The following is a 55,195-nucleotide window of genomic DNA, read 5'->3' as shown; positions in this document are numbered from 1 at the left end:
GTAACGCGCGAAGATCGAGTGGACGATCTCGCCGAAGCCGATCGAGCGGCGCTGTCTGACCGTGATCGTGCGGTCGGGCTCCTCCAGCCGCTCGTCGGTCTCCTCGCGCACGTGGCGCTCGATCTCGGAGACGATCTCGTCGGCCTCGTCCTCACGTCCGTGGATGAACAGCCAGCGCGGGCTCTCCGGCACCGTCCGCCGCACGAACAGGATCACCAGCCCGAAGATCGCCGCGAGCCCGAAGGCGAGCCGCCAGCCGAGGTCGGCGGGGAACAGCCCCTCGTTGAGGAAGATCAGCGACAGCGCGCCGCCGGCCGCCGCGCCGAGCCAGTAGGAGCCGTTGACGAGCAGATCGACCGTCCCGCGCACGCGGGCCGGGATCAGCTCGTCGATCGCGGAGTTGATCGCCGCGTACTCGCCGCCGATGCCGGCGCCGGTGAAGAAGCGCCACAGGAAGAACCACCACGTCTCCCACGACAGCGCCGTCATCACCGTCGCGAACAGGTAGAGCGCGAGCGTCCCCAGGAACAGCTTCTTGCGGCCGAGCCGGTCGGTCAGCCAGCCGAAGAAGAGCGAGCCGCTGCACGCGCCCAGCACGTAGACCGAGCCGGCGAGGCCGATCTCGGTGGCGCTCAGCCCGAGCCCGCTCGACTCCTCCTGCAGGCGCGGCCCGAGCGCGCCGATGATCGTCACCTCGAGGCCGTCGAGGATCCAGACCGTCCCCAGTCCCAGCAGCACGAGCCAGTGCCAGCGGGCCCACGGGAGCCGGTCCATCCGCGCCGGCACGTTGGTTTCGATCGTCTTCAGCTCAACGCTCGAATCCGCCATCTCGGACGGGAACGGTTCCCCGGCCGAGACGGCGGCAATCGCGAGCGCGCCGCGTCAGGCGGCGCGCTGGCCGGCGTGGACGCCCTCGGCGAACTCCTCGACGATCTTCGCCGAGAAGGCCGGGATGTCGTCCGGCTTGCGGCTGGAGACCAGGCCCTGGTCGACGACGACCTGCTCGTCGACCCATCTGGCGCCGGCGTTCCGGAGGTCGGTTCTGAGGCTCGGCCACGAGGTGATCGTGCGGCCTCTGACGACGTCGGCCTCGACGAGCGTCCAGGGGCCGTGGCAGATCACGCCGACCGGCTTGTGCTGCTCGAAGAAGCCGCGCACGAACGCGACCGCGTCGGCGTCGGTGCGCAGGTGGTCGGGGTTCGCGACTCCGCCCGGCAGGACGAGGCCGTCGTAGTCGTCGGGCCTCGCATCCGCGACCGCCCGGTCGGCGGTGAATCTGTCGGCCGGGTCGAGATGGTCGAAGCCCTGGAACTCGCCGCTTCTGAGCGAGATCAGCTCGGTCTCCGCGCCCGCCTCTCTGACCGCTCTCAGCGGCTCGGTCAGCTCGATCTGCTCGACGCCGTCGGTCGCCAGGAACGCGATTCTCTTGCCCGTCAGCTCGTTCGCCATCGTGTCGTCGCTCCTTTCGAATCGTTGTCGCGTCCACGTCGCGCTACCCGGCGAGGAGCCGGGCAAACGGGGAGCGGGGGAGGAGCGGAGGCGCGCCCGACGGCGCTCAGCGCGTCTGGGCGGCGGCCGGGTCGTCGACCATGTCGAGCCGCTCGTCGAGGCGCGTCATGCGGAAGATCCGCTGGACCGCCTCCGGCCCGCGCACGACGACGAAGCGGCGCGACTGCTCGCGGGCGCGCGCGTCGGCGGCGACGACGATCCGCAGGCCGGTCGAGTCCATGAAGGCCAGTCTGCGCAGGTCCAGGACGACGATGCCGGGACCGTCGCGCTCGATCCGGTCGAGCTCGCGCTCGACCTGGCCGGCACTGGCGATGTCGAGCTCGCCTTCGAGGGCGAGGCGGACGAGGGTCCCGTCGGTCTCGGTCGTGAGCTCCAGCAGCGTCATCTGGCGAGTGGCACGATAGCGGCTCTCGACGCGGGCGTCATCGCTCGCTCCAGTCGGCCAGCGCCAGCCACGCCTCCGAACGCGTCGGGAACGGCGGCGCCACCTGGGCGATCCGGTCGACCGGCACCTCGCCGACGACGGCGATCGACGCCGCGTGGACGAGCTCGGCGACCGCGGGGCCGACGAAGGTCGCGCCGAGCAGCACGCGACGGCCGCGGTCGACGACGAAGCGGACCGGCTGCTCGACGCCCATGCCGTGCCAGCTGCCGCCGGCGGTCTCGTCGAGCCGGGCGTCGACCGCGACCGCGTCGGCCCCGTCGGCGCGCGCCTGCGCGAGCGTCGGCCCGACCGCCGCGACCTGCGGCTCGCTGAAGATCACACGCGGCGGTGCGCCGAGCTGGCGCAGCGTCGCGTCGGCGCGGCCGGCGAGCGCCGCGGCGACGACCCGCGCCTGCAGCTTGCCCTCGTGCGTCAGCAGCTCGCGGCCGTTGCAGTCGCCGATCGCGAACAGCCAGTCGCGGCCGGGGACGCGCATGTCGTCGCCGACCTCGACCGCTCTGCCCGGCTCCAGCCCGACCGTCTCGAGGCCGAGGTCGCTCGTGCGGGGCCTGCGGCCGGTCGCGACGAGCAGCACCTCGGCGGCGAGCTCGTCGCCGTCGTCGAGCGTCAACACGTCGACCCCGGCGTCGGCGTCGCGCCGAGCGCCGGTCACGGTGGCGCCGAGCCGCAGCTCGACGCCGCGGTCGCGCAGCCCGGCGGCGACCGCCGCGGAGGCGAGCTCCTCCTCGTGCTCGATCAGCCGCTGCGCCTGCTCGACGAGCGTCACGCGCGCGCCGTAGCTCGCCCACGCCTGCGCCATCTCGACGCCGACGACGCCGCCGCCGAGGACGAGCAACCGCGGCGGCACCTGCCGCGCGGTCGTGATCTCGCGGTTGGTCCACGGCGCGAGCTCGCGCAGGCCCGGCAGCGGCGGGACCGCCGCGGCGCTGCCGGTCGCCAGCACGACCGCGCGGCGCGCCTCGAGCGTCGTCACGGTCCCGTCGCGGGCGGTCACGACGACGCGGCGCTCGCCGTCGAGACGGCCCTCGCCGCGCAGCAGCGCGATCCCGTTGCGCTCGACCCACGGCAGCTGGGAGGAGTCGTCGAGCTCGTGGATCACCTCGTCGCGCCGGCGCAGCGCGGCGATCGTCTCGACCTCGGCGTCGCTCACGCCCGCGACGCGCCGCGTCTCCTCCGCGAGCGCGCCGGGACGCAGCAGCGACTTCGACGGCATGCAGGCGTAGTAGGAGCACTCGCCGCCGACCAGCTCCCGCTCGACGAGCGCGGTCGCGAGCCCCTCGGCCGCCAGCTTGCCGGCGCAGACCTCGCCCGCCGGCCCCGCGCCGATCACGATCGCGTCGTAGGCGATGTCCACGCGCTGACCATACCCGCGCGTTCCGGTGCCCAACCTGACACGCCGGCAGCCGTCAGCGGCAGTGCGGTTACTGAACTCCGACCGCTCGGGTACCGCTGGAGCCATGGCGTCAGCGAGGCCTCCGCGCCGTGGCGCGGTGCTGCGGCCGCGGCACGACCGGCCGGCCGCCAACCGTCCCTCTCGCGACCAGCAGCAGGGGACGCGGCGTCTGCTGGAGCGCTACCACATGCGCGGCGACCGCCGGGCGCGCGACGAGCTGATCGAGCGCTTCATGCCGCTCGCGCGGCAGCTGGCGCTGCGCTACTACCACGGCCGCGAGCCGCTGGAGGACCTCGTGCAGGTCGCCGCGGTCGGGCTGGTGAAGGCGGTCGACCGCTTCGAGGTCGCGCGCACCTCCGCGTTCGCCAGCTACGCCGTCCCGGTGATGCTCGGCGAGCTGCGCCGCCACTTCCGCGACAACGGCTGGGCGCTGCACGTGCCGCGCGGGCTGCAGGAGCGGGCGCTCGCCGTCGAGTCCGAGGCCGAGCGGCTCCAGCGCGACAACTCCCGCCCGCCGACGCCGGCGCAGATCGCGGCGGCGCTCGACCTCTCCGTCGAGCAGGTGCTGGAAGCGATCGACGCCGCGCACGCGACCGACACCGTCTCGCTCGACGCGCCCCGCCCGGCCGCCGACGGCGACCGCGACGCGCTCGTCGACGCGATCGGCAGCGAGGATTACCGGCTGGAGCTGGTCGAGTACCGCGAGGCGATCGCCGGGGCGCTCGACGCGCTGCCCGAGCGCGAGCGGCTGATCCTGTGGCTGCGCTTCGCGCGCGACCAGACGCAGAGCGAGATCGCCGCACAGCTCGGCGTCTCGCAGATGCAGGTCTCGCGCCTGCTGCGCCGCACGATCGAGCGGCTGCGCGCGGTCGCAGACGCCTCCGCCCAGCCGTAGCGTCCCGCGCGGCCCGCCCGCTCCCGCCGGCCGGAGGAGTGGCGTTCTCGGGGTGATATGCACCCCCGGAACGCCACTCCTCCGGGGTGGGCGGGGTGGGGGCGGCTGCTCAGAAGCGCAGGAGCGCGGCGATGCCGCCGTGCGGGCCGAGCTCCGGTCGGTCGACCAGCGCGCAGACCTCCGCGCGCTGGACGATCGCGGCGGCGATCGCGTCGTCGAGGATGTTGTCGCGCGCCTGGGCGCTGTCCTCGCCGGACGGGCAGGCGTCGGGGCCGACGCCGAGCCAGCCCGACTGCGGGCAGACGTAGCCGGGGGAGCTGAAGCCGGCCTCGTAGAGCAGCAGCTCGACCCGCCGCTCGCTGAGCGCCTCCAGCACGGCCGGCAGCCCACCGGCGGCCCGCTCGCCCTGCGCGAGCGCCTGCTGGAGCCGCTGCAGGCGGCCCTCCAGCTCGCGCGTCGCGGCCGCGTCGAACAGCGGTCTCGCCGCGGCGACCGCCTGCTCGACGTTGACGTGCTCGACGTCGACGTCGAAGCGGCCGAGCGTCCGCTTGCACACGTAGTCGTGGAGCATCCGCTCGAAGTCGGGCCACAGCTCCGCGCTCGTGCCGACCGCGAGCTGGTCGAACGGCGCGCGGCGGAACTGCTCGAACAGCATCGCGGCGGAGTGCTCGAGGTGCTTGCGGACCTCCTCCTCGATGCTGCGCTCGTAGTTGGCCTGGGAGAGACCGCCCTTGTCGTGCTGGCTGGGGACCGCGTCGGCGACGGCCGCGACCTCGTGCATGCCGCCGTCCGGTCCGTCGGCGAGCAGCCGCAGCGTGCGGCGGCTGAGCAGCGCGACGCAGCGCCGCGTGCGGCTGCGGCCGACGAGCGGGTCGAGCCACGGCGTGTCGTTGAGGACGACCGTCTGCGGCACCGCGTCAGGCAGTCGCAGCACCTCGAACAGGTCGCTCGGCTGCGACGCGAAGACAGCGAGCGCGTGGGCTCCCTTCGTCGAGTCGCCGTCCCGCAGCGCGCCGCGCACGCGCTCGAGGTCCTGCTTCAGCGCGCAGCGGGCGTCGTGGTCGAGCTCGGCGGCGCGGATCCGGCGCTCGGCCGCGTCGACCAGCGACGAGACCTGCGCCGCGCGGGCCGGCTGCGTGCCGAACGACGCGGGATCGAGATCCATGTAGACGCTGAGCACCTTGTGGCCGTTTCGCGGTCGGAGCTCGGCGAGCCGGCGCAACCGTTCCCGGTCGAGGTCGTTGACCTGCACGGATGTCCTCCTCTGATCACCTTCTTCCCCGTCAGTACCTGCTCCCGGCGGGCGGGAAACCCGAGATGGACTCACTTCTGCGGCCGTCTCCGCGGGCGCCGTCTGGGCGGTGGATCGCTCGACCGCTCCTCCCACAGCTCCATGATCTCCGACAGCTCGAAGTCGAGCCCGCGCGCCAGCTTCATCAGCACCTTGAAGGTGGGGTTGATCTCGCCGCGCTCGATCGCGCCGACGTAGTTGCGGTGCAGCCCGCTGCGGAAGCCGAGCAGCTCCTGCGATAGACCGCGCCGGATCCGCAGCTCCTTGACCGTCCGACCCAGCCGCTCATGTTCGCTCGATTGGATGACAGCGCCCATGGCCGAGAAAGCTTTCAGGCCGCGAGCGCATGGTCTACAGCCGCTTCTGGTTGAAAAGAACAGCGCTGTATGTGAATTGACGCCCCGTTCTGCCGGCGTCCGGTAATTCAACAACACAGAGGTGTTGCGGTGGAGGTGGGGGGAAGCGTGGGCGGAGGGCCCGGAGCGAGCGAGGCGCGGAGCGGGCGGCGCGGTGCAGGAAGGCGAGGGGCGCGGCGCGAGCGCGGGCCGCTACGCGGCGTCGGCGAGCGCGGCGAGCTCGGCGCGGGTCGCCAGCAGTGCGAGCGCCTCGCGCTCGATCGCCCGCACCTGGGCCGTCCCGAGCGCGAGCCGCTGGCCGATCTGCGCGTGCGGCAGCGGGGTGCGGTCGGCGGCGAGGCCGAAGCGCAGCTTGATCACGTCGCGCTCGGGCGAGGGGAGGCCGTCGATCGTCCGCCGCACGGTCTCGCGCCTCAACCGCGTCTCGACCTGCTCCTCGACGGCCGGCTCGTCGCTCGCGAGCAGCTCGCCGAGCGACGTGTCGCTGTCGGCCGCGACGAGCTGGTCGAGGCTGGTCGCGGCGCGCGCGGCGGCGCGCAGCTCGGTGACCTGGTCGACCGGCAGCGCGGCGGCCTCGGCGATCTCCTCGGCGGTCGGCTGGCGGCCGAGCCGCGCCTCCAGCCGGCGCGCGGCGGCGAGGACCTTGCGCTCGCGCTGGGCGACGTTGACCGGCAGCCGGATGGTGCGGCCGTGGGTCGCCATGCCGCGCTGGATCGCCTGCCGGATCCACAGCGTCGCGTAGGTCGAGAAGCGGAAGCCCTTGCGCCAGTCGAACTTCTCCGCCGCGCGGATCAGCCCGACGACGCCCTCCTGCACGAGGTCGAGCAGCGTCAGCTCGCTCACGCCCTGGAAGCGGCGGGCGATCGACACGACCAGCCGCAGGTTGTGGTTGACGAGCTGCTCCTTGGCGGCGAGGTCGCCGCGCTCGATCCGCCGCGACAGCGCCAGCTCCTGCGCGGGCGTCAGCAGCGGGTAGCGGCTGGCCCGGCGCAGGAACAGCTGCAGGGCGTCGACCGTGTCGTCGGCGGCTGGCTGCTCCGCCGGGGCCTGGCTCGGTTCGCGTGCCATCTCCCGCGCATCTACCCGCGCGCCGCGCCGGCCATGCGGAGGGCTACGCGGCCGGCGGCTCCTGCGGCGCGGGCGCCGGCTCCTGCGGCAGCGGCGGATCGGGCGCGGGCTCGGGGCGCACTCTCCCTCTGCGAGCCGGGACCCTGATCTTGCGCGCGTCGTAGCGGAACTGGATCTTCTTCGGCCCGCGCGGCTGCTGGCAGAGCACGAACGCGTCCTTCGGCCGCGGCGCCATCCCGACCCGGTAGGTGCAGATGTACCGTCTCACCCTGCACAGCGTGTTGCGGAAGGCGCAGGCGGCTCTGCGCGCGTTGGAGCGGGCGTGCAGGGTCGCGATCCGACGCGCCTCCGGGCAGCGGACGGCCTCGCCCTCGACTCTGTAGACGGCCGTTCTCCCGATCGCGCCGCAGCGCACGTCGACGGCATGGGCCGTGCCGGCCGCGAACGCCGGCACCGACGCCATGGCGAGCACCACGACCGCACTCCTCCACAGACGCATCACTTCCTCCCCTGGAAGCTGACGGTGACGGACGGCATCTTCGCAGCTCGCGTCGCCTGCGGTGACGGTCACGGTGAGCGGCGCCCCGGCCGGGCGCCGCGGGCGGCCGGGGCGACGCTCAGGCGGCGGGGCGCTCGTCCCACGCCTGCTGCAGCGCCTGCAGGTAGGCGTCGGCCGGCTGCGCGCCGGAGAGGCCGTAGCGGCCGTCGAGCACGAGGAAGGGGACGCCGCGGATCCCGTACCGCTGCGCCTGCGCCTCGTCGGCGCGGACGGCGTCGGCGAAGGCGTCGCCGGCGAGCGCCGCGGCGGCGGCGTCGCGTTCGAGGCCGGCCTCGGCGGCGGCGTCGAGCAGCGCCTCGCGGTCGCCGATCGGGAGGCCCTCGCCGAAGTAGCCGCGCAGCAACCGCTCCGTGACCGGTCCGGCGAGCCCCTCGGACGTGGCGAGGTGGATCAGGCGGTGGGCGTCGAAGCTGTTGCCCTGTCTGGCGATCTCGAAGTCGAAGGCGATGCCGTCGGCGCGGCCGAGCTCGGTCATCTGCGCCAGTCTCGCGCGCGCCTCCTCGACGGTTCCGCCGTACTTGGCGGCGAGCATCTCCGCGTGGCTGCCCTCGCGGACGGCCGGGGCGGAGGGGTCGAGCTCGAAGCTGCGCAGCGTCAGCGTCACCTCGTCGCGGGCGTCGAACCGCTCCAGCGCGGCGTCGAGCCGCCGCTTGCCGACGTAGCACCAGGGGCAGACGACGTCCATCCAGAGTTCGAGTTGCATCTAACTCACTATAGAGCGGCAGGAGGGGCGCGGTGGGGGCGAGCGGCGCGGTGGGGCGAGCGGCGCGGCGGGCGCGGCACCGCCCGCGCTCAGCCCGCCGACTCGTAGCGCGCGAGCAGCACGAGCGCGTCGTCCTCGCCGCGGCGGTGGCGGTGCAGCAGGCCGTCGGCGAGCGGGCCGAGCGCGCCGCGCACGCGCAGGCCGTCGGCGACGGTCCGGTCGACGCCGTCGGTGCTCAGCAGCAGCGCGTCGCCGGGCGCCAGCGGCAGCGCGATCGGGACGAGCTGCGGGGGCAGCTGCGCGCCGACGACGCCGGCCAGCTGCAGCGCCGCCGCGCGCGGGCCGACGCCGCCCTCCGGCAGCACGACGCCGGCGACGTTGCCGATCGCGAGCCAGGTGAGCGTCCCCGCCTCGGCGTCGATGCGGGCGACCGTCAGCGCGGCGCCGCGCGTCTCGCCGAGCGCCTCGTGGCAGCGCTCGACCAGCTGGGAGAGCGGCTCGTCGGGATGGTCGACGAGGATCGCGGCGGCCAGCTCGGCGGCGGCCGCGGCGGCCTCGCCGTGGCCGAGGCCGTCGATCGCGCCGAGCAGGACCCCGCGCGAGCACCGCAGCGCGACCGCGACGTCGCCGTTGCGCGGCTCGCCGGGGGCCGAGCCGCTCGCGGAGGCGACGGTGACGCGCGGGTGGAGCGGTGCGGAGAAGTCGGCCGTCAGGTGCTCACCCACTTCGTCATCGTCACCGTCGTCCCGACGCCCGGCTGGGAGACGATCTCGAACTCGTCCATCAGGCGGCGCGCGCCCGGCAGGCCGAGCCCCAGCCCGCCGCCGGTCGTGTAGCCGTCCTGGAGCGCACGCTCGACGTCGGCGATCCCCGGGCCGGCGTCGCGCGCCACGACCTCGAGCCCGTGTGCGCCGTTCAGCTCGACCGGCCGCACGACGATCTCGCCGCTGCCGGCGTACGCCGTTATGTTGCGGGCGATCTCGGAGATCGCCGTCGCGACCAGCGTCAGGTCGGTCGTGCCCAGCCCGAGCGCCTCCGCGAGCCGCCGGCCGGCCTGCCGCGCCGCGACGACGTCCGCGTCGGAGGCGATCTCGACGCGCACCTCAGCCGCCGCCGCCACCGCGCTCGGCCTCCCCGCCGAGGGACTCGAGCAGGGCGAGGCCCTCCTCGAGGTCGAGGGCAGTGTGGACGTCCTCCATCGAGATCCCGAGCTGGACCATCGCGAAGGCGACCTCGGGCTGGATCCCGACGATGACGGTCTCGGCGCCGCGCAGCCGCGTCATGTGCGCGATCCCTCTGAGCGAGCGCGAGACGAACGAATCCATCACGTCGAGCGCGGTCACGTCGACGACGACCCCGCGCGAGCGCGAGCGGCCGATCTGCGCCATCAGCTCGTCCTGCAGCCGCAGCATGTCGGTGTCGGTCAACGCCGTCTGGATCGAGGCGATCAGGACCTTGCCCTGCTTGAGGATCGGAACCGACATCAGGTGTGCCGCGCCGCGTCCTCCGAACGGACCGTCACCTCGTAGCCGAGCAGCCGCTCGGCCTCCTCGATGCCGCCCTGGAGGTCGCCGACCGCGTTGACCTTCGAGAGGTCGACGCCGATCGTCACGAGCGTCTGCGCGATCTCGGCCGAGAGGCCGGTGATGATGACGCTGGCGCCCATCAGCCGCGACGCCTCGACCGTCTGGACGATGTGGTTGGCGACCGTCTGGTCGATCGTCGGCACGCCGGTGATGTCGATCACGACGACCTTCGCGCGGTTGGTGCGGATCCCGCGCAGCAGCTGCTCGGTCAGCTGCCGCGCCCGCTGCGAGTCGATCGCGCCGATGATCGGCAGGATCAGCAGCCGCTCGCGCACCTGCAGGACCGGCGTGGAGAGGTCGCGGATCGCCTCCTGCTGCTGGCGGATGATCCGCTCGCGCTCCTGCACGAACGAGACGCCGACCGTGTTCGCGATGCGGTTGGCGGCCGGCTCGTAGGCGTCGAGCACGCGGTTGAGCAGGTCGAAGTCGGACTGGTACTTCTCGAACAGCGAGCGGGCGAGCACGTCGCGCAGCAGCAGCACGATGCCGAGCACCTCGTCGGTCTCGACGCCGCGCGGGATGATCCGCTCGGAGAGGTTGCGGGCGTAGTCCTGCAGCGCCTCGACCGAGCCGGTCTCGAGCACCTCGATGTAGTTGTCGTAGACGGAGGTCGCCTCGGCGAAGATCTCCTCCGCGGTCATCGCCGTCAGCAGCTGCGCGTCGGTGATCCGCCGCGCCCACGTCTCGCGCAGCTGCGTGCGGTTGCGCCGCAGGTGCGCGACCAGCTCACGCAGCAGCGACGCGTTCGACTCGCCGGTCGGTCCCTCCGACGGGACGACCACCGGTCGCGCCCGTCTCCGCGTCGCTCTCCTGCGTTCTGCCATTGCCACTCCAGGTCTCGTAGGGCCGCCGCGGTCGATCTTCCCCCGTCAGGCGGGAATCCTCACGGCGACGACCGCGATGTCGTCGCGCGGCGGCCCGCCGGAGGCGTTGAGCACGGCATCCTCGACCCGCTCGACCGTCTTCGCGGCCGAGAGGCCGCCGATCTCGCTCAGCAGCGCTCGCAGCTGCTCGACGCCGAAGACCTCGCGGCCGCGGCGGCGGACCTCGGTGACGCCGTCGGTGTAGAGCAGCAGCAGATCGCCCGGGGCGAGCAGCAGCGAGTCGGCGTGCAGCTCCGGGTCGGGCACGACGCCGAGCACGGTCGAGTGGGTGCCGACCGTCTCGACCGCGCCGCCGGCGCGGCGCACGAGCGGCAGCGGGTGGCCGGCGGTGACGAAGTCGACGCGCGCGCCGCCGCCCGCGAGCAGGTGCAGCTGGCCGAACAGCGCCGTGCAGAAGCGGTGGTCGGAGCGCTGGTCGAGGATCGCCTCGTTGAGCATCGCCATCACGCGCTCGGGCCGCCGCTCCCACAGGGCGGCGGCGCGCAGCGTGTAGCGCACCAGCGCGGTCAGCGCGGCGGCGTGCGGACCCTTGCCGCAGACGTCGCCGATCGCCAGGCCCCACGCCGTCCCGTTCGTGCGGAAGACGTCGTAGAAGTCGCCGCCGACGACCATCCCGTCGCCGGCCGGCGAATAGCGCGCGTCGACGTCGAGCCCCTCGATCCGCGGCAGCTGCTGGGGCAGCAGGCTCGCCTGCAGCGTCTCGGCGATCTCGCGCTCGAGCCCGTAGATCTGGGCGTTGCCGATCGCGGCCGAGGCGACCTGCGCCAGCTGGACGAGGATCGCCTCGGCGCCGGCGTCGTCCTCGTCGACGCCGAAGACCTCGATCTCGCCGACGACGAGGCCGCGGCGGCCGGTGAGGCTGGCGCGCAGCGCGCCGGCGGCCCGCTCGCCCTCCGGGGGCGCCTCGCCGGAGGTCGCCGTCAGCGTGCGCCGCGGGTGCATCCCCGGCAGCTCGAGGTGGGCGCGGGCCGAGCGGCCGCCGAGCACGTTGCGCGCCTCGGCCGTGACCAGCTCGATCACGTCGGCGACCGGCAGCGCGGCGTTGAGCGCGACCGAGACCTCGGCGACGGTCTGCAGCTGGCGCGCGTGCTCGTGCTCCAGCCGCGCGACCTCCTGCACCTCCAGGTAGCCGCGATGGGCGATCTCGAAGGTCGCCAGGCTCTCGCGCAGAAAGTCGGCGGCACGCTCCGCGAGCTGGGCCCGGCGGGCCGGGTCGCGCTCGGGCACGACCCCCTCGGCGACGGCGTCGCGGTGGGCCTCGGCCAGCTCCAGCAGGCTGAGGCGGCCGCCGACCGCGTCGCGGCTCAACTCGTAGGCGGGGGCGACGTCGACGTCGTCGCCGGAGGCGAGGTAGACCAGGAAGGCGCGGCGGTAGCGCGCGGCGAAGTCGCCGTCGGCGGCCGCTCTGCCGTCATGTGTCCGTCCGGGCGCGCCGTTCACGTCCGCAAGGATATGCCGCCGGGCGGCAGCCGCGCCAGGCGCGCGACCGCGGGACGTCCGCGTCAGAGGTCGTCGATCTCACACCACACGCAGGTGCGGCCCGGGCCGCGCTCGACGCCCCAGCGGTCGGTCAGCTGCGCGACGATCGGAAGGCCCCAGCCGGAGCGCTGCACGCCGTCGCCGCGGTCGATCTCCTCGACCCTGCCCCCGCGGGCGCGCGAGTCGACGACCTCGATGCGGGTGGTGTCGTCGCGCCGGCGGATGGTGAGCGCGACGCGGTCGCGGCGATCGCAGGAGCCGTGACGGACGGCGTTCGTGACGAGCTCGGAGATCACGAGCAGGACCGAGTCGCGCCGGTCCGAGGGCCACGTGCCGAGCGCGGCGGCGGCGGCGTGGCGGGCGCGGGTCGGCGCGTCGGCGTCGGCGTCGAGCGCGATCGCGACTCCGCCCGGCGACCTGCCGTCCGCCATCGCGCGCGCCCCCGCACCGCTCCCGCTCACCCCCTGGCATGTGGGGAAGAGATGGGCGTCTGAGTGCATGACTGACGTGACCGCTACCCGGAACGGCGCGAGCGTCAACCGCCGCAGGTCATCTGGCATCCCCCAGTGCGATCCCGGGTAGGTGTCCGCCCGATGACAAGCCTCGGCAGCACCCCATCCTTCGACGTCGCCGTCGACCGCCGCGACGGCCGCCTCGTCGCGGCGCCCAGCGGCGAGCTCGACCTCGCCACGGCGCCGCTGCTGATCGCGGCGCTGCGAGCCCACGACGACTGCGACCAGCTCGTGATCGACCTGCGCGGGCTGAGCTTCATGGACTCCTCCGGCTTGCGCCTGCTCGTCTCCGAGCACGATCGCGCCGAGCGCGGCGGCTACGAGCTGGCGCTCGTGCGCGGCGGGCCGGAGGTCGACCGGCTGCTGCGGCTGACGCGCCTCGACGAGACGCTGCCGTTCGTCGACGCCGACGCGATCGCCGGCCTCGACTGACGCCTCAACGCGGCGCGTGGCGGCGCACCGCCACGACCGCGAGGTCGTCGCGGAAGCCGTCGGGGCCGGCGGCGAGCTCGTGGACGAGCGCGTCGATCGTCGCGCCCGGCGGCGCGTCGCCGGTCGCGCCGAGCGCCGCGCCGAGCTGGTCGGGCGTCGTCTGGCGCGGGGCGCGCGCCTCGGTCAGCCCGTCGGTGTAGAGCAGCAGCAGGTCGTCGGCGCCGAGCGCGGCGGTGCGCTGGTGGAGGTCTGGGTCGCGGAAGACGCCGAGCAGCGTCACCGGCTCGCCGACCGGCTCGACGCGGCCCGCGCGCCCGTCGCCGTCGGCGCGGCGCACGAGCGGCGGCGGGTGGCCGCCGAGCGCGACCGTCGCCTGCGCGCGGTCGCGCGACAGCTCGAGCTCGACGAGCGCGACGGTGCAGAAGCGGCCGGTCGGCGCGCGGCAGATCGCGCGGTTGACCTCGTGCAGGATCCGCGCCGGCTCGGACTCGTAGCGCGCGACCGCGTGGACGGTGTGGCGCACGAGCGCGGTCAGCGCGGCGGCGTCGGCGCCCTTGCCGCAGACGTCGCCGATCGTCAGCAGCCAGCGGTCGTCGCCGTGCCGGAAGACGTCGTAGAAGTCGCCGCCGACCGTCATCCCGTCGGTCGCGGGGACGTAGCGGGTCGCGACCTCCGCGCCGGGGATCCGCGGCGAGGTCTCGGCGAGCAGGCCGCGCTGGAGCGCGTCGGCGAGGTCGCGCTCGTGCGCGAGCGCCCGCGACAGCCCGCGCCGCTCGCGCTCGTGCGCGCTGGCGTCGACGAACAGGCAGAGGACCCCGCGGATCTCGTCGGCGCGGTCGCGCACCGGGGAGTAGCTGACGTCGAGCCAGATGCTGCCCTCGCACGCCGCCGGGTCGTCGGAGGGCAGCGGGCGCCGCTCCTGCACGATCGTCTCGCCGCTGCGCAGCACGCGGCGGAGGACCTCCTCGCTCGCCTCGAGCGTCTGCGGGAAGGCCTCGGCGACCGTCAGCCCGACGAGCCGGTCGCCGCCGGGCAGCAGCGCGCGGGCGCGCTCGTTGGCGAAGCGGTAGCGGTGCTCCTCGCCCCACAGCAGCACGATCCCGACCGGCGCGTGGGCGAGCACGTCCGCGAGCAGGTCCCGGTCGTGGCCGATCAGCTCCAGCGCATCGTGCAGGCTCGCGTCCATCGCTCCCTTCCAGTCGTCGCGCGTTGCGCCGGCCCCGCCTCGCGCCCGGTGGGGGCGGCTGCGATACGGGCCGGCTCGAGCGCCGCGGGCTGCTCGGCGAGCGCTGAGAGCGGGCGTCGTGTCGCTCGTTGACCTACCCTCGCGGCCGACCCGGCAGTCGCGCGCCGGCAAGCTGGCGCATACTGGTTCGGATGCGCGCCGGGCTCGTCTGGCGGATGCCGCCGCAGCTGCTGTTCGTGACCGGCGCCCTGACGCAGTACGTCGGCGCCGGCCTCGCCGTGCTGCTGTTCGCGCGCGTGCCGGTGATCGGCGTCGCGTGGCTGCGCATCGCCGCCGCGGCGGTCGTGATGGCGCTGTGGGCGCGGCCGTGGCGGCTGGCCCCGGGCGAGCGCTGGTCGGCGGCCCGGCTGCGGCTGGTCGCCGCGTTCGGGCTGGCGCTGGCGGGCATGAACGTCTGCTTCTACCTCGCGATCGACCTGCTCCCGCTCGGCACCGCGGTCGCGCTCGAGTTCGCCGGTCCCGTCGCCGTGACGGCGCTCGGCTCGCGCACCCGCCGCGACGCCGTCGCGCTCGCGACCGCGGCCGCCGGGGTGCTGCTGCTCGCCGACGTCCACATCGCCGGCAGCCCGGGCGGGGTGGCGCTGGCGCTCGCCGCCGGCGCGCTGTGGGCCGGGTACGTCGTGCTCGGCCATCGCGTCGCCGCCGACCCGGCGCTCGGGCGCTCGCGCGCCGGGCTGGCGGCCGCGATGGTCGTCGGGGCGGTCGCGGTGGCGCCGTTCGCGGCGCCCGATGCGGCCGGCGCGCTGCTGTCGCCGCCGCTGCTGCTCGCCTGCGTCGGCGTCGGGCTGGCGTCGAGCGTCGTCCCGTACGCGCTCGACCAGGTCGCGATGGCGCGCCTCCCGCGCGCCCGCTTCGCGCTGCTGCTCGCGCTGCTGCCGGCGACCGCGGCGCTCGCCGGGCTGGTCGTGCTGCAGCAGGTGCCGAGCGTCGCGGAGAGCGCCGGGATCATGCTCGTCGTCTGCGCGACCGCGCTCGGCAGCCATGCCGAGCCGGAGGCCGCGACGACCGCCTGACGAGCGCGTACGCTGTCGCGCCGATGGCGGTGCTGGAACGAGAGGAGGAGCTCGCGCTGCTGGACGCCGCGGCCGCGGCGGCGGCGCGCGCCGAGGGCTCGGTCGCGCTGATCGAGGGGCCGGCCGGGATCGGCAAGACGGCGCTGCTGCGGGCGGCCCGCGCCGCCGCCCGCGAGCGGGGGCTGACGGTCCTGGGAGGGGTCGCCTCGGCGCTCGACCGCGACTTCCCGTTCGGCCTCGTCCACCAGCTGCTCGACCCGCTGCTCGCGGCCGCCGGCCCCGACCGGCGCGCGCGCCTGCTCGCGGGCGCCGCCGCGCAGGCCGAGCCGGTGCTGCGGCCGCAGGGCGCGTTCTGCACGGCCTCTACTGGCTGATCGCCAACCTCGCCGAGGAGGAGCCGCTGGCGCTGCTCGTCGACGACCTCCACTGGGCCGACCCCTCCTCGCTGCGGCTGCTGGAGTTCCTCGGCCGGCGGCTGCAGGGGCTGCCGGTGCTGGTCGTCGGCGCGGCGCGCAGCGGCGAGCCGGGCGCCGAGCGCGAGCTGCTCGCCGCGCTCGGCGGCGGGCCGGCCGCGCGCCTCCTGCGCCCGGCGCCGCTCAGCGCCGCCGCCGCCGAGCGGCTGCTCGCGGGCAGCCTCGGCAGCGAGCCGGCGGCGCCGTTCGTCGACGCCTCGCTCGGCGCGACCGGCGGCAACCCGCTGCTGCTGCGCGAGCTCGGCCGCGCGGCCGTCGAGCAGGGGCTGAGGGGCGGCGCCGACGAGGCGGAGCGGATCGCCGCGATCGGCTCGGCCGACCTCGTCGCGGTCGTCGAGCGGCGGCTGGCGGCGCTCGGCCCCGACGCCGTCGCGGTCGCGCGGGCGGCGGCGGTGCTCGGCGAGCGGGCGACGCGCGACGACCTCGCGGCGCTCGCGCGGCTGGAGCCGGCGGCGGCGACCGCGGCCGCCGACCGGCTGGCGCGCGCCACGGTGCTCGAGCCGGGCGGCTGGACCTTCGTCCACCCGCTCGTGCGCGAGGCGGCGCAGGCCGGCATCCCGCCGGGCGAGCGGGCCGATCTGCACGGCCGCGCCGCCGACCGGCTCGCCGCCCGCGGCGCGCGCCTGCAGGAGGTGGCGGCCCATCTGCTCGCCGCCGAGCCGCGCGGCGCGCGGGAGACCGTCGCGACGCTGCGCGCGGCCGCGGCGGCGGCCGCCGCCGAGGGTGCGCCGGCGACCGCGGTCGCGCATCTGCGGCGGGCGCTGCGCGAGCCGCCGGCCGAGGCCGAGCGGGCGGCGCTGCTGCTGGAGCTGGGGGAGCTGGAGGTGACGGTCGGCGACCCGGCCGGGACCGCGCGGCTCGGCGCGGCGATCGACGCCGGGCTCGACGGCGACGGGAGCGCCCGTGCCCGCGGCGCCCGCGCCCGCATGCTGCTCTTCTCCGACCTGCACGGCGCGATCGCGGACCTGGAGACGGCGGTCTCCTCGGCAAGCGACGGCGAGCTCAGACTGCAGCTGGAGGCGTCGCTGCTCGACGCGACCGCCTACGACGCCTCGCTGCGGGCGCGGCGCGAGCGGCTGCTGTCGGCGCCGGGCGAGCCGTCGCCGGTGCGGCTCGCGCACCGGCTGGTCGAGAGCGCCTACCGCTGCGAGCCGATCGAGCGGACCGAGCAGCTCGCGCACCGGGTCGTCACGACGCGCGCGCTGCTCGACGCGGTTGGTCCGAACAGCACGTACAACCTGGCCGTCGTGGCGCTGCGCCACGCCGAGCTGCGCGACCTCGCCGACGCGGCGCTCGGCGAGGGGGAGCGCGAGGCGCGCCGCACCGGCTCGCGGCTGGGGCTCGTGATGATCGAGCACGCGCGCGCCTTCTGGCACCTGACCTTCGGCTCCCTGACCGCCGGCGAGGGCTACGCGCGCTCGGGCCTGGAGGTGATGCGCGAGCTGTCGCTCGGCCTGCCGGTGACCTCGATGGAGACCGTCCTGTCGGAGCTGCTGCGCGAGCGCGGCGAGCTGGAGGAGGCCGCGGCGCGGCTGGAGGCGGTCACGCTGCCGCCCGGCGCCGAGCGCACGATCGTCTACCCGGACTTCCTGTCGGCGCGCGCGATGGTGCGCTGGGCGCGCGGCGGCCGCGAGGCGGCCGAGGCCGACCTGCGCGAGGCGCGCCGGGCGCTGCGCGACGGCGGCTGGCGCGCGCCGCTGAAGTCGATGGCGCCGCTGCGGCTGATCCACCTGCTCGCCGAGCGCGGCGAGCGGGAGGAGGCGCTCGCGCTCGCCGGCGAGGAGCTGGCGGTCGTCGAGCGGATCGGGACCCCCGGCGCGCTCGGCCTGGTCCGTCACGCGCGGGCGCGGGCGCTCGGCGGGGAGGAGGGGATCGCCGAGCTGCGCGAGGCGGTCGCGCTGCTGGAGCGCAGCCCGCTGCTGCTGCAGACGGCGTGGGCGCGACACGACCTCGGCGCGGAACTGCGCCGCGCCCGCCGCCGCGCCGAGGCGCGCGAGCCGCTGCGCGCCGCCCTCGACCTCGGCCGCCGGATCGGCGCGACGCGGCTCGCGGACGCGGCGCGCGACGAGCTGCTGGCCGCGGGCGCGCGGCCGCGCCGCGAGGCGCTCAGCGGCGTGGAGGCGCTGACGCCGAGCGAGCGGCGGGTCGCCGAGCTGGCGGCGCGGGGGATGACCAACCGCGAGATCGCCGAGACGCTGTGGGTGACGCGCAAGACGGTCGAGCTCCACCTCGGCCACGCCTACGCGAAGCTCGGGATCCGCTCCCGCGCCCAGCTCGCCGACGCCCTCGCCCCCGGCCCCGCAGCGCCCGCCCCCGCCGCGTAGCCCGCGCTCGCCGCATAGCCCGCCCCGCGCCCGCAGACCTTTGTCATCCAGCCGTCTCTCAGCGACGGCTGGATGACAAAGGTCCGCGGCGGGGTGGGGTGGTGTACGTTATGGGAGACAGATGTACGCGATGGTGGAGGGGCTCGTGACGCGCGAATGGGATGCCGGGAGCTATCACCGGGTATCGACGCCGCACCAGGACTGGGGGAGAGCGGTGCTCGAGCGGCTCGAGCTGGACGGCGGCGAGACGGTCCTCGACCTCGGCTGCGGGACCGGGCGCATCACGCGCGCGCTGCTGGAGCGGCTGCCCGACGGTCGCGTGATCGCCGTCGACGGCTCGGCGGCGATGGTCGCGGCGGCACGCGAGAACCTGCCGGCCGAGCGGGCGACGGTCGTCCACTCCGACCTGCTCGCACTCGATCTGGCGGGGCTGCCCGGCATCCCGGCCGATGCCGCGATCTCGACCGCGACCTTCCACTGGATCGCCGACCACGACGCGCTCTTCGCGCGCGTGCGCGACCAGCTGCGCCCCGGCGCCCAGTTCGTCGCGCAGTGCGGCGGCGCCGGCAACCTCGCGCGCGTCCGCCCGGCGATCGACCGCGTCGCGGCCGGGCCGGCGTTCGCCGACGTCTTCGCCGGCTGGCGCGGCCCGTGGCACTACGCGACCGCCGAGGAGACGGCGGCGAAGCTCGAGCGGGCCGGCTTCGAGGTCGCCGACTGCTGGCTGCAGCCGTGGCCGGTGACGGTCGCCGACCCGCGCACCTTCTACGCGACCGTGATCCTTGGCGCCCACCTCGACCGCCTGCCGGCCGCGCGCCGCGACGGCTTCGTCGACGCCGTGCTGGAGGTCGTCCCCGACGAGCTCGACTACGTGCGCCTGAACTGGGTCGCGCGCCGGCGCTGAGCGGCGTGCGGGGCGGGCGCGGCACGCGCCGGCGCTGAGCACGCTGCGGGGCGGGCGCGGCACGCGCGCGCATGGCGCCCCTCAGTCGATCCGCTCGACGCCGGGCGCCTCCTCCTCGCCGGCGATCAGGTCGAGTACGGCGCGGCGGACGCGCTCGTCGATCGGCCGCAGCTCGGCCGGCTCGTCGGGATCGGGCTCGGCCGGCGCGGCGAGCGCTTCGGCGATCGTCAGCCCGCTGTCGAAGCGGTCGATCACGCGCGGGTCGACGTAGCTTCTGCGGGCGACCGCCGGCGTGTTGCCGAGGAAGGCCGCGACCTCTCTGACCGCCGCGGTCACGATCCGTCTGCGCGACGCTCTGGAGCCGGCCTGCTCGGCGCGCACGGCGAGCGTCACCGCCATCAGCGCGGTCGCGTTCCAGGTGCGGAAGTCCTTCGCGCTGAAGTCGCCGCCGGCCGCCTCCTTGAGATAGCCGTTGACGTCGTCGGCCTTCACGTCGACCCAGCGGCCGCGCTGCTTGTAGGCGAGCAGCTCCGGGCCGCCGCCGCGCCGGCGCTTCAGCGCCCGCACGATCTCGCCGGCGTCGCCGTCGAGCACCTGCTGGATCCGGCGCATGCCGTGCTTGGCGGCGTAGTCGAAGACGAGCACCTCGCCGTCGATCCGCACGTGGCGTCTCAGCAGCGTCGTCAGCCCGTAGGTCTCGTTCTGCTGCGCGTAGTCGTCGCTGCCGATGCGGAAGAAGCCGACGTCGAGCAGCCGGACGGCGCAGGCGAGCACCCGCACGCGGTCGATCCCGTCGCCGCGCAGGTCGTCGCGGACGCGGCGGCGCAGCGCCGGCAGGGCGCGGGCGAAGGCGACCATCGCGTCGAACTTGGCCGCGTCGCGCCGTCTGCGCCAGGCGTCGTGGTAGCGGTACTGCTTGCGCCCGGCGGCGTCGACGCCCGTCGCCTGGATGTGGCCGAGCGGGTCGGTGCAGATCCAGACGTCGGTCCACGCCGGCGGGATCGCGAGCGCGCGGATGCGGTCGATCGTCGCCTCGTCGGAGATCGGCTCCCCGTCGCTGCCGACGTAGCGGAAGCCGCGGCCGCGGCGCAGGCGGGTGATGCCGGGAGAGCTGCAGTCGACGCGGCGCGTGCGGGTCATCGCCTGCGACCGTTCCCGCGCGTGCGGTGCTTCACGCGGCGGGCGGCGCACTGTACAACTGGCCCGTGGACCTGCTGCGGCCCGTGCGCGCGTTCGACCGCCTCCAGCGCCGTGTGCCGGCGCTGGGGTTCCCGCTCGCGGTCGTCAAGAAGTTCTCCGACGACCAGGCCGGCCACCTCGCGGCGCTGATCGCCTACTACGGCTTCTTCTCGATCTTCCCGCTGCTGCTCGTGCTCGTGACCGTGCTCGGCTTCGTGCTGGAGGGCAACCAGGGCTGGTACGACGCGATCGTCGACTCGGCGCTGGCGCAGTTCCCGGTGATCGGCGAGGACATCTCGATCGGCGCACTGCGCGGCGACAGAGCCGCACTCGTGATCGGCATCGTCGCGGCGGTGTGGGCCGGGCTCGGGGTGACGGTCGCGGCCCAGCGCGCGATGGACGAGGTGTGGGACGTGCCCCACCGCGAGCGGCGCAACTTCATCGGGCGGCGCGGTCGCGGCCTGGTCGTGCTGCTCTCGCTCGGCAGCCTCAACCTCGCGATCACGGTCGCGGTCGGCCTGATCGTCAGCGGCCTCGGCGACGTCGGCGTGAAGGCGTCGGGCTTCGCGCTGACGCTCGTGCTCGACATCGTGCTCTTCTGGGCGAGCTTCCGGCTGCTGACGACGCGCGAGATCCCGCTCAGGGACCTGTGGCTCGGGATCGTGCTGGCGGCGGTCGGCTGGGCAGCGCTGCAGACGCTCGGCGGCGTCTACGTCGACCGCGTCGTCGCGCGCGCCAGCTCCACCTACGGCTTCTTCGCGATCGTCATCGGCCTGCTGTCATGGCTCTACCTTGGCGGGCAGATCCTCCTCTACGCCGCCGAGGCGAACGTCGTGCGCGTGCGGAGACTGTGGCCGCGCGGGCTGTTCGACCCCTCGACGGCCGCCGACGTGCAGGCGATGCGCGCGCTCGCGCGCGTCGCGGAGCGCACCGAGGGCGCGCACGTCGAGATCACGTTCTCGCCCAAGGACGGCGCGCCCCGGAGCGGGGCGCGCGACGACCAGGGGTGAGGGGCGCAGGCGTCAATACGCCGGGCCGCGGCTGCCGCGCCAGCCGGTCAGGAAGAGCACGATCGCGACGATTCCGAGCACGAACAGGAGCGGGTTGACGATCACGCCGCCGCCGATGGCGATGACGAGCAGCACGATGCCGAGGATGAGCCACAGCATGGACGAGTCCTCCTCTGTCGGTCCGCCGCGAGATCCCCTCGATCGCGGCCGGTAACGGGGTGTGCCGAAAGCCGTACCCGGCCCTCCCGCGGAGCATTCGGCCGTTGTCTGGACGGCGCTCCGCGCCTCAGATCAGCCGCTCGCGCCGCAGCCACGCCTCGGTCCGGCGCATCCCCTCCGCGAGCGTCACGCGCGGCGCGTAGCCGAGCTGGGCGCGCGCCTTCGCGATCGAGTAGCCGCCGCGGCGGGCGAAGTAGCGCATCGAGACCGGGTTGACCTCCGACTCGATCCCGCGCACGCGGTTGACCGCCGCGGCGCCGTGGGCGACCGCCATCGCGACCGGCGTCGGGAGCAGCAGCGGGCCGCGGCGGCCGGCCCAGCGGCAGTGGTGGGCGAAGAAGTCGCGCGTCGAGACGGTCATGCCGCCCGCGAGCGTCAGCACCTGGCCGCCGGCGGCCGGCGCGGCGGCGGCGAGCACGATCCCGTCGAGCAGGTCGTCGACGTAGACCGGCGAGAAGCGGCCGCGGCCCATCGCCGGCAGCGCGAACCGTCGCGCGCGGATCAGCTCCAGCGGCAGCAGCACCCACGGCCGCGAGCCCGGTCCGTAGACGTCGCCGGGCCGCACGATCGTGCACGACAGCTCGCCGCCGGCATGCGCCTGCAGCACGACGTGCTCGCTGGCGATCTTCGTGTCGACGTAGGCGGCGCCGTCGGGGCGGACGGGGTGGCGCTCGTCGACGTCCGGCGGGAAGTCGAGGTCGGAGAAGGCACGGATCGAGGAGAGGTGGACGAACCGCCGCGCGCTGCCGCGCACCGCGGCGTCGAGGACGTGGCGGGTGCCGAGCACGTTGACCCGCCACGAGGCGGCGTGGCCGAGCGCGTTGGAGACGACGGCGGCGGTGTGGACGACCAGCTCGCAGCCGGCCGCGTGCTGCTGCCACGGCCCCGGCGCGGCGACGTCGCCGGCGACGATCCCGCGCGCGGGATCGGCGTCGCGGTCGACGCCGCGCACCTCGGCGCCGGCCGCGCGGTAGCGGTCGGCGATCGCACGGCCGATGAAGCCGCGTGCGCCGGTCACGAAGACCCGGCGCGGGACGGGACGCTCCTCCATGCACGCGAGCCTAGTCGCTCTCTACCATCGACCGGCCCCGATGCCGCTGATCACCGCCGACGACCGCGCGATGGCGCGCCTCGCCCTGCCCGCGCTCGGCGCGCTGGCGGCCGAGCCGCTCTACCTGCTCGCCGACACCGCGATCATCGGCCACCTCGGCACGCCGCAGCTGGCGGCGCTGGGGATCGCCGGCGCGATCCTGACGACCAGCTTCACGCTCTTCAACTTCCTCGCCTACGGGACGACCGCGCAGGTGGCGCGGCTGCACGGGGCCGGGGAGGAGGAGGCCGCCGGCCGGATCGCCGCGCAGGCGCTGTGGCTGGCCAGCGGCCTGGGGCTGGCGCTGCTGGCCGCGATCGTCGCGCTCGCCGGTCCGCTCGTGGCGCTGTTCGGCGCCGGCGGGGAGACGAGCGGGCACGCCGTCTCCTACCTGCGGATCTCCGCGATCGGGCTGCCGTTCGCGCTGATCGCGCTCGCCGGCCAGGGCTGGCTGCGCGGCGTCGCGGACCTGCGCACGCCGCTCGTGATCGTGATCGCCGGCAATGCCGCCAACGTCGCGCTCGACCTGCTGTTCGTCTACGGCTTCGACTGGGGGATGCGCGGCTCGGCGGCCGGCACCGCGATCGCGCAGGCCGGGATGGGCGGCGCCTTCGCGCTCCTGCTGCTGCGCGCGCCGGTCGGCCGCGGCGGCGGCCGCCGTCCCGACCCGCGCGCGATCCGCTCGCTGGCGCGGGTCGGCGGCCATCTGTTCGTCCGCACGGCCGCGCTGACGGGCTCCTTCGCGGTCGCCGGCGCCGTGCTGGCGCGCGTCGGCTCGGCGTCGCTGGGCGCCCACCAGATCGCCTTCCAGCTGTGGTCGTTCCTCGCGCTCGTGCTCGACGCGGTCGCGATCGCCGCGCAGGTGATCGTCGGGCGCGCGCTCGGCGCCGGGCGCGCGCTCGCCGCGCGGGCGGCGGCGAGGCGGATGATCTGGTGGTCGGTCGCCTTCGGGGCGCTGCTCGGCGCCGTCATGCTCGCGCTCGGCGGGATCGTCCCGCATGCCTTCACCGACGACCCGGCGGTCGTCGAGCGCACCCGCGAGGTGTGGTGGCTGTTCGCGCTGATGCAGCCGGCCGCCGGCGCCGTCTTCGCGCTCGACGGGATCCTGATCGGCGCCGGCGACTCGCGCTTCCTGATGTGGTCGATGCTGGCCTGCGCCGTCGGCGTGTTCGTGCCGCTCGCGCTGCTGTCGCTGGCGCTCGGGTGGGGGATCGTCGGCGTCTGGTGCGGGATCGTCGCGCTGATCGCCAGCCGGCTGCTGCTCACCCTCGTGCGCTTCGCGCGCGGCGGGTGGATGGGAGCCGCGGGCGCGCGCGGGTGACGAAGGGCCGTCGACTACCCCCTCCAGGGCGCCCCAAACAGCATTTGCGCGCCCTAACGCGACGCACATAATTCGTCTACTGAACGGAAATCTCGTCACCCCCGAGCGCTCTCACCTCGCGACTAGATTGAGCGCCCGCAGGAAAAACTGAGAGCTATACGACGAGGAGGGCTCTTGATGAGGTTCTGGGCACGGATCGCGTGCGCGATGCTGGTCGCGCTCGCGCTCTCGGTGTTCGTCGCCGCCTGCGGCGGCGGCGATGACGAAGGCGGCGGCACGACCTCCGCCGAGACGACGGGGGGCGCCGCCGGGGGTGCCAGACAGGGCGGGACGATCACGGTTCTGATGGGCACCGCGCCCGACTACCTCGATCCGCAGCTGGCGTACACGACGCAGGCGGTCGAGGCGCATTGGATCAGCTACACGGGCCTGCTGACCTACGCCCGCGCGGACGGCGAGGCGGGCACGAGACTGCTCCCGGGCCTCGCCGAGGACCTGCCGACGATCAGCAGAGACGGCAGAACGTACGACTTCGTCCTGCGCAGAGGGCTCAGATACTCCGACGGCACGCCCGTCAGAGCGACCGACTTCCCGTACTCGGTCGAGCGCATGGTGAGAATCCCCTGGGGCGGCAGATCGTTCGTCACCAACTACGTCGTCGGGGCGCAGGAGTACGACACGGGGAGAGCCAGAAGCATCTCCGGCATCACCGCCAACGACGCGACCGGCAGAATCACGATCAGACTGAGAGAGGCCTACGGCGCGTTCGAGAACGTGCTCGCCTTCCCGGCGCTGGCGTTCGTCCCGAGCGGCACGCCGATGAGAAACCTCTCCTCCGACCCGCCGCCCGGCGTCGGCCCGTACATGCTCGACAACGTCGTCCCGAACCGGTCGTTCACGGTGAGAAGAAACCCGCTGTTCGCCGACTTCAGAATCCCGGACATCCCGCTCGGGAACCTCGACGCGATAAACGTGAGACTGGTGTCGAACACCAACTCCGAGGCCCAGCAGGTGCTCAATAACCAGGCCGACATCTTCGACCCGGGCGACACGCTGCCGCCGGCGCTGCTGCCGCAGATCGAGAGCCAGGCGAGAGACCGCTTCGAGCGCAAGCCGGTGCCGTCGACCTTCTACTTCTTCCTCAACACGACCAAGCCGCCGTTCGACAACGAGCGGGCGCGCCAGGCCGTCAACATGGCGCTCGACCGCGACGCGCTCGTGCGCCTCTCCAGCGGCTTCTTCGAGCCCAGCTGCTTCTTCCTGCCCGAGGGGATCGTCGGCCATCCCGACAGCCCGTGCCCCTTCGGCGACGAGCCCGACATCGAGGGCGCGCGCAGAATCATCAGAGAGGAGGGCCTGGAGGGCACGAGACTGGTCGTCTGGGGCCAGGAGCGCTCGCCGCGCAAGGAGTACGTCGACTACTACACCGACATGCTCAACAGAATCGGCTTCGACGCGCAGGAGAGAATCATCGCCGACACCGTCTACTTCCCGACGATCGGCAACGAGAGAACGGACCCGCAGACGGGCTTCGCCAACTGGCTGCAGGACTTCCCGAACCCGTCGGACTTCTACCTGCTGCTCGACGCGCGCTCGATCCAGCCGACCAACAACCAGAACTTCTCGAAGGTGGACGACCCGTTCATCCAGAGACAGCTGCTGAGACTCAACACGGTCCCGGCGTCGAGACTCGACACGGTCGCCGACGACTGGAGATCGCTCGACGAGTACACCGCCAGAAGAGCGTACAACGCGGTGTTCGGGTCGATCAGCGTGCCGAAGTTCTTCTCCGAGCGGTTGAACTTCGAGGACGCGATCTTCCACCCGTTGTACTTCAACGACTGGTCGTCGATCTCGCTGAAGTAGGCGCACGCCGGTGGCCATCGACCCCGCAACCCCCGACACCACCGGAACCGGAGCGATCCGCGAGGCCGGCGGCGACGTCCCCGCCGCCGTCGGCCCCGACGGGCGCCCGGCGGCCGGGATCGGACCCTACAGACTCGGCCTGCGCCGGCTGCGGCGCAACAAGGTCGCGCTCGCCTTCGGCGCGCTGTTCCTGGTGATCGTCGTGCTCTGCCTGGCGGCGCCGCTCTACGCCGACCACGTCGCGCACACGGGCCCCAACGACAACCACGTGACCGAGCAGGTCACCGTCCGCGGCGAGCAGAAGGACGTCGTCTCGCCGGCGGGCCTCCCGATCGGCCCGACCTGGCAGGGGAGATTCCTGCTCGGCGCCGACCAGAACGGCCGCGACCTCGCGGTCCGCCTGCTCTACGGCGGGCGCAACTCGCTCCAGGTCGGCTTCGTCGCGACGCTGATCACGATGGTGCTGGCGACGATCGTCGGCATCTGCGCCGGCTACTTCCGCGGCGCCGTCGACGGCGTGCTGGCGCGGATCCTCGACCTGATCTGGGCCTATCCGGTCGTGCTGCTCGGCATCGCGCTCGGCACCTCGCTGGCGCTCGGCGGGATCACGATAGGGCCGCTGGAGCTGAGCGGGAACTCGCTCTACGTGCCGGCGGCGATCATCGGGATCGTCTACATCCCGTACGTCGCCAAGCCGATCCGCGGCCAGGTGCTCGGCCTGCGCGAGAAGGAGTTCGTCGACGCCGCGCGCGTCCAGGGCGCCTCCTCGCTGCACATCATGTCGCGCGAGATCCTGCCCAACGTCGCCTCGACGCTGATCGTCTTCCTGCCGCTGATGGTCGCCAACGCGATCCTGCTGGAAGCGGCGCTGTCGTACCTCGGCGCCGGCATCCAGCCGCCGAACCCGTCGTGGGGGACGATGATCTCCGACGGCATCCGGCTGATCCCGAGCGCGATCCACCTGACGTTCGTGCCGGGCGCGATGCTCGTGCTCGCGGTGCTCGGCATCAACGTCTTCGGCGACGGCGTCCGCGACGCGCTCGACCCGCGCGCGAGAGTGCGGATCTCCGCCGCGCGCGAGGAGAAGATCAGCGACGAGGCGATGGAAGCGACGGTGGAGCACTGATGGCCCGCTTCGTCGTCCGCCGGCTGCTCTCGATGGTGCTCGTGCTGTTCGCGATCTCGATCCTCACCTTCCTGATCTTCCAGGCGATCCCGAACGGCGACCCGGCGGTGCGGATGGCCGGCCGGCTCGCGACGCCCGAGCAGATCGCGCAGATCCGCCAGTCGTGGGGCTTCGACGACCCGATCTGGCAGCAGTACCTGACGACGATGGGGAAGATCTTCTCGGGCGACGTCGTCTCCTACACGCAGCAGCTGAACGTGCTCGACCAGATCAAGCAGGCGCTCCCGGCGACGCTGTCGCTGTCGATCGGCGCCGGCATCATCTGGCTCTTCTTCGGCGTCCTGTTCGGGCTGATCAGCGCGATCAAGGCCGGCCGCTTCACCGACCGCGCGCTGACGGTGCTGGCGCTCGTCGGCGTCTCGACGCCGGTCTTCCTGCTCGGCGCCGTCGCGCTCTACTTCCTCGCGTTCAAGCTGACGATCTTCCCCAACGGCGGCTACGTCCCGCTGACCGACGACCCGGTCGACTGGCTGTACCACCTGATTCTGCCGTGGTGCGTGCTGTCGGTGCTGTTCATCGGCGTCTACTCGCGCGTGCTGCGCTCCAACGTGCTCGACACGATGAGCGAGGACTACGTCCGTACGGCCCGCGCGAAGGGGATCAGCGAGCGGCGGGTGATGGTCCGCCACGTGCTGCGCAACTCGATGATCCCGATCATCTCGCTGTGGAGCCTCGACTTCGCCGCGGTGATCGGCGGCGGCGCGATCCTGACCGAGTCGGTCTTCAACCTGCAGGGCGTGGGCCAGTACGCTGCCGACTCGATCCAGCAGCTCGACGTGCCGCCGGTGCTGGTCGTCGTGATGCTCGGCGCCTTCGCCGTCGTGATCCTGAGCGCCCTGACCGACGTGATCTTCGCCTTCCTCGACCCCCGCATCCGACTGACGGGATGACACCTGCGATGAGCGACGCTGAACGACTGCTCGACGTCGACGACCTGAGGGTCTCCTTTCGCACCGAGGAGGGGGTCGTCCACGCCGTCGACGGGGTCTCCTTCCACGTCGACCGCGGCGAGGTGCTGGCGATCGTCGGCGAGTCCGGCTCCGGCAAGACCGTGACCGGCATGTCGCTGATGGGCCTCAACCGCTCGCCGAACGCGACCTTTAGAGGCCGCGCGACGCTGAAGGGGAGAGAGCTGCTGAGCGCCTCCGACGCCGAGCTGCGCCGGGTCCGGGGCGGCGAGATCGCGATGATCTTCCAGGACCCGATGACCGCGCTCAACCCGGTGCAGCGGATCGGCGATCAGATCGTCGAGCAGATCCGCGCCCACGAGCCGCTCAGCAAGGCGCAGGCGCTCGACCGCTCCGTCGAGCTGATGGAGCGGGTCGGCGTCCCGCGCGCCGCCGAGCGGCTGCGCTCCTACCCGCACGAGTTCTCCGGCGGGATGCGCCAGCGCGTGATGATCGCGATGGCGCTCTCCTGCTCGCCGGAGCTGCTGATCGCCGACGAGCCGACGACCGCGCTCGACGTGACGATCCAGGCGCAGATCCTGAGAGAGCTCGACCAGCTGCGGCGCGAGACCCAGGCCGGCGTGATCCTCGTCACCCACGACCTCGGCGTCGTCGCCGAGATCGCCGACCGGATCGCGGTCATGTACGGCGGGCGGATCGTCGAGCAGGGGACGCTCGACGAGCTGTTCTACGACCCGCAGCATCCCTACACGTGGGGCCTGCTCGGCTCGATCACGCGCGTCGACCGCGATCGGCCGGGACGGCTGCCGGCGATCGCCGGCCTGCCGCCGTCGCTGCTGGCGCCGCCGAGCGGCTGCCATTTCCGCCCGCGCTGCCCGCACGAGTTCGACAAGTGCGTGCAGCGGCCGGAGCTGGAGGTGCGCGACCCCGCCCAGCCCGACCACTGCGACCGCTGCTGGCTGGCCGTCGAGGACAAGCGCAGGCTGCGCGTCGTCGACGGCGAGATCGGCCTCGCCGCCAAGCAGGGGAAGGTGGTCGCGTGACGGCCGCGCCGCTGCTCGAGGTCGAGCACCTGCAGCTCTACTTCCCGATCCGGCGCGGCGTGATCGTCGACCGCACGATCGGCCACGTCCACGCCGTCGACGACGTCTCGCTGTCGCTCGGCGAGGGCGAGACGCTCGGGATCGTCGGCGAGTCGGGCTGCGGCAAGACGACGCTGTCGCGTGCGATCGTCCGCCTGCTGGAGCCGACCGGCGGCGCGATCCGCTTCCGCGGCAGAGAGATCACGAGAGCGGGACGGCGCGAGCTGGCGCCGGTGCGGCGCGAGCTGCAGATGGTCTTCCAGGATCCGCAGGCGTCGCTCAACCCGCGCAAGCGCGTCGGGCAGATCGTCGGCGCGCCGCTGGTGCTGCACGGCGTGAAGGGCGCGGCCGTCGAGCGACGGGTGCGCGAGCTGCTCGGCCGGGTCGGCCTCAACCCCGAGCACGTCAACCGCTTCCCGCACGAGTTCTCCGGCGGCCAGCGGCAGCGGATCGGGATCGCCCGCGCGCTCGCCGTCGAGCCGAAGCTGATGATGCTCGACGAGCCGGTTTCGGCGCTCGACGTCTCGATCCAGGCGCAGGTGATCAATCTGCTCGACGACCTCCAGGACGAGTTCGGGCTCGCGTACGTCTTCGTCGCCCACGACCTGTCGGTCGTGCGCCACGTCTCCGACCGGATCGCGGTGATGTACCTCGGCAAGATCGTCGAGTCCTCGCCCGCCGAGGAGCTGTACACGAAGCCGATCCACCCATACACGGTCGGCCTGCTCGGCGCGATCCCGATCCCCGACCCGCGGCAGAACCGGGCGCGCAGACGCTTGGTCGTCGCGGGCGAGCCGCCCAATCCGATCGAGCCGCCGAGCGGCTGCCGCTTCCGCACCCGCTGCCCGCGCGCCACGGACGTCTGCGCGGCGGTCGAGCCGCAGCTGACCGAGTACGCGGGCGGCCACGTCGCCGCCTGCCACCACCCGCTCAACGTCACCGACGCCGAGATCGCGGCGGCCAGACGCTCCCCGCTCAGCCCGCTCTCCTCCGGCGACCAGCTGCCCCAGCCGCACGCCAGCCTTCCCGGCGGCGACGCGGCCGAGGTCGCGGCGGAGGGGTGAGCGTCCCGTCGGGCGGGACCGCTACCTTCGGGTGGCTGGTGCGTTAGCACCGAGAGGAGCCCGCCACGTTTCCCCCCGGCGGGCTCGGAAAGGCTGCGGTCGATCTCGCATCGATCTCGCAGCAGTCGGACCCAGAAGGAGGCCGCCCACGTGCGCCAACGGATCTTGCTCGTCGTCTTGACGGGTCTCGCCACGCTGATGTTGTCAGCGACGGCGAACGCCAGCCGCTCCCAGTACACCACCGTCGAGGCGCCGTCGGAGCTGCTGAACGGAAACCCCGGACCCGCCCTCGACGAGATAGAGAGCCTCGGCGCGGAGGCGATCCGGCTGATGGTCGCCTGGCGTGAGGTCGCGCCCGAACACGAGTCGAACCGGAAGCCGTCGTTCAACTCCACCGACCCGAACGCCTACCCGGACGGCGCTTGGAGCGTCTACGACACCGCGATCACGAGCGCTCGCGCGCGCGGGATCAGAGTCCACCTCACGATCACCGGGCCGGCGCCCGACTGGGCGACGCCCAAGCGCGACGGCCTGACGAAGCCCAACCCGAACGAGTTCGGCAAGTTCGCGACGGCCGTCGGCCGCCGCTACGGCAGACAGGTCGCCGTCTGGTCGATCTGGAACGAGCCGAACCTCGGCAAGCTGCTGAAGCCGATCGCCCGCAACCAGAGCGCGAAGGTCTACCGCAACCTCTACCTGAAGGCCTACTCCGGCCTCAGAAGCGCCGGCGTGCGCGCGCCGATCGTGCTCGGCGAGCTGGCCCCCAACGGCAACTCGCTGAAGGACCAGGGCACGATCAAGCCGCTCGTCTTCCTGCGCTCGATGCTGTGCCTGAACGCCAAGTACAAGCCGGTCAAGGTGAAGGGCAAGCGCTGCGCGAAGGTGCCGGCGCAGGGCGTCGCGATCCATCCGTACGCCAACAGAGCCGGCCCGTTCCTCAAGCCGCCGGCCGACAACGTCACGATCGGCGTGCTCGACCGCCTCACGACCGCCGTCGACAAGGCCGCGAAGGCCGGCGCGATCACCGGCGGGCGCCTGCCGGTCTACGTCACCGAGTTCGGCGTCCAGAGCCTGCCCGACCGGCGGCTCGGCGTCTCGCTCGCCAAGCAGTCGGACTTCCGCTCGATGTCGGAGCGGATCGCGTACCTCAACCCGCGCGTGAAGGCCTTCTCGCAGTACCTGCTGAGGGACGACTACGGCACCGGCTGGGAGTACGGCGCCTTCGAGTCGGGCCTCTTCCTGCACAAGGGCCGCAAGCAGAAGCCGGCGTTCGAGGGCTTCCGCATGCCGCTGGTCGTCGTGCCCTCCAAGAAGAAGACGCGCGCGACGCTGTGGGGCCTGGTGCGCCCGGCTCGCGCCGCCAAGCGCGCCGGCTCGGTGCGGATCGAGTTCGCCGACCGCGGCAAGAAGTGGCGCAAGCTCGCGACGCAGCGGTTCGGCCGCACCGGCTACTGGACCCGCAAGGTCAATACGAAGCCGGGCCGCGCCTTCCGCGTGATCTGGACCGCGCCGGACGGCAAGAAGCACACCGGCCCCAAGACGGTCGCGCACACGCGCCCGTGAGCTGACGCGGCGGAGCGGCCGGGGGCGGTTCCTCCGGCCCGCCGCCACGCGCGGCGGCGGAGCGTTCGGCTCCGCCGCCGCTTTTGCGCTACTTCGCCCGCGTCGGCGCGTTGACGCTCTTCGATCACCCACCGCAAGGCCCCCTGGCGGTGGTTCACGTTCCCCGATCGGAGGTCGCCCCGTGCGCCGACGCTTCCTGCTGCCGTTCTCGCTCCTGCTCGCGCTCACAGCGCTGCTCGCGCCCGCCGCGACGGCGCTCGCCGACCGCTCGCAGCCGACCTACGTCGAGGCGCCGAACGAGCTGCTCGACCGCGACCCGTCGGGCGCGCTGGACGAGATCGCAGCGCTCGGCGCCGACGGCATCCGCATCCTGATGATCTGGAGACGGGTGGCGCCGAGGCCGGAGTCGCGGCGGGCGCCGTCGTTCAACGCGACCGATCCCGGCGCCTACCCCGACGGCGCGTGGGCCCGCTACGACGCGGCGATCGACGGCGCCCGCGCCCGCGGGCTGAAGGTCCACGTGACGATCACCGGCCACGCGCCGCTGTGGGCGACCCGCGCCGGCGACGGGCTGACGCGCCCCGACGCGACCGCGTTCAGCCGGTTCGCGACCGCCGCCGGCCGCCGCTACCGCAGATCGGTGACGATGTGGTCGGTCTGGAACGAGCCCAACCTCGGCAAGTGGCTGATGCCGATCGCGAAGGACGCCAGCGCCGCCGTCTACCGCGACATCTTCGTCAAGACCTCCTCGGCGCTGCGGACCGCGGGCGTGCGCGCCCCGATCCTGCTCGGCGAGCTGGCGCCGCTCGGCAACAGACGGGTGCAGGGGACGATCGCGCCGCTGCGCTTCCTGCGCGCCGTGCTCTGCCTCGACGCGCGCTACCGGCCGATCCGCGTGCGCGGGAGACGGTGCCAGCGACTGGCGCCCGCCGGCATCTCGATCCATCCCTACTCGACCCGGCCCGGGCCGTTCCTGCGTCCGGCCGACCGCGACAGCGTCACGATAGCGACGCTCGGGCGGCTGACCTCGGCGCTCGACAAGGCGGCGAAGGCCGGCATGCTGCCGCGGCGGCTCCCGATCCACCTGACCGAGTACGGCGTCCAGAGCTTCCCCGACAGAACGGTCGGCGTCCCCTTCGGCGTCCAGTCCGACTACCGCTCGATGGCGGAGCGGATCGCCTTCCGCAACCCGCGCGTCAAGTCGTTCTCCCAGTACCTGCTCTACGACGACTACCCCAGCGGCATGCCGTGGGTCTTCGAGTCGGGGCTGCGGCCGTGGAACGGAGAGCCGAAGCCGTCGTGGCACGGCTTCCGGCTGCCGCTCGTGGTGACGCCAGCCAGAAACGGCAGACGGGCGCAGCTGTGGGGCCTGGTGCGGGCCGCGAGACGAGCCGGGACGGTGACGGTCTCCTACCGCGACCGCGGGCGCCCGTGGCGCACGCTCGGCCGCGTACGGCACGCCGCCGACGGCTACTGGAGCCGCACGGTCGCGACCAGACCGACGCGCCTGTGGCGCGTCAGCTGGGAGGCCCACGACGGGTCGACCTGGTCGGGGTCGATCACGCGGGCGTGGCCCCGCCAGTGGAACCGCGGGATGGGGGACGCCTACCCGTCGCGCTGAGCGGCGGAGCGCGCACCGGCCAGGAAGCGGTCCGCCGGACGATGTGCGGTAATTTCGGCCTGCGGGCGCGTCGGCGCCCGCAGCCGTCCACCGCGCCGGTCCAGGCGCCCCGCACCCGACGATGGAGGTCGCCTTCGTGCGCCGACGCATCCCGCTGGTCCTCGCCGCCCTGCTCGCCCTGCTCCTGCCCGCCGCGACGGCGTCGGCCGGCAGCGGGCAGATCACGCTGGTCGAGGCGCCCGACGAGCTGCTCGAGCGCGACCCCTCCGCGGCGCTCGACGAGATCGCGGCGCTCGGCGCCGACGGCGTGCGGCTGCTCGTCGCGTGGGAGCGGGTCGCGCCGTCGCCGAACGCAGGCAGAGCGCCGCGCTTCAACGCGACCGACCCGGCCGCCTACCCCGCCGGCGGCTGGGCCCGCTACGACGCGGCGATCGACGGCGCGCGGGCGCGCGGGCTGAAGGTCCACCTGACGATCACGGGCAGGGCGCCGAAGTGGGCGACGCCGTCCAAGCGCGACGGCCTGACCAAGCCCGACGCGACCGCCTTCGGCAAGTTCGCGACGGCCGTTGGGCGCCGCTACGGCAAGCAGGTCGAGCTGTGGTCGATCTGGAACGAGCCGAACCTCGGCAAGCTGCTGAAGCCGCTCTACCAGGGCCGTAGACTGGCGAGCCCGCAGGTCTACCGCGAGCTGTACATGAAGGCGTACACGGGGCTGCGCAGCGCTCGCGTGCGCAAGCCGATCCTCGTCGGCGAGCTGGCGCCGCAGAGCAACAGGAACCGCACCGTCGGCACGATCGCGCCGGTGCGCTTCCTGCGCTCGATGCTCTGCCTCGACGACGCCTACAAGCCGGTCCGCGTCCGCGGCAGACGGTGCGCCAAGCTGCCGGCGCAGGGCGTCGCGATCCATCCCTACTCGACGATCCTTGGTCCCTTCTACACCCCGCTGATCGACAGGGACAACGTCACGATCGGCGTCCTCCCGCGCCTCACGGCCGCGCTCGACAAGGCCGCGCGGGCCGGCGCGATCGCCCGGCGGCTGCCGATCCACGTGACCGAGTTCGGCGTCCAGAGCGAGCCCGACACCTTCTACGGCGTGCCGTTCGCCGTCCAGTCCGACTACCGCTCGATCTCCGAGCGGATCGCGTACCTCAACCCGCGCGTCAAGTCGTTCTCGCAGTACCTGCTGCGCGACGACCCTCCGCGCGGCGACTTCAGCGCCTTCGAGTCGGGCCTCTACCCGCACGGCAGCGACCAGCCGAAGCCGGCCTACCACGGCTTCCGCCTGCCGCTCGTCGTCGTGCCGCAGAGAGGCAGCTCGACGCGCGCGACGCTGTGGGGCCTCGTGCGCCCGGCCAAGCGCGCCGGCACCGTCGCGATCGAGTACCGCGACCGCGGCGGCTGGAAGAGAGCGGGCACGCAGCGGTTCGGCAAGACGGGCTACTGGACCAAGCGGGTCGCGACGAAGGCCGGCCGCGAGTGGCGCGTGACGTGGAAGGCGCCGGACGGCGCCGTCCACCAGGGCTCGGCGACGAAGGCGTGGACGAGACCGTGGCGGAAGGGGCGCTGAGCGGACGCGACCGGCTGCTGCGGCTGGCCGCGATCGGCACCGCCGGCGGCCTCTTCAGCGGCCTCTTCGGCGTCGGCGGCGGCACCGTGATGGTGCCGCTGCTGCTGCTGTGGCTCGGCTACGAGGCGCGCGCCGCGGCGGCGACCTCGCTCGGAGCGATCGTGCTCGTCGCCGGCTTCGCCGTCGCGACGCAGGGCCTCTACGGCAACGTCGACGTCGTCGCCGGCCTGCTGGTCGGGATCCCGGCGATCGGCGGCGTGATCGCCGGCACGTGGCTGCAGCAGCGGCTTCCGAGCGACGTGATCGCCTTCGCCTTCGCCGTGCTGATGGTCGCCGGCGCGATCCAGCTGGTGGTGTCGTGACCGACGCCGGTCGCACCGTCGCCGCCGAGCGGGCGGGAGCGGCCGGCCGGTGATCGCGGCCGCGCTGATCGGGATCCTCGCCGGGATCGCCGCCGGCCTGCTCGGGATCGGCGGCGGGATCCTGTTCGTTCCGGCGCTGACGATCTTCGCCGGCCTCGGGCACGTCGAGGCGGAGGCGACCTCGCTGCTGGCGATCGTGCCGGTCGCGCTCGTCGGCTCCTGGCGCCAGCGCCGCTACGGCAACCTCAGGCTCGAGGACGCCGCCGTGATGGGCGGACTGTCGGTCGCGGGTGCGGTCGGCGGCGTCGCGCTCGCCAACGTGCTGCCGGAGCGGGCGCTGAAGATCGGCTTCGCGCTGCTGATGCTCAACCTCGCCCGCCAGCTCGTCCAGCGCGGCCTCAGAGACCGCCGCGCGCGCCTGGAATCGCCCGCCTAGAGGAGACCTGTGTCATCCAGCTGCTGCTCAGCGACAGCTGGATGACAGAGGTCTCGCCCCTCAGCCGGTGTTGCGCATGCCGGCGGCGATGCCGGCGACCGTGTGCAGCAGCGGCGTGCGGGCGTCCTCGTCGTCGGCACGGGCGCGGCGCAGGAGGTCGACCTGCACGTGCGAGAGCGGGTCGATCCACGGGTTGCGGTGGGCGAGCCGCTTGCGCAGCGCCGGCTGGCCGCCGAGCAGGTGCGGGTTGCCGGTGATCTCCAGCACGCGTGCGACGAGCCGCTCGTGCTCGTCGCGGATCGGCGTCCACAGCTGCCTCGCGTCGGCGTCGGTCACGAGCTCGAAGTAGCGCTCGGCGACGCCGAGGTCGCTCTTGAACAGGGACATCTCCAGCATCGAGATGACCATCCGGAAGAAGGGCCAGTTCTCGCGCATCTCGCGCTGGAGCGCGAGGTCGCCCTCGGCCAGCGCGGTGCCGGCGCCGTACCACGCCGGCAGCAGCAGCCGGTTCTGCATCCACGCGAAGACCCACGGGATCGCGCGCAGCTCCTGCAGCCTGCGCGAGGCGCTGCGGGCCGCCGGACGCGAGCCGATGTTCAGCTCGGTCAGCTCGTCGAGCGGCGAGACCTGGTGCAGCAGCGCGTCGAAGCGCGGGTCCTCGTAGATCAGCGCCTGGTAGACGGAGCGGGAGGTGTCGGCAAGCCGCTGGGCCGCCTCGCGCCAGCGCGCCGGCGGCGGGTCCGGCGGCGCGAGCGTCGCCAGCACGACGCCCGAGAGCGTCTGCTCCAGCGCCCGCTGCGCCAGCTCCGGATGGGCGTAGCGCTGGGAGATCACCTCGCCCTGCTCGGTGATGCGGATGCGGCCGCGGATCGAGCCCGGCGGCTGCGCCAGGATCGCCCGGTGGCTCGGGCCGCCGCCGCGCGAGGTCGAGCCGCCGCGGCCGTGGAAGAAGCGCAGCCGCACGTCGTGGGCGTCGGCGCCGGCGATCAGCCGCTCCTGCGCGGCGTACAGCTCCCACTGCGAGGAGATGAAGCCGCCGTCCTTCGCCGAGTCGGAGTAGCCGAGCATGATCTCCTGGCGGCGGTCGCAGCCGTCGAGATGGCTGGCGTAGACGGGATCGGCGTAGAGCGCCTCCATCGTCGCCTCGCCGCCGCGCAGGTCGTCGACCGTCTCGAACAGCGGCACGATCGGCAGCGCGGCGAGGCCGTCGCGGCCGACGCCGGCGCGGCGCAGCAGGTAGAGCGCGCAGAGCACGTCGGAGGGCTGGCGGGCCATCGAGATGATGAGGCTGCCGAGCGCCCGCGGCCCGTGCTCGCGCATGCCCTGCGCGATCGCGGCGAACGACGCCAGCACCGGGTCCGATCTGTCGGCGCGCGGCGCTCTGAAGCCCTCCAGCGCCGGGATCGCGGCGGCCAGCAGCGCCTGGCGGCCAGCCTCGTCGGCCTGCTCGTAGCCGTCGATCAGGCGGCCGGTGGCGGCCTGCAGCGGGCGGACGCTCTCGCGCACGTCGAGCGCGGCGAGGTGGAATCCGAAGGTCCGCACCTGCACGAGCAGGCGGGCGATCTTGCCGGCGGCGACGCGCTGGGAGGAGAGCGAGTCGCGCACCAGCTCGAGGTCGGCGGCGAGCTGGTCGGGGTCGGTGTAGCCGCCCTGCTCGCGTCGTCGCGCGCGCTGGATCCGCGCCCCGATCAGGCCGAGCTTGCGGCGGAACGGCTCGTGCGGGTTGCGGCGGCGGCTGCCGACGTTCGGCAGCTCGGCCTCGTCGCGCTCGATCGAGGCCCGCAGCGCGGGGGAGAGGAAGACGTGGTCGTCGGCCTGCGAGAACTCGCGCGAGAGCGCGTCGATCCGTCTGTGCAGCAGCCGCAGCGCGGTCGTGCGGTGGAGGTGGAGCGTGCGGGCGACCGCCTGCGGGCCGACCTCGGGGTTGCCGTCCATGTCGCCGCCGGCCCACGAGCCGAAGCGGACGGCCGGCCGCAGCGGCGGCCACGGCACGTCGAAGCAGCGCGACAGCTCGGCCGCCAGCGGCGGGATCGCGTCGAACAGGACCCACTCGAAGAAGAACAGCGTGCGGCGGACCTCGTCCTCGACCAGCGGCCGCGCGCGGCGCACCTCGTCGGTCTGCCACCAGGTCGTCAGCACCTCCCGCAGCTCGTCCTCCAGCGCGCGGCGCCTGCTGGAGCCGGTGCGCGGGTCGTCGAGCTTCTCCATGATCTGCCAGATGCTCTGCTGGTGGTCGAAGATCGAGCGGCGGGTCGCCTCGGTCGGGTGGGCGGTCATCACCAGCCGCACGTCGAGCCGCTCGAGCGCCTCGGCGACGCGGGAGCGCGGCACCTGGCTGAGCTTGCCGGCGGTCGCCGCGAGCGACTCGCGCTGCGGCACGCTGGCGTCGGAGTCGTAGGCGCGGCGGCGGCGCAGCCGCTCCAGCTCCTCGGCGATGTTCGCCAGCTGGAGCTGCATCGAGCAGGCGCGCACGTACGGTCCAAGGCGGGCGGCAGGCTGGCCGCGCAGGAAGCTCAGCAGCTGCTCGCCCTGCTCGACGTCGCCGTCGCGCAGCGCGGCGGCGCTGTCGCGCAGCCAGAAGAGGCGTTCGCGGAAGGCGCGGCCGTTCTGCTCCTCGAGCACGTCTCCGAGCAGCGACTCCAGCAGCGCGGTGTCGCGGTCGAGCGCGCTGGGGTCGGCGGCGCGGGGGCTCGCGGCGGCCGGGGTGGAGGCGGAGGCGGGGACGGACATCTCGTATCCATTGTGGCGTGCTTGCGGTTGGAACAGTTGTTCCGTGCGTGAACGTGGTCGCATGGCGCGCCGCAGCGCTCAAGGTACGCCCGCGTCTGCCGAGATATGGAACGACTCAGTCGATCGCCGACGGCGGCGCGCGGCTGTCGCAACCGGTGTGTCGCAGATGAGGAGGACGGTCGAGGTGAAGGGCTTCCTTGGAATCCGCTGGACCGTCGGGCGCAAGCTGACGCTCGCGTTCGGCCTGATGGTCGCGCTCGTCGTCGTGATGGGCGTCGTCTCGTTCGCCAACCTCAGCTCGCTGGAGGGCAGCCACGACCGCGTCATGGCCGCTTCGGCCGCCGACCTCGACGCCGCCAGCGCGGCGCGCGTCGCCGAGCTGCAGGAGGACTTCGAGTCGACGCTGTCGACCTCGCGCACGCTGCTGTGGGTCGCGCTCACCTACGGCGTGCTGCTCGCCGTCGGCCTCGGCGTGTGGATCACGCTCGCGCTGCGGATGCGGGTGCGGCGCGTGCTGGCGCGGCTCCACCACCTGCGCGACGACTGCGTCACCGACCTCAACGCCGGCCTCGCCGCGATCGCGCGCGGCGACAACACCGTCGAGGTGGTGTCGACGACGAGGCCGATCGCGAGGGTCTCCAGCGACGAGATCGGCGAGATCCAGGTCGGCGTCAACGAGATCCTCGACAAGACCGTCACCTCGATCGCCGAGTACAACGCGATGCGCGAGGAGCTGCGCGCCGCGCTCGGCGACCGCTCCTGCCTGGAGCAGCTGACCGAGCGGCTGGCGAGCCTCGAGGCCGACTGCCTCAGCGACCTGGAGCGCGGGATGACCGCGATGGCCGCCGGCGACCTGACGGTCGACATATCGACCGTCGCCGAGCCGCTGCCGCCGAGCGACGGCGAGCGCGGCCGGCTGGCGACGATCTTCGACGGGATGTTGGAGCGCGCGCAGGCGTCGGTCGCCGCCTACGGCCAGATGCGCGGCAGACTGACGGCGATGCTCGGCGAGATCGCGCAGCAGTCCTCCAGCGTCTCCGCCGCCTCGCAGCAGATGGCGATGACCTCGGAGGAGGCCGGCCGCGCCGTCGGCGAGATCGCGCAGACGATCGGCGACGTCGCGCAGGGCGCCGAGCGCCAGGTCCGCTCGGTCGCCGAGGCGCGCCAGATGACCGAGGAGGTCGCCGCCGCCTCGGAGGTCAGCACCGGCCACGCGCAGGAGACCGCGACCGCCGCCGAGCAGGCGCGCGCGGTCGCCGACGAGGGCGCCGCCGCCGTCAGACGCGCGACCGACGCGATGCTCGCCGTGCGCGCCTCGACCGACGAGGCGACCAGCACGATCCGCGCGCTCGGCGAGAAGTCCGGCCAGATCGGCGGGATCGTCGCGACGATCACCGGGATCGCGGAGCAGACCAACCTGCTGGCGTTGAACGCGGCGATCGAGGCGGCGCGCGCCGGCGAGCAGGGCCGCGGCTTCGCCGTCGTCGCCGAGGAGGTCCGCAAGCTGGCGGAGGAGTCGCAGCGGGCGGCCTCGTCGATCGGCGGGCTGATCGAGGAGATCCAGCGCGAGACCGGCCGGGCCGTCGAGGTGGTAGAGCTCGGCTCGCGCGAGACCGAGGCCGGCGCGGCGACCTTCGAGCAGGCGCGCGCGTCGTTCGAGCGGATCGGCGGCGAGGTCGAGGACATGCACGGCCGCGTCGGCCAGATCGCGACGGCGATCGAGCAGATCGCCGCCTCGGCGCTGCGGATGCGCGAGAGCATGACGCAGGTCGCGTCGGTCGCGGAGGAGTCGTCGGCCTCCAGCGAGCAGGTCTCCGCCTCGACCGAGCAGACCTCCGCTTCCACACAGCAGATCGCCTCTTCCGCGCAGGCGCTCGCGCAGACCGCCGAGCAGCTCGACGCGCTCGTCGGCCAGTTCACGCTCGCACGCTGAGGTCCGGCCCACCGTGTGCGTCCCGGCGTCGCGGGTATCTCCATCGGCATGACCCGCGACGACGACAGAGACGACAGAGCCGGAGCCGGCAAGCCGGCGAGCGGCATCCCGGGCGGCGAGCCCGGCGCCAGAGGCGAGGACGACAAGGACACGCTGCCCGGCGCGCCCGGCGACAGCGACACCCCGCTCGGCGACACCGACCAGCACTCGGACGTGCCGTCGCAGTGAGCGGCGACCGCCGCCGGCGCAGGCGCGCCGGCGGCGGGTGAATTCACCGTCCTATATTAGGGCGACCGTGGGAGGCGACGCGACCGTCTGGGTGCCCGCGATGCTGAGTCTCGCGGGGCACAGTATGTCGCTGCCGGCCATTCTCAGCAGCTCCTGGGCGATCTCCCACGTGATCTCCCCCCACCGCAGCAGCAGGAAGATCAACCGCCAGTTGACCGGGCCGGCGTAGGTGCATGTGGTCGCACCCGGGAGCGTCCCTCTGAGCGTGAAGCTCACGATCGACGCGGTCGCGCCGAGCCCCGTTATGTTCGGTAGCGTCCCGGTGAACGAGTTGTACGCGAATGGACTCGGAACGCCGAAGGTCCCGCCGGTGATCCCGAGACCGGAGCAGCCGGTGATCGTTCCCGACGTGACGCTCCCGATCGTCGCGGCGGCGGTCTTCGCTATCGATCTGTTCGCCGTTATGTTGGTCGTGACGGTGCACGTTATGGTGCCGTTCATCGTCAGTCTGCCGCTGGCGGTGAGCGTGGTCGGGCTGACGCTCAACCCTCTGCTCGCGTGTGCCGACGACGCGAACAGCACCGACAGCGCGAGCAGCGCGGTGCTCAGCAATGCAAGTCGCGCGAGGCGCAGCATGGAACCTCCTCTGTTTGGATCGGCCTCTCGGGCCGCGTGGGCTCATGGCTCGTGCCGGCGCGCCGTGAACCGTCGGCTCCCCGAGCCGGCGGTTCCTGCAGGAGGCCCAACCTAACACACAGAAAAGTGGTTTTGGATTTCCTTCGAGTCACCGCGGGCGCCGGTTCGCGCGCTGCCGCGGCCGGTTTGCCGCGGCGGGGCGCGGGAAGAGGGCCGACATGGCGCAAGAGCCCGAAGATCCGCAGCTGGAGCGCAGCACCCGCAGCTTCCGTGACTCGGGCGGCGGGATCGTGCTCGTCGGCCTGGCGATCGCCGGGGTCGGCGGGCTGATCGCGCTGCTCGGCGCGCTCGTGAGCGACTGGCTGGTCGGCGTCGGCGCGATGGTCGCCACGCTCGGCGCCGTCGTCGTGGCCGTCGGCATCGTGCTGCTGCTGATCGCGCTCGTGACCAACCGGATGGCGCACCACCGGCCGTTCGCCTGAGCGGGCGGCGCGGCGCGAGCCGGCCGGTGGTCGGCTCGTGCGGCTGAGCGGCTGCGCCGACGTGCGAGCCGGTTGCCCGCGCGCTCGAAACGGCCGGCGGCGGGTAGGAGCTGGGCGATGGGCGAGCACACGTGGGACCCGGAGGGGTACGACGAGCTGATGCGGGCGGAGATCCCCGACTATCCGCTGCTGCAGGCCGAGCTGGTCGCCGCGACCGAGGGGATCGAGGTCGCGTCGGTGCTCGAGCTGGGAACCGGCACCGGACAGACGGCGCGGCGGCTGCTCGACGCACACCCCGAGGCCCACCTCGTCGGCATCGACGCCAGCGAGGCGATGCTGATGGCGGCCCGCTCGGCGCTGCTGGGGCGGCCGGCGTCGCTGCTCCCGGGCAGGCTGGAGGAGCCGCTGCCGGCAGGCCGCTTCGACCTCGTCGTCAGCGCGCTCGCCGTCCACCACCTCGACGGGCCCGGGAAGGCCGGCCTGTTCGCCCGGGTCGCCTGCGCGCTGCGGCCCGGCGGACGGTTCGCGCTCGCCGACGTCGTCGTGCCCGACGATCCCGCCGACGCCCGCATCCCGCTCGAGCCCGGCTACGACCTGCCGAGCACGGTCGCCGAGCAGCTCGGCTGGCTGCGCGCCGCCGGCCTCGCCGACGCCCGCGTCACCTGGCGGCGCGGCGACCTCGCGGTGCTCGCCGCCGATCGGCCGCCGGAGGGCTGAGCGGGCGCGCCGCGGCTCAGCCGGCCGCGGCCGCGGCGGCGGCGGCGACGGCGACGGCGGGCGGCCGGTCGTCGTGGAGCGCCCGCGCGGCTCAGCCGGCCGCGGCCGCGGCGGCGAGCCGGTCGGCGAGGCGCGCGAGCTCGTCGCGCAGCTCGGGCGGGCCGATCACGCGCAGCGGGGCGCCGAGGCCGGCGAGCAGGCGCGCCATCCCGTCGAGCCGCTCGGCGCGGGCGCGCAGCAGGACGCCGTCCTCGCGCGGCTCCAGCTCGGCGGCGTGCGGCGGCAGCTGCGCGCGCAGCTCGGCCAGCGACGCGTCGAGCACGACCTCGACCTCCCATCTCCACGGCACGCGCGCGAGCGCCCGCGCGACGGCGGCGACCGGGTCGAAGCCGGCCGGCGGCGGGGCCGCTCTGCGCAGCAGTCGGACGCTCGCGATCCGGTCGAGCCGCAGCGTCCGCAGCGCGTCGCGCCCGTGGTCGTGGGCGGAGAGGTACCAGCGGCCGTGGTGGAAGACGATCCCGTACGGATCGAGCTGCCGCGTCGAGCGGCTGCCGGCACGATCGGCGTAGGCGATCTCGACCCGCCGCTCGCGCGCGATCGCGTCGGCGAGCGCGAGCACGGTCTCGGTCGCGGGCGGCGCGGGCACGCCAGCCGGCGGCGCGGGCGCGGGCGTGCGTGCGGGCGGCGGGGCAGCGGCGCGCTCGTCGCGGATCGCGGGCGGCGTCGGTTCGCCGCGCCGCTGGCTGAAGCCGAGCGCCGCCTCCAACGCCCGCACCCGCTCGCGCAGCTCGGCCGGCAGCACGCGGCGGACCTTCTCCAGCGCGCCGTCGACGGCGGGAGCGGCGGTTGCGAGCCCATCGCGGCGGGCGGCGAGCAGGCCGAGCACGACGGCCGTCGCCTCGTCGTCGCTCAGCATCAGCGGCGGCAGCTTCCAGCCCGGCGCGAGCCGGTAGCCGCCGTTGCGGCCGCGGTCGGCGTCGACTGGGAGGCCGAGCTCCTCGAGCTTGGCGACGTAGCGGCGGACGGTGCGCAGGTCGACGCCGAGCCGCGCGGCCAGCTCCGGCCCGCTCACGCGGCCGCGGTCCTGCAGCAGCTCGAGCAGCTCCAGCACCCGTGTGGTCGGTCGCGACATGCCGACAAGGAAATCACGAAATGAGGGCGGAAAGCGCCCTGATTCGGTCGTAGCCTCCGCTCCATGCCCGCATCGACCACCGACGAAGGAGCTTCCGCCATGGCCACGATCGTGCTCGTCCCCGGCGCCTGCCTCGGCGCCTGGGCCTGGTCCCGCGCCACCCCGCTGCTGCAGGAGGCCGGCCACGACGTCCGCCCCGTCACGCTGACCGGCCTCGGCCGCGACGAGCCGGCCGCGGCGGCGCGCGCCGACCTCTCGACTCACGTCGCCGACCTCGTCGACCTGCTCGAGCGCGACGACCTGCGCGACGTCGTGCTCGTCGGCCACTCCTTCTCCGGCCTGGCGATCAGCGGCGCCGCCGCCGCGGCGCCGGAGCGGATCGCGCGGCTGGTCTACCTCGACGCGACGCTCCCGGTCGACGGCCGCTCGGCCTTCGACGCCGCCGGCCCCGAGTTCGAGCAGGCGATCCTCGCCGCGGTCGCCGCCGGCGGCGACCCCGACCGCGTGCCGTGGTTCGCCGACGAGCAGCTCGACGCCTACTACGCCGGCCACGAGCTGACCGCCGCGGATCGCGAGTGGATCCGCGCCGAGACGCCCGGCCATCCGCTCGCGACCTTCCGCGAGCCGCTCGACGGCGTCGAGGCCGCCGGCGGCGTCGAGCGGACCTACGTCACCTGCCTCAGACGGGCCTTCCCGTCGCCGATCGGCGACGACACGCCCGGCTGGGAGCACGCGACGCTCGACGCCGGCCACTGGCCGATGATCTCGCGCCCGCGTGAGACCGCGGCGCTGCTCGACGCCCTCGCCCGCGCCCGTTAAAAGGGGCCGGCCGGGCTCAGCGCCCGGCCGGTTGCCCCCGGTCAGAGATCACCACTCACTACAAACGTCCCAGGACTTGTGTCGATTGCCTGGGCAACTGGACACTCCCGACCTCCGGGCGCTGGACCGCCGGCCACGAGGACCGTCGGCGCGACCCGGACGGGCCTCCAAGGAGGCCCCGGCCGAGTGGGCGATCCGCCGGAGGAACCACTCTAGCGGCATCGGCGCGAGCACGGTCGGCGCGTCCCCGCGCGCGCCCCGGAGCGCCCCCTCAGTCGACCTCGGCCGACTCGGCCCACAGGTTGACGCCGGCCTCGGTCGTGCGGTCCTCGATCTCCTGCAGCTCCTCGGCGGAGAACTCCAGCCGCTCCAGCGCGCCAAGGTTGTCCTCGAGCTGCGCGACGCTGCTGGCGCCGACGAGCGTCGAGGTGACGCGCGGATCGCGCAGCGTCCACGCCAGCGCCATCTGCGCCAGCGACTGGCCGCGCCGCTTCGCGATCTCGTTCAGCGCGCGGATGTGCCTCAGCGTCCGCTCGGTCAGCCACGCCGGGTCGAGCGACGTTCTCCTCGCCGCGCGCGAGTCGGCCGGGATGCCGTTGAGGTAGCGGTCGGTCAGCATCCCCTGCGCCAGCGGGGTGAAGACGATCGCGCCGACGCCCTGCTCGCCGAGCACGTCGAGCAGCCCTCTCTCGATCCAGCGGTTGAGCAGCGAGTACGACGGCTGGTGGATCAGCAGCGGGGTGCCGAGCTCGCGCAGGATCCGGATCGCCTCCAACGTCCGCGACGAGCCGTAGGAGGAGATCCCGACGTAGAGCGCCTTGCCCTGCTGCACCGCGCTGTGCAGGGCGCCCATCGTCTCCTCCAGCGGCGTGTCGGGGTCGAAGCGGTGGGAGTAGAAGATGTCGACGTAGTCGAGCCCCATCCGTCTCAGCGACTGGTCCAGCGACGCCAGCAGGTACTTGCGCGAGCCGAACTCGCCGTAGGGGCCGGGCCACATGTCCCAGCCGGCCTTCGTCGAGACGATCAGCTCGTCGCGGTAGGGGCGCAGGTCCTCGGCCATCAGGCGGCCGAAGTTGGCCTCCGCGCTGCCGTATGGCGGGCCGTAGTTGTTGGCGAGGTCGAAGTGGGTGACGCCGAGGTCGAAGGCGCGCCGCACGATCGCGCGCTGGGTGTCGATCGGCCGGTCGTCGCCGAAGTTGTGCCACAGGCCGAGCGAGATCGCCGGCAGCAGCAGGCCGCTGCGCCCGCAGCGGCGGTACGGCATCGACGTCTCGTAGCGGTCGGCCGCGGCCGAGTAGGGCGGAGGCGTGGGCATGCGCTCATCCTTCCACGGCTACGGCAGCCTGACGCTTCGACGCGCACGCGCGTGCAGCAGCAGCCGCACCGCGTACGGGGCGAGCAGGACCATCACGAGCAGCCGCAGGCTCTGGACCGCGACGACGAAGGTCGTGTCGGCGCCGGTGCCGACGGCGGCGGCGAGCACCGCGTAGAGGCCGCCGGGGGTCGTCGCGAGGTAGGCGTCGAGCAGCGAGGCGTGGCTGGTCGCGTGCAGGACGACGGCGAGCGCGAAGCAGGCCGCGACGAGCGCGACGACCGACAGCACGACCGGCAGCAGCAGCCGCCCGAGCTGGCGGACGGTCGCGACCGTGAAGCCGAGGCCGACCTGCAGGCCGATCACCGCGAAGCCGGCCTCGCGCAGCAGCGGCGGCACCGCGAGGCTGCCGTCGGGGAGCGCGAGCGTCAGCCCGGCGGCGACCAGCAGCGGGCCGAGCAGCACGCCGGCCGGCATCCGCGCGAGACGGCCGGCGAGCGCGCCGACGGCGGCGACGGCGGCCGTCGCCGCCCAGTCGCCGGCGGAGCCGAGGAAGGGGCCGTTCCCGACGACGGCCGGCGCCTCGCCGTGGGCGCCGGGGAAGAAGATCGCGACCAGCAGCGGCGTCGCGAGCACGATCAGCAGCACGCGCGCGTACTGCATGAACGCGACGATGCGGTCGTCGGCGCCGAGGTCGCGCGCCATCGTGACGATCCCGGAGGCGCCGCCGGCGACCATCCCGAGCGCGGCGGTCGGCTCGTCGACCTCGGTGACGCGCGCCATCACGTGGCCGGCGAGCAGGCTCAGCAGCAGCGTCGCGGCGCTCACGAGCGCGACCGGCAGCCAGACGTCCGCGAGCGCCGACAGCGACTCCGACTGCAGGTAGCAGCCGAGCGTGACGCCGGTCACCGCCTGCGCGACGGCGAACGGAGCCGCGCCGACCGCCAGCCGGCCGGGGCGGCGCAGCGCGACGAGCAGGCCGACGACCAGCGCGGCGAACAGCGTCGCGGAGGGCAGTCCGGCGCGGTCGAGCGCGACCGCCGCCAGGACGGTGACCGCGCCGAGCGCGAGCCATGCGGCGGTGCGCGGCATCGCTCGAACCTAGCGCGGCCGGGGCCGGCCCCGCCGCGCGGGGGCGGGCCCGGCGCGGCGGGGCTACGGCGTGATCTTGTCGACCGCTCTGGCGACGGCGCCGCGGTCGTCGGAGGAGGCCATCTCGGCGGTCGGTCTGGCGGGCAGCCCGGCCAGTCTGCGCAGTCTCTGGGCGATCTCCATGATCTCCTCGGGCGCGTAGTCGGGCGCGAAGACGGCCGGCTGGGAGGGGAGGTCGCGCGGCAGCTCGCCCTCGGGCGGCCCGTCGGCGACGACCAGCTCCTCGCCGGTCTCCGGGTGGGGTCCGTTGAAGACCGCCGCGATCTCGGTGTAGTCGCTCGGCGAGAAGCGGTAGAGCGTCACGTGCGATCTGCGATCGAGGTGCGGTCTGCACTCGGGGATCTTCTCGGTCGGGATCCGCGGCGTCGGGAACAGCTTCGAGAGGTCGGCGCCGGTCAGCCGCTCGAGCGCGCGGGCATAGGCGACCTGGTGGACGCCGCCGCGCACGAGCAGGTAGCCGGTCAGCGCCCGCGCCGCCGGGTGGTCGACCATCTCGTAGACGCGCAGCTTGCCGCTGCGCGCTCCGGTCTCGAGGAAGAAGTTGTGCGTCAGGTCCTCGATCAGGTCGCCGGAGGAGAAGACGTTGTCGCCGGTCCACGGTCTGCCCATCGAGTCGGCCGGCAGCGCGCCCTGGCCGCCGAAGAGGTAGTGCTGGGAGTTGCGCGCGCCCTTGTTCTGTCTCAGCGGGTCGCCGGGGCCGCTGCCGTTGCCGAGATGGGCGTCGGTCGTCGGCGAGGCGCCGGTCAGCATCGTGTTGATCGTCATCGCGACGAGCTCGATGTGGCCGAACTCCTCGGCGGAGATGTTCGCGATCAGGTCGTAGAACGGCCGCGTGCCCTGCTTGTTGCGGTAGTTGAACGACTGGAACGTGTAGTTCATGAACGTCGACATCTCGCCGTATCTGCCGCCCATCAGCTCCTGGACGGCGGCGGCGCCGTCGGGGTCGGGATCGCTCGGTGGCGGCAGCAGCGTGCCGATCCGCTCGTAGCGGAGGATCATGGCGGTCTCCTTCGGATGTGAGACGGAGCGCTGTCGCTACCCGCTCGCGCGTGGCTCAACCGGCCGATCCGGGCTCGCCGGCGATCGGGCTTCAGGCGGTCGGAGCGCGGCCGATCTATCGGGTTGTCGCCCCACCCGGAGAAGGATGTGCTGTGAGGTTCACCGTGAGGATGAAGCTGCTGAGCGGCTTCCTGGTCGTCATCGGCCTGATGGTCGTCGTCGGAGTCGTCGCGATCTCGCGCATGGGCGCGGTCAACGACAACGTCAAGCGCTTCGGCTCCGACGTGGTCCCGAGCATGCAGGCCGTCGGCTCGATCAACGCCTACGTCTTCGTCTACCGCTCCGACCAGCTCAACTACATCATCGCCACGCCCGCGGAGCGGGCGAGACTGGCCGGCTCGCTGACGTCGAGCGTCGAGGCGATCGCCAGAGGCGTCGCGACGATGCGCAGAACGGCCGACCGCGCCGACGAGGCCGCGATCGGCCGCTTCGAGGAGGCGTGGAACGCCTACGTCAGAGCGACCGACCGCTACTCCGCGCTCGCCGACAGAAACGACTACACGGGCGCGCTGAACCTGATCAAGAGAGGCGCCGGCGGCGAGGCGTTCGCGGACGTCTCCGCCCAGCTCGTGACGCTCAACGAGAGACTGCAGAGAGGCTCGCAGGGGCAGGTCGACGAGGCCGCCTCGACCGTCGAGTCCGGCCGCACGACGATCTTCGCGCTGCTGCTCGGCGCCGCGCTGATCGCGATCGGCATCGCGCTCGTCGCCGCGCGGGCGATCGTCGGCGGCGTGCGCCAGCTCGTCGCCGCGGCGCGCGGGATCGCGAAGGGCGACGTGGCGCAGCGGGTCGAGATCAGATCGCGCGACGAGCTCGGGGAGGCGGGGGAGGCCTTCCGCGAGATGGTCGCCTACCTGGAGGAGACGGCCGTCGCGGCGAGCGCGATCGCCGCCGGCGACCTCGCCGTCGCCGTCGAGCCGAAGTCCGACACGGACGCGCTCGGCCACGCCTTCGCCGAGATGAGCGCCCGGCTGCGCGCGGCGCTCGGCGACCAGTCGTGCCTGGAGCAGCTGGTCGAGCGGATGGAGACGCTCAGCGCCCACGACCTCGCCGCGCTGGAGGCGGCGCTCGCCGCCGTGGCGCGCGGCGACCTGACCGTCGCGGCGCCGACGAGCACCGAGCCGCTCGCGGCCGACGACGGCCGCGCGATCGGCCGCCTCGCCGAGATCTTCAACGCGATGCTCGAGCAGCTGCGACGGTCGGTCGACGGCTACGACGAGATGCGCCGCAGAGTCGCCGCGATGCTCCATCAGATCTCGCAGGAGACCCAGGCGGTCGCCGCCGCATCGCAGCAGATGGCGACGACCTCGGAGGAGACCGGGCGCGCGATCGGCGAGATCGCCTCCGCGGTCGGCGAGGTCGCGGCCGGCGCCGAGCGCCAGGTCCGCACCGTCGGCGAGGCGCGCGAGACCGGCGAGGCGGTGCTCGCCGCCGCGCGCACGTCGAGCGACAACGCCGAGCAGACGGCGCGCGCCGCCGAGCAGGCGCGCGCGGTCGCCGACGAGGGCGCCGAGACGATCGGCCGCGCGACCGCCGGCATGCAGGCGCTCGTCGAGGTCTCGGCCTCGGTCACCGAGGCGATGCGCGGGCTCGGCGCGAAGTCCGACCAGATCGGCGGCATCGTCTCGACGATCACCGGCATCGCCGAGCAGACCAACCTGCTCGCGCTCAACGCCGCGATCGAGGCGGCGCGCGCCGGGGAGCAGGGCCGCGGCTTCGCCGTCGTCGCCGAGGAGGTCCGCAAGCTCGCCGAGGAGTCCCAGCAGGCGGCCAGCTCGATCTCCGGCCTCGTCGAGGAGATCCAGCGCGACACCGGCGCGGCGGTCGCGGCGGTCGACGCCGGCGGCGGCCAGATCGAGGAGGGCGTGCAGACGGTCGAGGCGGCGCGCGAGTCGTTCCTGCGGATCGGCGCGAGCGTCGAGGACATGAACGCCCGCGTCGGCGAGATCGCCGCGGCGGTCGGCGAGATCTCCGAGCGCGCCGGCCGGATGGGCGACAACATGGCCGAGGTCGTCTCGGTCGCCGAGCAGTCGTCGGCGTCGACCGAGCAGGTCTCCGCCTCGACGGAGCAGACCTCCGCATCCAGCCAGGAGGTCGCCGCCTCCGCGCAGGAGCTGGCGAGAACGGCCGAGGAGCTGGAGCGGCTGGTCGGGCAGTTCACGCTCGAACGCTGAGCCGCGGCTCCGGCGCCGCTCGGGCGGCGCCGGGGCTCAGCCCGGCTGCCGCGCCCACTGCTCGGCCAGCCGCACGACGGTCGCCGCCGCGGCGGCCATCTCCTGCAGCGACGCCCACTCGCGCACCGAGTGGTATTCGTGGCCGCCGGTGAAGAGGTTGGGCGTCGGCAGGCCGCGCGCGCTCAGCAGCGACCCGTCGGTGCCGCCGCGGATCGGCGTGCGGACCGGCTCGATCCCCTCGGCCCGCAGCGCCGCCTCGGCGTGCGCGACGACCTCGGGCACGTCGCCGAGGTGGTCGCGCATGTTCGGGTACTGGGCTCTGACGTCGAGCGTCCACGTCGCGCGCGGCTCCCGTCCCAGCACCTCCGCGGCCGTGCTCCGCAGCAGCGCGACGTGCCGCTCGAGCAGCGCGTCCTCGAAGTCGCGGACGATGAAGCTCACCTCCGCGCGGGCCGGCGTCGCCTCGATCTCGTGCGGGTGGATGAAGCCGTCGCGGCCGCTGGTCGTCTCGGGCGTGAGCGTGTCGGCGGGGAGGGCGGCGAGCACCTGCGCGGCCAGCCGCGCCGCGTTGACCATCTTGCCGGTCGCGAAGCCGGGGTGGACCTCGATCCCCTCGATCGTCAGGACCGCCTCGGCGGCGGTGAAGGTCTCGTCCTGCAGCTCGCCGAGCTCGGAGCCGTCGAGCGTGTAGGCGCAGCGGGCGCCGAACCGCTCGACGTCGAAGTGGATCCCGCCCTGGCCGATCTCCTCGTCGCAGGTGAAGGCGACCCGCAGCGTCGGGCGCGGCAGGTCGGGGTTGGCCGCGAGGTGGGCGATCGCGGTCATGATCTCGGCGACGCCGGCCTTGTCGTCGGCGCCGAGCAGGGTGTCGCCGCTGGAGGTGACGATGTCGTGCCCGACGGCCGCCCGCAGCTCGGGCATCGTGGACGGGTCGAGCACCGTGCCGCCGCGCGGCAGCTCCAGCGCGCCGCCGTCGTAGCCGCGGTGGACGAGCGGCTCGACGCCGGCGCCGGGCGCGTCGGGGCTCGTGTCGACGTGGGCGATCAGCCCGACGACCGGCGCCCGCGCGGGATCGTCGCCGCCGCCGACTCCGTTGCCCGGCAGCGTCGCCATCACGTAGCCGCCGTCGTCGAGCGCGGCGTCGGAGAGGCCGAGCGCCAGCAGCTCCTCGACGAGCATCCGGCTCAGCTCCAGCTGGCCCGGCGTGCTCGGGTGGGTGCCGCTGTCGCGCGAGGACTGGGTGTCGACGCGGACGTAGCGGAGGAAGCGGTCGAGCAGGCCGGGCGCGAGCCGCTCGGCGAGGGGGGAGCTGTAGGACGCCATGTCGGGGCAGCCTACCCGCGGCTCCTACACTGACCCGCGAGATGGCGAAGGCGTTCAAGCACGGGGCGAGAGTCAAGCCGAAGAAGAAGTGCTGCAAGTCCAAGCCTCGCTGCAAGCGCTGCCCGGTCGTGCTCAAGCGCCTCTCCCAGCGCGGCTTCGCCGAGCGCCGCGAGGACGGCAGCTACGTGATGATCGACGTCGTCGCCAAGAAGGAGCTGAAGGCGGCGCGGAGATAGCCCGCGCCGCCTCGCAGCGTCAGCCGGCCGGCGGCGCCTCGACGACGGCGATGTGGTTGCCGTCGGGGTCGCGCATCATGAACAGCAGCGGCGCGCCGGGGGCGCTCATCGGCTCGTCGACGTCGACGCCGAGCGCCTTGAGCCGCGCGTGCTCGCCGTGCACGTCGCGCGTCTCGACGCCGATCGAGCTACCGCCGGGCGTCTCGCCGCCCATCGGCGGGTTGAGCGCCAGGCGGGCGGTCGAGCCGGGCGGCGCGACCTCGAGCCAGCGCATCTCGCCGTTCTCGCCGAAGCGGGTGTCCCCGCGCAGCTCGTAGCCGAGCTTCTCGGTGTAGAACGCGAGCGCCGCGTCCTGGTCGGCGACGGTGAACATCGCGACGACGATGTTCGTGACGGTGGTGGGGGCCTGTATGGAATCGCTCATGTCGTTGAGACCGTCCCCGCCGCCGGAAATCATCGCGCGCCGGCGCCGGATTCGAGGCCGGCCTCCTCCAGCCGCGGAAGCGCTGGAGGAGGGACCCGGCCGCGGCCGGCGCCGATCAGCGGCCGTCGCGGAGCGTGAAGAAGAGGACGGCGGTCGCGAGCGCGGCGACCGGGGCGACGAGCACGTTGACCGCCCACTGGACGAGCACGCGCAGGACGTCGCCGCCGAGCGCGCCGATCGCCGCGCCGACGATGCCGACGCCGATCATCAGCGCCCAGACGATCACGATCACGCCGAAGACGTTCCAGCCGTTGCCCCTGACCAGCTCGCGGCTGCGGCCGAGCGCCGCGAAGACGCCCTTGCCCTCCAGCACGACCGCCGGCGCGGAGACGGCCCAGATCGTCAGCAGGAAGAGGCCGGGGATTATCAGCAGGACCAGCCCGATCGCGACCGAGATGCCGACGACGATCGCCAGCAGGAAGAGCGGCAGCGCTACCGGCGCGACGCTCCTGAACAGCTCGCCGACCGACGAGTCGAGCGCGCCGTCGCGCACGTCGTCGACCAGTCTCACGACCATCCCCTGGTAGAAGATCGTGGCGATCGCGCCGATCGCGCCGGCGAGCGCCGCCAGCAGCCCGTCGTCGAAGACGAGGTTGGCGACGGCGACGATCGCGAAGACGGCGATCGCGGCCGGGATCAGCGCGCCGGCGTGATCCCTGTAGATCGTGAGGGCGCGGCCGACGACGTCGGTGGGGCTGAACGTGCTCATGAGCCGGTTATCGGTCAGACGACGCCGCGACTAAACGGGAGATTCCCTCGCCTGGCGCCGCGCGCTCGGCGGCTGACCGCGCCGGCCGGCGGCGGTCCGCGCGTCGCGGCGACGCACGGACCGCCGCTGCCCGTCAGCTGAGGGTGAACTGGCCGACGAGGCGCTCCAGCTCCTCGGCGGTCTTCGCCAGCTCCTGGGCGGAGGCGGCGATCTCCTGGGTCGAGGCGGAGGTCTGCTGCGTCGAGGCGGAGACCTGCTCGGTCGAGGCCGACGACTGCTCGGCGACCGAGACGACGTCGGCCATGTTCTCCTGCATCCGCGCGGCGCTCTGCGAGATCTCGCCGATCGCCAGCGCGATCTGGCCGACGCGGCCGCTGACGTCCTCGACGCTGGTGCCGATCCGCAGGAACGAGTCGCGCGCCTGCGCGACCGTCACGACGCCGTCGGCGGTGCGCTGGGCGCCGCTCTCGACGACGTCGACCGCGCGGCCGGTCTCGCGCTGGATCTCGGAGATCAGCGACCCGATCGACGAGGCGGCCTGCTGCGACTCCTCCGCCAGCTTGCGGACCTCCTCGGCGACGACGGCGAAGCCGCGGCCCTGCTCGCCGGCGCGCGCCGCCTCGATCGCGGCGTTCAGGGCGAGCAGGTTGGTCTGCTCGGCGATGCCGGTGATCGTGGCGACGATGCTGCCGATCTCGTCCGACTTGGAGCCAAGGTTGCGGATCGTCTCCGTCACCTCCTGCGAGGTCGCCTGGACGGCCTGCATCGCCTCGGTCGCCTCGGCGATCGTCGTGGCGCCCTCCTCGGCGACGTCGCGCGCCTGCTCGGCGGCCTTCGCCGTCGCGGCGGCGTTCTCGTTGGAGGCGACGGTCGTCGTGACGACCTCCTCGGCCAGCTCGCGCGCCTCGCCGACGGTGCGGACCTGGCGCTCGGCGCCGGCCGCGACCTCGCCGACCGCGGAGGCGATCTCGCCGACCGCGCGGCCCGACTCCTCCGAGGTCGTCGCCATCTGCTGGGAGGCGGCGGCGACCGCCTGCGACTCCTGCGTGATCCGCGTCAGCATCGCGGCGACCTTCTCGCGCATCGCGTTGTAGCCGACGACCGAGCCGCGCGTCGTCTCCAGCATCGCGTCGAAGATCTCCGCGAGGCGGCCGGGGGCGAGCCCGTCAGCGGCGCCGATCGGCTCGGTGACGGGGGTCACGTCGACGGTCAGGTCGCCGCGCGCCATCGCCTCCAGCGCGCCCTCGAGCTCGTCGAGGTCGCGGCCGCGCAGCGACTCCATCCGCTGGACGAGCGCCTCCAGGCAGGAGCGGTCGCCGAGCGCCTCGCGCAGCTCGGCGCTCATCTGCGCGAAGGCGCTGCCGAGCGCGTCCCTGTCGGACTTCGGCGCGACGTGGACGGCGAGGTCGCCGGCCGAGATGCTGCGCGCGGCGGCGGCCATCTCGTCGAGGTAGGCGATCATCTCGCGGAAGGCCGCGGCCGTCTCGCCGAGCTCGTCGTCGGACTCCAGCTCGACCTTCTGCTCGATGTCGCCCTGGGCGATCCCGCGCGCGGCGGCCAGCATCTGGCGCAGGCCGCCGGCGAGCCAGCGGGCGATCAGGAGCGCGAGGCCGATCGCGGCGGCGGTCGCGACGATCAGCAGCACGACGATCACGGTGCGGGCGGTGTCGGCCGTGCGCTCGACGTCGTCGACGGTGCTCGCGGCCAGCCTGCGCTGGTACTCGATCGTCGTGACGACCGCGTCTCTCAGTCTCGCGAAGGAGGCCGAGCCGACCTCGCCGCCGATCACCTGGATCGCGGCTCTCGTGTCGCCGGCGGCGACGGCGTCGCGCAGGGGCCCAAACGTGTCGGTCTGGTAGCTGTTCCAGGCGTCGGCGAGCGCCTCGTAGTTGGCCTCGTCCCTGGCGTCGCTCGCGAGCGATCTGCCGCGCGCGATCGCCGCGTCGACCAGTCTCGGGGTCGACTCCAGCGAGTCGAGCATTCTTCTGCGGTCCGACGGGTCGACGGCGGTCGCCCAGCGCGTCTGGACGAGCCGGTACGTGAAGACGTTCTCGCGGATGTCGCCGACGTTCTCGGTCGACGGGATGACGTCGTCGCCGAGCCCGCGCGTCTCGTCGGTGATCGAGCCGATCCGCGTGATCGCGATGATGCCGATCACGGCCATCAGCGCGACCACGACCAGGAACCCGGCGAGCAGCTTGGTACGGACGGTGAATCTCAAGGCAGACCTTCCATGGTCGAGAAAAGCGGCAACGATCTCGTTGATCGGCCGCGACCGTCGCTGATCGAGTCTGTGTGAGGCAACGCACAAAGGTTGGCGTGTGGGCGTCGTTTCGCCCAAAGTCGAGCGAACGCGACCGTTCACCGGGTTGGCCTGGCAGGTCGCCTACGGCGTCGGCGTGGACGTGTCGGCGCCGAGATCGCTCGGGCTGCCGGAGGCGGCGGAGGCGGGGTCGACGGCGCTCGCCTGTGCCGGCTCGCTCCCCGCCGGGAAGTCCTCGCAGGCGCCGCCGACCGCGCCGG

Annotated in this window: 54 protein-coding genes and 1 pseudogene (2 of these 55 only partly in view); 25 read left to right on the top strand and 30 right to left on the bottom strand. The window is 73.8% G+C overall.

Annotated features, from left to right (window positions below; genetic code table 11):
• From BDZ31_RS15830 to BDZ31_RS15815, 4 genes are all read right to left on the bottom strand, one after another.
• A protein-coding gene (locus BDZ31_RS15830) for an MFS transporter (protein WP_183343308.1) crosses the window boundary here: on the bottom strand, positions 1-828 show its 5' portion. It extends 1,050 nt beyond the left edge of the window; 828 of the gene's 1,878 nt are visible here — the first part of the coding sequence; its start codon is at positions 826-828; the stop codon falls past the left edge of the window.
• Positions 829-882: 54 nt separating this feature from the next.
• On the bottom strand, positions 883-1,449 hold the full coding sequence (locus BDZ31_RS15825; protein ID WP_183343307.1) for a type 1 glutamine amidotransferase domain-containing protein: 567 nt from the start codon (positions 1,447-1,449) through the stop codon (positions 883-885).
• Between the two features lie 106 nt (positions 1,450-1,555).
• Positions 1,556-1,894 (bottom strand): STAS domain-containing protein, encoded by a 339-nt coding sequence (locus BDZ31_RS15820; RefSeq protein WP_183343306.1) that lies wholly within the window; start codon positions 1,892-1,894, stop codon positions 1,556-1,558.
• 37 nt (positions 1,895-1,931) lie between these two features.
• Positions 1,932-3,308, bottom strand: coding sequence for a dihydrolipoyl dehydrogenase family protein (locus BDZ31_RS15815; protein ID WP_343075604.1), 1,377 nt, complete (start codon positions 3,306-3,308; stop codon positions 1,932-1,934).
• A gap of 103 nt (positions 3,309-3,411) precedes the next feature.
• On the opposite strand from BDZ31_RS15815, the gene BDZ31_RS15810 reads away from it, so the two are divergent.
• Positions 3,412-4,242 (top strand): SigB/SigF/SigG family RNA polymerase sigma factor, encoded by an 831-nt coding sequence (locus tag BDZ31_RS15810; RefSeq protein WP_183343304.1) that lies wholly within the window; start codon positions 3,412-3,414, stop codon positions 4,240-4,242.
• Between the two features lie 109 nt (positions 4,243-4,351).
• Here BDZ31_RS15810 and BDZ31_RS15805 read toward each other — a convergent pair whose 3' ends face one another.
• The 11 genes from BDZ31_RS15805 to BDZ31_RS15755 form a co-directional block, all read right to left on the bottom strand.
• Entirely contained in the window at positions 4,352-5,494 is a 1,143-nt protein-coding gene (locus BDZ31_RS15805) for a baeRF10 domain-containing protein (RefSeq protein ID WP_183343303.1), read from the bottom strand.
• 71 nt (positions 5,495-5,565) lie between these two features.
• Positions 5,566-5,850 carry a helix-turn-helix domain-containing protein gene (locus BDZ31_RS15800; protein ID WP_183343302.1) on the bottom strand — a complete coding sequence of 95 codons (285 nt, stop codon included), beginning with the start codon at positions 5,848-5,850 and terminating at the stop codon, positions 5,566-5,568.
• 231 nt (positions 5,851-6,081) lie between these two features.
• The gene (locus tag BDZ31_RS15795; RefSeq protein ID WP_183343301.1) at positions 6,082-6,957 is read right to left on the bottom strand and encodes a sigma-70 family RNA polymerase sigma factor; all 876 of its coding nucleotides are present in this window, start codon (positions 6,955-6,957) and stop codon (positions 6,082-6,084) included.
• Between the two features lie 43 nt (positions 6,958-7,000).
• Entirely contained in the window at positions 7,001-7,432 is a 432-nt protein-coding gene (locus BDZ31_RS15790) for a hypothetical protein (protein WP_183343300.1), read from the bottom strand.
• Between the two features lie 142 nt (positions 7,433-7,574).
• A complete protein-coding gene (locus tag BDZ31_RS15785) occupies positions 7,575-8,219 on the bottom strand; it encodes a DsbA family oxidoreductase (protein ID WP_183343299.1) in 645 nt (214 codons plus the stop codon).
• Positions 8,220-8,308: 89 nt separating this feature from the next.
• Positions 8,309-8,944: a SpoIIE family protein phosphatase gene (locus tag BDZ31_RS15780; RefSeq protein ID WP_183343298.1), complete on the bottom strand. Its 636-nt coding sequence runs from the start codon at positions 8,942-8,944 to the stop codon at positions 8,309-8,311.
• On the bottom strand, positions 8,929-9,339 hold the full coding sequence (locus BDZ31_RS15775; protein WP_183343297.1) for an ATP-binding protein: 411 nt from the start codon (positions 9,337-9,339) through the stop codon (positions 8,929-8,931). Before BDZ31_RS15775 ends, BDZ31_RS15780 begins: the two co-directional genes overlap by 16 nt.
• A complete protein-coding gene (locus tag BDZ31_RS15770; RefSeq protein ID WP_183343296.1) occupies positions 9,323-9,703 on the bottom strand; it encodes an STAS domain-containing protein in 381 nt (126 codons plus the stop codon). Before BDZ31_RS15770 ends, BDZ31_RS15775 begins: the two co-directional genes overlap by 17 nt.
• Entirely contained in the window at positions 9,703-10,629 is a 927-nt protein-coding gene (locus BDZ31_RS15765) for an STAS domain-containing protein (protein ID WP_221243103.1), read from the bottom strand. The genes BDZ31_RS15770 and BDZ31_RS15765 overlap by 1 nt, the downstream gene beginning before the upstream one ends.
• Positions 10,630-10,674: 45 nt before the next feature.
• Positions 10,675-12,129 (bottom strand): SpoIIE family protein phosphatase, encoded by a 1,455-nt coding sequence (locus BDZ31_RS26055; protein WP_183343295.1) that lies wholly within the window; start codon positions 12,127-12,129, stop codon positions 10,675-10,677.
• Positions 12,130-12,191: 62 nt separating this feature from the next.
• Positions 12,192-12,599 (bottom strand): ATP-binding protein, encoded by a 408-nt coding sequence (locus BDZ31_RS15755; protein WP_183343294.1) that lies wholly within the window; start codon positions 12,597-12,599, stop codon positions 12,192-12,194.
• A 162-nt stretch (positions 12,600-12,761) separates the two neighbouring features.
• Between BDZ31_RS15755 and BDZ31_RS15750 the strand changes: the two genes are divergently transcribed.
• Complete coding sequence (locus BDZ31_RS15750) at positions 12,762-13,112, top strand: STAS domain-containing protein (RefSeq protein ID WP_183343293.1); 351 nt, start codon at positions 12,762-12,764, stop codon at positions 13,110-13,112.
• Between the two features lie 4 nt (positions 13,113-13,116).
• On the opposite strand, the gene BDZ31_RS15745 is transcribed toward BDZ31_RS15750, so the two are convergent.
• On the bottom strand, positions 13,117-14,298 hold the full coding sequence (locus BDZ31_RS15745) for a PP2C family protein-serine/threonine phosphatase (protein WP_183343292.1): 1,182 nt from the start codon (positions 14,296-14,298) through the stop codon (positions 13,117-13,119).
• A gap of 191 nt (positions 14,299-14,489) precedes the next feature.
• Between BDZ31_RS15745 and BDZ31_RS15740 the strand changes: the two genes are divergently transcribed.
• From BDZ31_RS15740 to BDZ31_RS15730, 4 genes and pseudogenes are all read left to right on the top strand, one after another.
• Complete coding sequence (locus BDZ31_RS15740; RefSeq protein WP_183343291.1) at positions 14,490-15,371, top strand: EamA family transporter; 882 nt, start codon at positions 14,490-14,492, stop codon at positions 15,369-15,371.
• Between the two features lie 23 nt (positions 15,372-15,394).
• Positions 15,395-15,813 (top strand): annotated as a pseudogene (locus tag BDZ31_RS24565) (AAA family ATPase); the annotation flags it as partial.
• A 48-nt stretch (positions 15,814-15,861) separates the two neighbouring features.
• Positions 15,862-18,168, top strand: a complete 2,307-nt coding sequence (locus BDZ31_RS25070) for a LuxR C-terminal-related transcriptional regulator (protein WP_343075602.1) — start codon at positions 15,862-15,864, stop codon at positions 18,166-18,168.
• Between the two features lie 121 nt (positions 18,169-18,289).
• Entirely contained in the window at positions 18,290-19,072 is a 783-nt protein-coding gene (locus BDZ31_RS15730; RefSeq protein ID WP_246345258.1) for a class I SAM-dependent methyltransferase, read from the top strand.
• 81 nt (positions 19,073-19,153) lie between these two features.
• Here the strand turns inward: BDZ31_RS15730 and BDZ31_RS15725 are convergent, their stop codons facing one another.
• Positions 19,154-20,212, bottom strand: a complete 1,059-nt coding sequence (locus BDZ31_RS15725) for a DNA topoisomerase IB (protein ID WP_183343289.1) — start codon at positions 20,210-20,212, stop codon at positions 19,154-19,156.
• A 65-nt stretch (positions 20,213-20,277) separates the two neighbouring features.
• Here BDZ31_RS15725 and BDZ31_RS15720 point away from each other — a divergent pair, with 65 nt between their 5' ends.
• Positions 20,278-21,261: a YhjD/YihY/BrkB family envelope integrity protein gene (locus BDZ31_RS15720; RefSeq protein WP_183343288.1), complete on the top strand. Its 984-nt coding sequence runs from the start codon at positions 20,278-20,280 to the stop codon at positions 21,259-21,261.
• Positions 21,262-21,273: 12 nt separating this feature from the next.
• Here BDZ31_RS15720 and BDZ31_RS15715 read toward each other — a convergent pair whose 3' ends face one another.
• Together BDZ31_RS15715 and BDZ31_RS15710 are read right to left on the bottom strand one after the other, a co-directional pair.
• Positions 21,274-21,420 carry a hypothetical protein gene (locus tag BDZ31_RS15715; RefSeq protein WP_183343287.1) on the bottom strand — a complete coding sequence of 49 codons (147 nt, stop codon included), beginning with the start codon at positions 21,418-21,420 and terminating at the stop codon, positions 21,274-21,276.
• A gap of 127 nt (positions 21,421-21,547) precedes the next feature.
• Positions 21,548-22,531 (bottom strand): NAD-dependent epimerase/dehydratase family protein, encoded by a 984-nt coding sequence (locus tag BDZ31_RS15710; RefSeq protein ID WP_183343286.1) that lies wholly within the window; start codon positions 22,529-22,531, stop codon positions 21,548-21,550.
• 40 nt (positions 22,532-22,571) lie between these two features.
• On the opposite strand from BDZ31_RS15710, the gene BDZ31_RS15705 reads away from it, so the two are divergent.
• The 11 genes from BDZ31_RS15705 (at position 22,572) to BDZ31_RS15655 (ending at position 35,546) form a co-directional block, all read left to right on the top strand.
• Positions 22,572-23,891, top strand: coding sequence for an MATE family efflux transporter (locus BDZ31_RS15705; RefSeq protein WP_183343285.1), 1,320 nt, complete (start codon positions 22,572-22,574; stop codon positions 23,889-23,891).
• 177 nt (positions 23,892-24,068) lie between these two features.
• Entirely contained in the window at positions 24,069-25,757 is a 1,689-nt protein-coding gene (locus BDZ31_RS15700) for an ABC transporter substrate-binding protein (RefSeq protein WP_183343284.1), read from the top strand.
• Between the two features lie 10 nt (positions 25,758-25,767).
• On the top strand, positions 25,768-26,883 hold the full coding sequence (locus BDZ31_RS15695) for an ABC transporter permease subunit (RefSeq protein ID WP_183343283.1): 1,116 nt from the start codon (positions 25,768-25,770) through the stop codon (positions 26,881-26,883).
• On the top strand, positions 26,883-27,833 hold the full coding sequence (locus BDZ31_RS15690; protein WP_183343282.1) for an ABC transporter permease: 951 nt from the start codon (positions 26,883-26,885) through the stop codon (positions 27,831-27,833). The genes BDZ31_RS15695 and BDZ31_RS15690 overlap by 1 nt, the downstream gene beginning before the upstream one ends.
• Before the next feature lie 8 nt (positions 27,834-27,841).
• On the top strand, positions 27,842-28,894 hold the full coding sequence (locus BDZ31_RS15685; protein ID WP_183343281.1) for an ABC transporter ATP-binding protein: 1,053 nt from the start codon (positions 27,842-27,844) through the stop codon (positions 28,892-28,894).
• Positions 28,891-29,997, top strand: coding sequence for an oligopeptide/dipeptide ABC transporter ATP-binding protein (locus tag BDZ31_RS15680; RefSeq protein ID WP_183343280.1), 1,107 nt, complete (start codon positions 28,891-28,893; stop codon positions 29,995-29,997). The genes BDZ31_RS15685 and BDZ31_RS15680 overlap by 4 nt, the downstream gene beginning before the upstream one ends.
• Before the next feature lie 198 nt (positions 29,998-30,195).
• Positions 30,196-31,560, top strand: a complete 1,365-nt coding sequence (locus tag BDZ31_RS15675; protein WP_221243101.1) for a cellulase family glycosylhydrolase — start codon at positions 30,196-30,198, stop codon at positions 31,558-31,560.
• A gap of 181 nt (positions 31,561-31,741) precedes the next feature.
• On the top strand, positions 31,742-33,181 hold the full coding sequence (locus tag BDZ31_RS15670) for a hypothetical protein (RefSeq protein WP_343075601.1): 1,440 nt from the start codon (positions 31,742-31,744) through the stop codon (positions 33,179-33,181).
• Positions 33,182-33,302: 121 nt separating this feature from the next.
• Complete coding sequence (locus BDZ31_RS15665) at positions 33,303-34,748, top strand: cellulase family glycosylhydrolase (protein ID WP_221243100.1); 1,446 nt, start codon at positions 33,303-33,305, stop codon at positions 34,746-34,748.
• On the top strand, positions 34,718-35,110 hold the full coding sequence (locus tag BDZ31_RS15660; RefSeq protein WP_183343277.1) for a TSUP family transporter: 393 nt from the start codon (positions 34,718-34,720) through the stop codon (positions 35,108-35,110). Before BDZ31_RS15665 ends, BDZ31_RS15660 begins: the two co-directional genes overlap by 31 nt.
• Positions 35,111-35,159: 49 nt before the next feature.
• Complete coding sequence (locus tag BDZ31_RS15655) at positions 35,160-35,546, top strand: TSUP family transporter (RefSeq protein WP_183343276.1); 387 nt, start codon at positions 35,160-35,162, stop codon at positions 35,544-35,546.
• 60 nt (positions 35,547-35,606) lie between these two features.
• Here BDZ31_RS15655 and ppc read toward each other — a convergent pair whose 3' ends face one another.
• Positions 35,607-38,276, bottom strand: coding sequence for a phosphoenolpyruvate carboxylase (gene ppc, locus BDZ31_RS15650; RefSeq protein ID WP_183343275.1), 2,670 nt, complete (start codon positions 38,274-38,276; stop codon positions 35,607-35,609).
• 166 nt (positions 38,277-38,442) lie between these two features.
• Between ppc and BDZ31_RS15645 the strand changes: the two genes are divergently transcribed.
• Together BDZ31_RS15645 and BDZ31_RS15640 are read left to right on the top strand one after the other, a co-directional pair.
• Positions 38,443-40,209: a methyl-accepting chemotaxis protein gene (locus BDZ31_RS15645; RefSeq protein WP_221243099.1), complete on the top strand. Its 1,767-nt coding sequence runs from the start codon at positions 38,443-38,445 to the stop codon at positions 40,207-40,209.
• Between the two features lie 48 nt (positions 40,210-40,257).
• Positions 40,258-40,437 (top strand): hypothetical protein, encoded by a 180-nt coding sequence (locus BDZ31_RS15640; protein WP_183343274.1) that lies wholly within the window; start codon positions 40,258-40,260, stop codon positions 40,435-40,437.
• Between the two features lie 51 nt (positions 40,438-40,488).
• On the opposite strand, the gene BDZ31_RS15635 is transcribed toward BDZ31_RS15640, so the two are convergent.
• Positions 40,489-41,073 (bottom strand): hypothetical protein, encoded by a 585-nt coding sequence (locus BDZ31_RS15635; RefSeq protein ID WP_183343273.1) that lies wholly within the window; start codon positions 41,071-41,073, stop codon positions 40,489-40,491.
• A gap of 218 nt (positions 41,074-41,291) precedes the next feature.
• Here BDZ31_RS15635 and BDZ31_RS15630 point away from each other — a divergent pair, with 218 nt between their 5' ends.
• Both BDZ31_RS15630 and BDZ31_RS15625 read left to right on the top strand, forming a co-directional pair.
• Positions 41,292-41,555: a hypothetical protein gene (locus BDZ31_RS15630; RefSeq protein ID WP_183343272.1), complete on the top strand. Its 264-nt coding sequence runs from the start codon at positions 41,292-41,294 to the stop codon at positions 41,553-41,555.
• Positions 41,556-41,672: 117 nt separating this feature from the next.
• On the top strand, positions 41,673-42,272 hold the full coding sequence (locus tag BDZ31_RS15625; protein ID WP_183343271.1) for a methyltransferase domain-containing protein: 600 nt from the start codon (positions 41,673-41,675) through the stop codon (positions 42,270-42,272).
• A gap of 91 nt (positions 42,273-42,363) precedes the next feature.
• Here BDZ31_RS15625 and BDZ31_RS15620 read toward each other — a convergent pair whose 3' ends face one another.
• Entirely contained in the window at positions 42,364-43,404 is a 1,041-nt protein-coding gene (locus tag BDZ31_RS15620) for a helix-turn-helix transcriptional regulator (protein WP_183343270.1), read from the bottom strand.
• 99 nt (positions 43,405-43,503) lie between these two features.
• Here BDZ31_RS15620 and BDZ31_RS15615 point away from each other — a divergent pair, with 99 nt between their 5' ends.
• Complete coding sequence (locus BDZ31_RS15615; protein WP_183343269.1) at positions 43,504-44,223, top strand: alpha/beta fold hydrolase; 720 nt, start codon at positions 43,504-43,506, stop codon at positions 44,221-44,223.
• A 271-nt stretch (positions 44,224-44,494) separates the two neighbouring features.
• Here the strand turns inward: BDZ31_RS15615 and mgrA are convergent, their stop codons facing one another.
• From mgrA to BDZ31_RS15600, 3 genes are all read right to left on the bottom strand, one after another.
• Positions 44,495-45,538, bottom strand: coding sequence for an L-glyceraldehyde 3-phosphate reductase (gene mgrA, locus BDZ31_RS15610; protein ID WP_183343268.1), 1,044 nt, complete (start codon positions 45,536-45,538; stop codon positions 44,495-44,497).
• Positions 45,539-45,556: 18 nt separating this feature from the next.
• Positions 45,557-46,627, bottom strand: coding sequence for an AbrB family transcriptional regulator (locus BDZ31_RS15605; RefSeq protein WP_183343267.1), 1,071 nt, complete (start codon positions 46,625-46,627; stop codon positions 45,557-45,559).
• Between the two features lie 63 nt (positions 46,628-46,690).
• Positions 46,691-47,686 carry a manganese catalase family protein gene (locus BDZ31_RS15600; RefSeq protein WP_183343266.1) on the bottom strand — a complete coding sequence of 332 codons (996 nt, stop codon included), beginning with the start codon at positions 47,684-47,686 and terminating at the stop codon, positions 46,691-46,693.
• Positions 47,687-47,856: 170 nt separating this feature from the next.
• On the opposite strand from BDZ31_RS15600, the gene BDZ31_RS15595 reads away from it, so the two are divergent.
• Entirely contained in the window at positions 47,857-49,920 is a 2,064-nt protein-coding gene (locus BDZ31_RS15595; protein WP_221243097.1) for a HAMP domain-containing methyl-accepting chemotaxis protein, read from the top strand.
• Positions 49,921-49,956: 36 nt separating this feature from the next.
• Here BDZ31_RS15595 and pepT read toward each other — a convergent pair whose 3' ends face one another.
• A complete protein-coding gene (gene pepT, locus BDZ31_RS15590; protein ID WP_183343264.1) occupies positions 49,957-51,243 on the bottom strand; it encodes a peptidase T in 1,287 nt (428 codons plus the stop codon).
• Positions 51,244-51,284: 41 nt separating this feature from the next.
• Here pepT and BDZ31_RS15585 point away from each other — a divergent pair, with 41 nt between their 5' ends.
• Positions 51,285-51,479, top strand: coding sequence for a hypothetical protein (locus tag BDZ31_RS15585; RefSeq protein ID WP_183343263.1), 195 nt, complete (start codon positions 51,285-51,287; stop codon positions 51,477-51,479).
• Positions 51,480-51,498: 19 nt separating this feature from the next.
• Here BDZ31_RS15585 and BDZ31_RS15580 read toward each other — a convergent pair whose 3' ends face one another.
• The 4 genes from BDZ31_RS15580 to BDZ31_RS15565 all read right to left on the bottom strand — a co-directional run.
• Positions 51,499-51,903 (bottom strand): VOC family protein, encoded by a 405-nt coding sequence (locus BDZ31_RS15580; protein ID WP_183343262.1) that lies wholly within the window; start codon positions 51,901-51,903, stop codon positions 51,499-51,501.
• Positions 51,904-52,018: 115 nt separating this feature from the next.
• Positions 52,019-52,672 carry a hypothetical protein gene (locus tag BDZ31_RS15575; RefSeq protein ID WP_183343261.1) on the bottom strand — a complete coding sequence of 218 codons (654 nt, stop codon included), beginning with the start codon at positions 52,670-52,672 and terminating at the stop codon, positions 52,019-52,021.
• Positions 52,673-52,805: 133 nt separating this feature from the next.
• Complete coding sequence (locus BDZ31_RS15570; protein ID WP_183343260.1) at positions 52,806-54,893, bottom strand: HAMP domain-containing methyl-accepting chemotaxis protein; 2,088 nt, start codon at positions 54,891-54,893, stop codon at positions 52,806-52,808.
• A gap of 165 nt (positions 54,894-55,058) precedes the next feature.
• Positions 55,059-55,195, bottom strand: the end of a protein-coding gene (locus tag BDZ31_RS15565; RefSeq protein ID WP_183343259.1) for a transglycosylase domain-containing protein. Its footprint extends 1,861 nt past the window's final position; only the last 137 of its 1,998 coding nucleotides appear in the window; its start codon lies beyond the right edge, outside the window — the gene reads right to left on this strand; its stop codon occupies positions 55,059-55,061.

This window comes from Conexibacter arvalis, from assembly GCF_014199525.1.
GTDB classification, from domain to species: Bacteria; Actinomycetota; Thermoleophilia; order Solirubrobacterales; family Solirubrobacteraceae; genus Conexibacter; species Conexibacter arvalis.
The sequence above is the reverse complement of the archived record's forward strand: the minus strand, read 5'-3'. Positions and strand labels throughout refer to the sequence as shown.

What these genes read in the sequence shown, in the direction of transcription:
- BDZ31_RS15685 (WP_183343281.1), top strand. Translation starts at nt 27,842, where the DNA reads ATGAGCGACGCTGAACGACTGCTCGACGTCGACGACCTGAGGGTCTCC.
- BDZ31_RS15715 (WP_183343287.1), bottom strand. Translation starts at nt 21,420, where the DNA reads ATGCTGTGGCTCATCCTCGGCATCGTGCTGCTCGTCATCGCCATCGGC.
- BDZ31_RS15820 (WP_183343306.1), bottom strand. Translation starts at nt 1,894, where the DNA reads ATGACGCTGCTGGAGCTCACGACCGAGACCGACGGGACCCTCGTCCGC.
- ppc (WP_183343275.1), bottom strand. Translation starts at nt 38,276, where the DNA reads ATGTCCGTCCCCGCCTCCGCCTCCACCCCGGCCGCCGCGAGCCCCCGC.
- BDZ31_RS15620 (WP_183343270.1), bottom strand. Translation starts at nt 43,404, where the DNA reads ATGTCGCGACCGACCACACGGGTGCTGGAGCTGCTCGAGCTGCTGCAG.
- BDZ31_RS15750 (WP_183343293.1), top strand. Translation starts at nt 12,762, where the DNA reads ATGACAAGCCTCGGCAGCACCCCATCCTTCGACGTCGCCGTCGACCGC.
- BDZ31_RS15730 (WP_246345258.1), top strand. Translation starts at nt 18,290, where the DNA reads ATGTACGCGATGGTGGAGGGGCTCGTGACGCGCGAATGGGATGCCGGG.
- BDZ31_RS15765 (WP_221243103.1), bottom strand. Translation starts at nt 10,629, where the DNA reads ATGGCAGAACGCAGGAGAGCGACGCGGAGACGGGCGCGACCGGTGGTC.
- BDZ31_RS15585 (WP_183343263.1), top strand. Translation starts at nt 51,285, where the DNA reads ATGGCGAAGGCGTTCAAGCACGGGGCGAGAGTCAAGCCGAAGAAGAAG.
- BDZ31_RS15755 (WP_183343294.1), bottom strand. Translation starts at nt 12,599, where the DNA reads ATGGCGGACGGCAGGTCGCCGGGCGGAGTCGCGATCGCGCTCGACGCC.
- BDZ31_RS15810 (WP_183343304.1), top strand. Translation starts at nt 3,412, where the DNA reads ATGGCGTCAGCGAGGCCTCCGCGCCGTGGCGCGGTGCTGCGGCCGCGG.
- BDZ31_RS15740 (WP_183343291.1), top strand. Translation starts at nt 14,490, where the DNA reads ATGCGCGCCGGGCTCGTCTGGCGGATGCCGCCGCAGCTGCTGTTCGTG.
- BDZ31_RS15690 (WP_183343282.1), top strand. Translation starts at nt 26,883, where the DNA reads ATGGCCCGCTTCGTCGTCCGCCGGCTGCTCTCGATGGTGCTCGTGCTG.
- BDZ31_RS15595 (WP_221243097.1), top strand. Translation starts at nt 47,857, where the DNA reads ATGAAGCTGCTGAGCGGCTTCCTGGTCGTCATCGGCCTGATGGTCGTC.
- BDZ31_RS15625 (WP_183343271.1), top strand. Translation starts at nt 41,673, where the DNA reads ATGGGCGAGCACACGTGGGACCCGGAGGGGTACGACGAGCTGATGCGG.
- BDZ31_RS15825 (WP_183343307.1), bottom strand. Translation starts at nt 1,449, where the DNA reads ATGGCGAACGAGCTGACGGGCAAGAGAATCGCGTTCCTGGCGACCGAC.
- BDZ31_RS15665 (WP_221243100.1), top strand. Translation starts at nt 33,303, where the DNA reads ATGGAGGTCGCCTTCGTGCGCCGACGCATCCCGCTGGTCCTCGCCGCC.
- BDZ31_RS15640 (WP_183343274.1), top strand. Translation starts at nt 40,258, where the DNA reads ATGACCCGCGACGACGACAGAGACGACAGAGCCGGAGCCGGCAAGCCG.
- BDZ31_RS15705 (WP_183343285.1), top strand. Translation starts at nt 22,572, where the DNA reads ATGCCGCTGATCACCGCCGACGACCGCGCGATGGCGCGCCTCGCCCTG.
- BDZ31_RS15600 (WP_183343266.1), bottom strand. Translation starts at nt 47,686, where the DNA reads ATGATCCTCCGCTACGAGCGGATCGGCACGCTGCTGCCGCCACCGAGC.
- BDZ31_RS15645 (WP_221243099.1), top strand. Translation starts at nt 38,443, where the DNA reads ATGAGGAGGACGGTCGAGGTGAAGGGCTTCCTTGGAATCCGCTGGACC.
- BDZ31_RS15785 (WP_183343299.1), bottom strand. Translation starts at nt 8,219, where the DNA reads ATGCAACTCGAACTCTGGATGGACGTCGTCTGCCCCTGGTGCTACGTC.
- BDZ31_RS15615 (WP_183343269.1), top strand. Translation starts at nt 43,504, where the DNA reads ATGGCCACGATCGTGCTCGTCCCCGGCGCCTGCCTCGGCGCCTGGGCC.
- BDZ31_RS15635 (WP_183343273.1), bottom strand. Translation starts at nt 41,073, where the DNA reads ATGCTGCGCCTCGCGCGACTTGCATTGCTGAGCACCGCGCTGCTCGCG.
- BDZ31_RS15675 (WP_221243101.1), top strand. Translation starts at nt 30,196, where the DNA reads ATGTTGTCAGCGACGGCGAACGCCAGCCGCTCCCAGTACACCACCGTC.
- BDZ31_RS15770 (WP_183343296.1), bottom strand. Translation starts at nt 9,703, where the DNA reads ATGTCGGTTCCGATCCTCAAGCAGGGCAAGGTCCTGATCGCCTCGATC.
- BDZ31_RS15605 (WP_183343267.1), bottom strand. Translation starts at nt 46,627, where the DNA reads ATGCCGCGCACCGCCGCATGGCTCGCGCTCGGCGCGGTCACCGTCCTG.
- BDZ31_RS15725 (WP_183343289.1), bottom strand. Translation starts at nt 20,212, where the DNA reads ATGACCCGCACGCGCCGCGTCGACTGCAGCTCTCCCGGCATCACCCGC.
- mgrA (WP_183343268.1), bottom strand. Translation starts at nt 45,538, where the DNA reads ATGCCCACGCCTCCGCCCTACTCGGCCGCGGCCGACCGCTACGAGACG.
- BDZ31_RS15800 (WP_183343302.1), bottom strand. Translation starts at nt 5,850, where the DNA reads ATGGGCGCTGTCATCCAATCGAGCGAACATGAGCGGCTGGGTCGGACG.
- BDZ31_RS15700 (WP_183343284.1), top strand. Translation starts at nt 24,069, where the DNA reads ATGAGGTTCTGGGCACGGATCGCGTGCGCGATGCTGGTCGCGCTCGCG.
- BDZ31_RS15795 (WP_183343301.1), bottom strand. Translation starts at nt 6,957, where the DNA reads ATGGCACGCGAACCGAGCCAGGCCCCGGCGGAGCAGCCAGCCGCCGAC.
- pepT (WP_183343264.1), bottom strand. Translation starts at nt 51,243, where the DNA reads ATGGCGTCCTACAGCTCCCCCCTCGCCGAGCGGCTCGCGCCCGGCCTG.
- BDZ31_RS15575 (WP_183343261.1), bottom strand. Translation starts at nt 52,672, where the DNA reads ATGAGCACGTTCAGCCCCACCGACGTCGTCGGCCGCGCCCTCACGATC.
- BDZ31_RS15710 (WP_183343286.1), bottom strand. Translation starts at nt 22,531, where the DNA reads ATGGAGGAGCGTCCCGTCCCGCGCCGGGTCTTCGTGACCGGCGCACGC.
- BDZ31_RS15630 (WP_183343272.1), top strand. Translation starts at nt 41,292, where the DNA reads ATGGCGCAAGAGCCCGAAGATCCGCAGCTGGAGCGCAGCACCCGCAGC.
- BDZ31_RS15745 (WP_183343292.1), bottom strand. Translation starts at nt 14,298, where the DNA reads ATGGACGCGAGCCTGCACGATGCGCTGGAGCTGATCGGCCACGACCGG.
- BDZ31_RS15580 (WP_183343262.1), bottom strand. Translation starts at nt 51,903, where the DNA reads ATGAGCGATTCCATACAGGCCCCCACCACCGTCACGAACATCGTCGTC.